At 69.7% G+C, this 55,992-nt stretch carries 55 protein-coding genes (2 of these 55 running past the window's edge); 19 read left to right on the top strand and 36 right to left on the bottom strand.

Features of this window, described 5'->3' with window-relative positions:
• Positions 1-771, top strand: partial view of an ArsR/SmtB family transcription factor gene (locus OG798_RS35600; RefSeq protein ID WP_267062856.1) — the 3' portion only. 216 nt of this gene lie to the left of the window's left edge; only the last 771 of its 987 coding nucleotides appear in the window; the start codon falls outside the window, past its left edge; the stop codon is at positions 769-771.
• Between the two features lie 20 nt (positions 772-791).
• Here OG798_RS35600 and OG798_RS35595 read toward each other — a convergent pair whose 3' ends face one another.
• From OG798_RS35595 to OG798_RS35575, 5 genes are all read right to left on the bottom strand, one after another.
• The gene (locus tag OG798_RS35595; RefSeq protein ID WP_261688445.1) at positions 792-1,424 is read right to left on the bottom strand and encodes a TetR/AcrR family transcriptional regulator; all 633 of its coding nucleotides are present in this window, start codon (positions 1,422-1,424) and stop codon (positions 792-794) included.
• The gene (locus OG798_RS35590) at positions 1,421-2,077 is read right to left on the bottom strand and encodes a DUF4166 domain-containing protein (RefSeq protein ID WP_095857771.1); all 657 of its coding nucleotides are present in this window, start codon (positions 2,075-2,077) and stop codon (positions 1,421-1,423) included. Before OG798_RS35590 ends, OG798_RS35595 begins: the two co-directional genes overlap by 4 nt.
• A gap of 23 nt (positions 2,078-2,100) precedes the next feature.
• On the bottom strand, positions 2,101-2,850 hold the full coding sequence (locus OG798_RS35585) for a hypothetical protein (protein ID WP_095852553.1): 750 nt from the start codon (positions 2,848-2,850) through the stop codon (positions 2,101-2,103).
• 149 nt (positions 2,851-2,999) lie between these two features.
• Complete coding sequence (locus OG798_RS35580) at positions 3,000-3,293, bottom strand: MTH1187 family thiamine-binding protein (RefSeq protein ID WP_095852554.1); 294 nt, start codon at positions 3,291-3,293, stop codon at positions 3,000-3,002.
• Entirely contained in the window at positions 3,290-3,637 is a 348-nt protein-coding gene (locus OG798_RS35575; protein WP_075028949.1) for a DUF3817 domain-containing protein, read from the bottom strand. The genes OG798_RS35580 and OG798_RS35575 overlap by 4 nt, the downstream gene beginning before the upstream one ends.
• 214 nt (positions 3,638-3,851) lie before the next feature.
• Between OG798_RS35575 and OG798_RS35570 the strand changes: the two genes are divergently transcribed.
• The 4 genes from OG798_RS35570 (at position 3,852) to OG798_RS35555 (ending at position 6,511) form a co-directional block, all read left to right on the top strand.
• Positions 3,852-4,484, top strand: a complete 633-nt coding sequence (locus OG798_RS35570) for an AIM24 family protein (protein WP_095852555.1) — start codon at positions 3,852-3,854, stop codon at positions 4,482-4,484.
• 1 nt (position 4,485) lies between these two features.
• The gene (locus OG798_RS35565; RefSeq protein ID WP_097224746.1) at positions 4,486-5,136 is read left to right on the top strand and encodes an AIM24 family protein; all 651 of its coding nucleotides are present in this window, start codon (positions 4,486-4,488) and stop codon (positions 5,134-5,136) included.
• Positions 5,137-5,177: 41 nt separating this feature from the next.
• A complete protein-coding gene (locus OG798_RS35560; protein WP_095857772.1) occupies positions 5,178-5,942 on the top strand; it encodes an AIM24 family protein in 765 nt (254 codons plus the stop codon).
• Between the two features lie 92 nt (positions 5,943-6,034).
• Positions 6,035-6,511 carry a MarR family winged helix-turn-helix transcriptional regulator gene (locus OG798_RS35555; RefSeq protein ID WP_054233196.1) on the top strand — a complete coding sequence of 159 codons (477 nt, stop codon included), beginning with the start codon at positions 6,035-6,037 and terminating at the stop codon, positions 6,509-6,511.
• 35 nt (positions 6,512-6,546) lie between these two features.
• On the opposite strand, the gene OG798_RS35550 is transcribed toward OG798_RS35555, so the two are convergent.
• The 3 genes from OG798_RS35550 to OG798_RS35540 all read right to left on the bottom strand — a co-directional run bounded on the left by OG798_RS35550 (position 6,547) and on the right by OG798_RS35540 (position 10,492).
• Positions 6,547-7,845: an MFS transporter gene (locus OG798_RS35550; RefSeq protein ID WP_328758276.1), complete on the bottom strand. Its 1,299-nt coding sequence runs from the start codon at positions 7,843-7,845 to the stop codon at positions 6,547-6,549.
• 422 nt (positions 7,846-8,267) lie between these two features.
• Positions 8,268-9,224 (bottom strand): methylmalonyl Co-A mutase-associated GTPase MeaB, encoded by a 957-nt coding sequence (gene meaB / locus OG798_RS35545; RefSeq protein WP_121414992.1) that lies wholly within the window; start codon positions 9,222-9,224, stop codon positions 8,268-8,270.
• 65 nt (positions 9,225-9,289) lie between these two features.
• The gene (locus OG798_RS35540) at positions 9,290-10,492 is read right to left on the bottom strand and encodes an acetyl-CoA C-acetyltransferase (RefSeq protein ID WP_095852558.1); all 1,203 of its coding nucleotides are present in this window, start codon (positions 10,490-10,492) and stop codon (positions 9,290-9,292) included.
• A gap of 146 nt (positions 10,493-10,638) precedes the next feature.
• Here OG798_RS35540 and mce point away from each other — a divergent pair, with 146 nt between their 5' ends.
• The 5 genes from mce (at position 10,639) to OG798_RS35515 (ending at position 18,257) form a co-directional block, all read left to right on the top strand.
• A complete protein-coding gene (gene mce / locus OG798_RS35535) occupies positions 10,639-11,079 on the top strand; it encodes a methylmalonyl-CoA epimerase (RefSeq protein WP_054233200.1) in 441 nt (146 codons plus the stop codon).
• A 266-nt stretch (positions 11,080-11,345) separates the two neighbouring features.
• Complete coding sequence (scy, locus tag OG798_RS35530) at positions 11,346-15,197, top strand: polarized growth protein Scy (protein ID WP_328758275.1); 3,852 nt, start codon at positions 11,346-11,348, stop codon at positions 15,195-15,197.
• 183 nt (positions 15,198-15,380) lie between these two features.
• Positions 15,381-16,316 carry a cellulose-binding protein gene (locus OG798_RS35525; RefSeq protein WP_095852560.1) on the top strand — a complete coding sequence of 312 codons (936 nt, stop codon included), beginning with the start codon at positions 15,381-15,383 and terminating at the stop codon, positions 16,314-16,316.
• A gap of 217 nt (positions 16,317-16,533) precedes the next feature.
• On the top strand, positions 16,534-17,484 hold the full coding sequence (locus tag OG798_RS35520) for an ABC transporter ATP-binding protein (RefSeq protein ID WP_121414994.1): 951 nt from the start codon (positions 16,534-16,536) through the stop codon (positions 17,482-17,484).
• Between the two features lie 2 nt (positions 17,485-17,486).
• Positions 17,487-18,257: an ABC transporter permease gene (locus OG798_RS35515; protein ID WP_121414995.1), complete on the top strand. Its 771-nt coding sequence runs from the start codon at positions 17,487-17,489 to the stop codon at positions 18,255-18,257.
• A 29-nt stretch (positions 18,258-18,286) separates the two neighbouring features.
• On the opposite strand, the gene OG798_RS35510 is transcribed toward OG798_RS35515, so the two are convergent.
• Positions 18,287-19,156, bottom strand: a complete 870-nt coding sequence (locus OG798_RS35510; RefSeq protein ID WP_095852562.1) for a hypothetical protein — start codon at positions 19,154-19,156, stop codon at positions 18,287-18,289.
• Between the two features lie 294 nt (positions 19,157-19,450).
• Between OG798_RS35510 and OG798_RS35505 the strand changes: the two genes are divergently transcribed.
• From OG798_RS35505 to OG798_RS35495, 3 genes are all read left to right on the top strand, one after another.
• Positions 19,451-20,341 (top strand): hypothetical protein, encoded by an 891-nt coding sequence (locus OG798_RS35505; protein WP_267062853.1) that lies wholly within the window; start codon positions 19,451-19,453, stop codon positions 20,339-20,341.
• Positions 20,342-20,576: 235 nt separating this feature from the next.
• Complete coding sequence (locus OG798_RS35500; protein ID WP_267062852.1) at positions 20,577-21,803, top strand: ABC transporter ATP-binding protein; 1,227 nt, start codon at positions 20,577-20,579, stop codon at positions 21,801-21,803.
• Entirely contained in the window at positions 21,800-22,645 is an 846-nt protein-coding gene (locus tag OG798_RS35495; RefSeq protein WP_095852564.1) for an ABC transporter permease subunit, read from the top strand. Before OG798_RS35500 ends, OG798_RS35495 begins: the two co-directional genes overlap by 4 nt.
• A gap of 22 nt (positions 22,646-22,667) precedes the next feature.
• Here OG798_RS35495 and OG798_RS35490 read toward each other — a convergent pair whose 3' ends face one another.
• Positions 22,668-23,000, bottom strand: coding sequence for a hypothetical protein (locus OG798_RS35490; RefSeq protein ID WP_054233208.1), 333 nt, complete (start codon positions 22,998-23,000; stop codon positions 22,668-22,670).
• 220 nt (positions 23,001-23,220) lie between these two features.
• Here OG798_RS35490 and OG798_RS35485 point away from each other — a divergent pair, with 220 nt between their 5' ends.
• On the top strand, positions 23,221-24,249 hold the full coding sequence (locus tag OG798_RS35485; protein ID WP_328758274.1) for an LLM class flavin-dependent oxidoreductase: 1,029 nt from the start codon (positions 23,221-23,223) through the stop codon (positions 24,247-24,249).
• A 256-nt stretch (positions 24,250-24,505) separates the two neighbouring features.
• Here the strand turns inward: OG798_RS35485 and OG798_RS35480 are convergent, their stop codons facing one another.
• Entirely contained in the window at positions 24,506-24,898 is a 393-nt protein-coding gene (locus OG798_RS35480; RefSeq protein ID WP_067369067.1) for an SCO5389 family protein, read from the bottom strand.
• A 244-nt stretch (positions 24,899-25,142) separates the two neighbouring features.
• Here OG798_RS35480 and nucS point away from each other — a divergent pair, with 244 nt between their 5' ends.
• Positions 25,143-25,814 (top strand): endonuclease NucS, encoded by a 672-nt coding sequence (gene nucS / locus OG798_RS35475; protein WP_060901300.1) that lies wholly within the window; start codon positions 25,143-25,145, stop codon positions 25,812-25,814.
• Between the two features lie 111 nt (positions 25,815-25,925).
• On the opposite strand, the gene OG798_RS35470 is transcribed toward nucS, so the two are convergent.
• The 4 genes from OG798_RS35470 to OG798_RS35455 form a co-directional block, all read right to left on the bottom strand.
• Positions 25,926-28,493, bottom strand: a complete 2,568-nt coding sequence (locus OG798_RS35470) for an ATP-binding protein (RefSeq protein ID WP_267062851.1) — start codon at positions 28,491-28,493, stop codon at positions 25,926-25,928.
• A 270-nt stretch (positions 28,494-28,763) separates the two neighbouring features.
• A complete protein-coding gene (locus OG798_RS35465; protein ID WP_030596935.1) occupies positions 28,764-29,087 on the bottom strand; it encodes an STAS domain-containing protein in 324 nt (107 codons plus the stop codon).
• A 207-nt stretch (positions 29,088-29,294) separates the two neighbouring features.
• On the bottom strand, positions 29,295-30,143 hold the full coding sequence (locus OG798_RS35460; protein WP_095852567.1) for a 3-hydroxyacyl-CoA dehydrogenase family protein: 849 nt from the start codon (positions 30,141-30,143) through the stop codon (positions 29,295-29,297).
• A gap of 128 nt (positions 30,144-30,271) precedes the next feature.
• The gene (locus tag OG798_RS35455; RefSeq protein WP_267062850.1) at positions 30,272-31,486 is read right to left on the bottom strand and encodes an RNA-guided endonuclease InsQ/TnpB family protein; all 1,215 of its coding nucleotides are present in this window, start codon (positions 31,484-31,486) and stop codon (positions 30,272-30,274) included.
• 191 nt (positions 31,487-31,677) lie between these two features.
• On the opposite strand from OG798_RS35455, the gene OG798_RS35450 reads away from it, so the two are divergent.
• The gene (locus OG798_RS35450; RefSeq protein WP_054233214.1) at positions 31,678-32,250 is read left to right on the top strand and encodes a cob(I)yrinic acid a,c-diamide adenosyltransferase; all 573 of its coding nucleotides are present in this window, start codon (positions 31,678-31,680) and stop codon (positions 32,248-32,250) included.
• Here the strand turns inward: OG798_RS35450 and OG798_RS35445 are convergent.
• Complete coding sequence (locus OG798_RS35445; protein WP_121414998.1) at positions 32,247-32,801, bottom strand: hypothetical protein; 555 nt, start codon at positions 32,799-32,801, stop codon at positions 32,247-32,249. The two genes, OG798_RS35450 and OG798_RS35445, sit on opposite strands and share 4 nt — an antisense overlap.
• Before the next feature lie 164 nt (positions 32,802-32,965).
• On the opposite strand from OG798_RS35445, the gene OG798_RS35440 reads away from it, so the two are divergent.
• The 3 genes from OG798_RS35440 to OG798_RS35430 all read left to right on the top strand — a co-directional run bounded on the left by OG798_RS35440 (position 32,966) and on the right by OG798_RS35430 (position 36,781).
• Entirely contained in the window at positions 32,966-34,195 is a 1,230-nt protein-coding gene (locus OG798_RS35440; protein WP_095852569.1) for a sensor histidine kinase, read from the top strand.
• On the top strand, positions 34,192-34,833 hold the full coding sequence (locus OG798_RS35435) for a response regulator (protein ID WP_095852570.1): 642 nt from the start codon (positions 34,192-34,194) through the stop codon (positions 34,831-34,833). The genes OG798_RS35440 and OG798_RS35435 overlap by 4 nt, the downstream gene beginning before the upstream one ends.
• 109 nt (positions 34,834-34,942) lie before the next feature.
• Positions 34,943-36,781 (top strand): glycoside hydrolase family 18 chitinase, encoded by a 1,839-nt coding sequence (locus OG798_RS35430; protein ID WP_095852571.1) that lies wholly within the window; start codon positions 34,943-34,945, stop codon positions 36,779-36,781.
• Positions 36,782-36,784: 3 nt separating this feature from the next.
• On the opposite strand, the gene OG798_RS35425 is transcribed toward OG798_RS35430, so the two are convergent.
• The 20 genes from OG798_RS35425 to rho form a co-directional block, all read right to left on the bottom strand.
• Positions 36,785-37,231, bottom strand: a complete 447-nt coding sequence (locus OG798_RS35425; protein WP_054233219.1) for a DUF2550 domain-containing protein — start codon at positions 37,229-37,231, stop codon at positions 36,785-36,787.
• A gap of 129 nt (positions 37,232-37,360) precedes the next feature.
• Entirely contained in the window at positions 37,361-37,735 is a 375-nt protein-coding gene (locus OG798_RS35420) for a F0F1 ATP synthase subunit epsilon (protein WP_095852572.1), read from the bottom strand.
• A gap of 163 nt (positions 37,736-37,898) precedes the next feature.
• Positions 37,899-39,335, bottom strand: coding sequence for a F0F1 ATP synthase subunit beta (gene atpD / locus OG798_RS35415; protein ID WP_095852573.1), 1,437 nt, complete (start codon positions 39,333-39,335; stop codon positions 37,899-37,901).
• Positions 39,335-40,249 (bottom strand): F0F1 ATP synthase subunit gamma, encoded by a 915-nt coding sequence (locus OG798_RS35410; RefSeq protein WP_095852574.1) that lies wholly within the window; start codon positions 40,247-40,249, stop codon positions 39,335-39,337. Before OG798_RS35410 ends, atpD begins: the two co-directional genes overlap by 1 nt.
• Before the next feature lie 21 nt (positions 40,250-40,270).
• Positions 40,271-41,860, bottom strand: a complete 1,590-nt coding sequence (gene atpA, locus OG798_RS35405; RefSeq protein WP_054233223.1) for a F0F1 ATP synthase subunit alpha — start codon at positions 41,858-41,860, stop codon at positions 40,271-40,273.
• A 124-nt stretch (positions 41,861-41,984) separates the two neighbouring features.
• Complete coding sequence (locus OG798_RS35400; RefSeq protein WP_095852575.1) at positions 41,985-42,809, bottom strand: F0F1 ATP synthase subunit delta; 825 nt, start codon at positions 42,807-42,809, stop codon at positions 41,985-41,987.
• Entirely contained in the window at positions 42,806-43,354 is a 549-nt protein-coding gene (locus OG798_RS35395) for a F0F1 ATP synthase subunit B (protein WP_095852576.1), read from the bottom strand. The genes OG798_RS35400 and OG798_RS35395 overlap by 4 nt, the downstream gene beginning before the upstream one ends.
• A 38-nt stretch (positions 43,355-43,392) precedes the next feature.
• Positions 43,393-43,629 carry a hypothetical protein gene (locus OG798_RS35390; RefSeq protein WP_015657805.1) on the bottom strand — a complete coding sequence of 79 codons (237 nt, stop codon included), beginning with the start codon at positions 43,627-43,629 and terminating at the stop codon, positions 43,393-43,395.
• A 75-nt stretch (positions 43,630-43,704) separates the two neighbouring features.
• On the bottom strand, positions 43,705-44,475 hold the full coding sequence (atpB, locus tag OG798_RS35385) for a F0F1 ATP synthase subunit A (RefSeq protein ID WP_097224754.1): 771 nt from the start codon (positions 44,473-44,475) through the stop codon (positions 43,705-43,707).
• 273 nt (positions 44,476-44,748) lie between these two features.
• Positions 44,749-45,189 carry a hypothetical protein gene (locus tag OG798_RS35380; protein WP_095852578.1) on the bottom strand — a complete coding sequence of 147 codons (441 nt, stop codon included), beginning with the start codon at positions 45,187-45,189 and terminating at the stop codon, positions 44,749-44,751.
• A gap of 284 nt (positions 45,190-45,473) precedes the next feature.
• Positions 45,474-46,856 carry an MraY family glycosyltransferase gene (locus OG798_RS35375; protein ID WP_095852579.1) on the bottom strand — a complete coding sequence of 461 codons (1,383 nt, stop codon included), beginning with the start codon at positions 46,854-46,856 and terminating at the stop codon, positions 45,474-45,476.
• Between the two features lie 126 nt (positions 46,857-46,982).
• Positions 46,983-48,224, bottom strand: a complete 1,242-nt coding sequence (glyA, locus tag OG798_RS35370; RefSeq protein WP_328758271.1) for a serine hydroxymethyltransferase — start codon at positions 48,222-48,224, stop codon at positions 46,983-46,985.
• Positions 48,225-48,336: 112 nt separating this feature from the next.
• The gene (locus tag OG798_RS35365; RefSeq protein ID WP_054233230.1) at positions 48,337-49,002 is read right to left on the bottom strand and encodes an arsenate reductase/protein-tyrosine-phosphatase family protein; all 666 of its coding nucleotides are present in this window, start codon (positions 49,000-49,002) and stop codon (positions 48,337-48,339) included.
• Positions 48,999-49,646, bottom strand: a complete 648-nt coding sequence (locus OG798_RS35360) for an L-threonylcarbamoyladenylate synthase (RefSeq protein ID WP_054233231.1) — start codon at positions 49,644-49,646, stop codon at positions 48,999-49,001. The genes OG798_RS35365 and OG798_RS35360 overlap by 4 nt, the downstream gene beginning before the upstream one ends.
• 53 nt (positions 49,647-49,699) lie before the next feature.
• Positions 49,700-50,545, bottom strand: a complete 846-nt coding sequence (prmC, locus tag OG798_RS35355) for a peptide chain release factor N(5)-glutamine methyltransferase (RefSeq protein WP_054233232.1) — start codon at positions 50,543-50,545, stop codon at positions 49,700-49,702.
• 122 nt (positions 50,546-50,667) lie between these two features.
• Positions 50,668-51,744, bottom strand: a complete 1,077-nt coding sequence (gene prfA, locus OG798_RS35350; protein WP_097227448.1) for a peptide chain release factor 1 — start codon at positions 51,742-51,744, stop codon at positions 50,668-50,670.
• 137 nt (positions 51,745-51,881) lie between these two features.
• Positions 51,882-52,103, bottom strand: a complete 222-nt coding sequence (rpmE, locus tag OG798_RS35345; RefSeq protein ID WP_033323852.1) for a 50S ribosomal protein L31 — start codon at positions 52,101-52,103, stop codon at positions 51,882-51,884.
• A gap of 184 nt (positions 52,104-52,287) precedes the next feature.
• Positions 52,288-53,424, bottom strand: coding sequence for an LCP family protein (locus tag OG798_RS35340; protein ID WP_095852581.1), 1,137 nt, complete (start codon positions 53,422-53,424; stop codon positions 52,288-52,290).
• Between the two features lie 208 nt (positions 53,425-53,632).
• Positions 53,633-55,495 (bottom strand): trypsin-like serine protease, encoded by a 1,863-nt coding sequence (locus OG798_RS35335; RefSeq protein ID WP_328758269.1) that lies wholly within the window; start codon positions 55,493-55,495, stop codon positions 53,633-53,635.
• Between the two features lie 126 nt (positions 55,496-55,621).
• Positions 55,622-55,992 carry the final stretch of a transcription termination factor Rho gene (gene rho / locus OG798_RS35330; RefSeq protein WP_095852583.1) on the bottom strand. 1,672 nt of this gene lie beyond the right edge of the window, so the window shows 371 of its 2,043 coding nt (coding positions 1,673-2,043); its start codon lies off the right edge, out of view; it ends in the stop codon at positions 55,622-55,624.

Genomic DNA, 55,992 nt, shown 5'->3' with positions numbered 1-55,992 from the left:
TGGCTCTGCCCGCCCCCGATCGGTCCTGCGGCCACCTTCGAGGAGGAGATCGCGGCGGTCCGCACGGCCGACCCCGAGGCGGCCCGCGAGGAGGCCGCGAGGTCGCTCGCGGACACTCCCGGCGCCCTCGAGTCGTTCCGGGGCCGGTCGCTGTTGAAGGACCCGATGCGTATGGTCCAGGAGCTGGCCGACCTGATGGAGACGGCCTGGCACGCGCTCGTCGAGCCGGACTGGCCGCGGCTGCGCGCCCTGCTGGAGGCGGACATCGCGTTCCACTCGCGGCGGCTCGCGGAGGTCGGTCTGGGCGGGCTGCTGCCGGAGATCGACCGTCGGTTCGGCTGGCGCTCCCACACGCTGACCATCGAGTGGAAGGGCCGGCACGAGCGGGACCTCGCGGGCCAGGGCCTGATTCTGGTACCGAGCGTCTTCATCTGGCCGGAGGTGGTCAGTTCCTTCGAGCCCCCCTGGCAGCCCACGCTCGCCTACCCCGCCCGCGGCATCGGCGGTCTGTGGGCCGAACCGACGGACCACACCCCCGACGCCCTCGTGCGACTCCTGGGACGGGGCAGGGCCACCGTCCTCACGGCCCTGGACGAACCCACCACCACGACAGCCCTCGCCCACCGCCTCCAACTCGCCCCGTCGTCCGTCTCCGCCCACCTCACGGTCCTGCGCGCCGGAGGCCTGCTCACCTCACGCCGCTACGGCCACCAGGTCCTGTACGAACGCACCCCCCTGGGGATGGCGCTGGCGTCGGGTGCGGAGCAGTAGCCCGCCCCGCGTCACCTCGGTCAGCCGCGCGTGGTGCGGCGCAGGTGGTGGCGGATGGCTCGTTGGGCGACCGGGCCGAGGGTGTCGAGGGCGGCGACCAGGGCGGCCAGTTGTTCCAGGGCGTCGAGGGCGGCCCGGGAACCCTCGGGGTCGACCCCCTCGTACAGCTCGATGCCGACGAAGGACGCGGCGACGGCACGCGCCAGCCCGGCCGGATCGGCGAACTCGCCGAGCGGGGTCGGCGCCAGGACCCGGACCAGGACCCGCTCGATCTCGGTGATCCACAGATCCAGCCCCGCCGAGGTCGCGGGCGCCAGACGCGCGTCCGTCTGCGCCCCGGCGAGGAGCTGCCCCAGGACGGCGACATGCCCCTCGGCCCGCTCCACCTCGTGCATCTCCCGCCCGAACGCCAGGAGTTCCGCCAGCGACCCGACCTCGGCGAGCCTCTCCCGGTAGTGCGCGACCCGCTGCTCCGCCCCGTGGCGGACCGCGGCCGACAGCAACTCGTCCACAGACCCGAAGTGGTAGAAGACGAGGGCCTGGTTGACCCCGGCGGTCGCCGCGATCGTACGGGCCGAGGTCTTCGCGATCCCCTGCTCGGTGAGCGTCCGCAGGGCGCCCTCCAGCAGTTTCGCCCGGGTCGCCTCGCTCACGCGCGCGCCTCCTCGCGGACGGGCCGCAGCCCGGGCCGCACCCCGCGGGTACGGACGTCGGTGTACGTCGCCCGGAAGCTGCCCTCGTAGCCGAAGAGCGGGCCGAAGTGGCGGTTCACGACCCGCACCTGGATGTGGAAGCGACCCGTGGAGTCGTCGAAGGACTCGCGCACCTCCGCGTCGGCGCCGATGAGTTCGGGGACGCGGACGTCCACCGGGCCCTCCCGGAAGCGGTGTTCGCCGGAGCGGATCAGCAGGGAACCGTCGGGCTCGGCGCGCAGGTGCAGGTCGCTGGCGAGGTGCTGATGTGTGCCGAGGTAGTCGAGGACGCGGTCGCCCTTGGGGCTCAGCACCATCTGGGCATCGAAGCGGCGGGAGCGGCCGGGCAGGTCGAAGGTGCGCACGAAGCTCACCGTCTCACGGCCGAAGGTGTCGGCGTAGGGCACATTCTCGATCATGAAGGGGACGTTCCGGCCCGCACGCGGGACGAGGATGTTGCGGGTGCCGCCGAGGGCCAGGAACGGCTTCACGAAGCCCCTTCCGTGCCAGACGCGGTCCATGACGCCGTGGCCGGTGCACGCCTCGCCGCCGGCCAGGCCCACGGAGAAGCGTCGGCGCAGCTCGGGGTGGAGGCGGTCGAAGTCGGCGCCCATCGCGGTGCGGAAGATGGAGGGGGTCACCGCTGCTCCAGGGTGGCCAGGACGCGCGGCGCACGGGCCTGCGTGATCGGGGTGCGCTGGCAGCGGCGGGCGGCCGGGGTGCCGGGCAGCGGGGGCGCGAAGAGCGCCAGGAGGGCGGCGACGACGGCCAGTACGGGGGTCGAGTAGAGGGCGAGCGGCGCCAGTGGGCCCGCCCCGTCCACGAGCGCCCCGTACACCGTGCCCGAGCAGGCGGCCAGCAGGACGAAGCCGCGCACGGCGCACTCGGCGAGCCAGTGGCGCAGCGCCCGCTCCGGTGTGATGTCCCGCTCCAGCCACAGCCGCAGCCGGTCGAAGGACCAGGCCGTGGCCCAGCCGATGAGGGGGCGGAAGAGGAGCCGGTCGGCCACGGCTCCGAAGCGGCCCCAGCGCGGGCGGTAGTCGTATCCGGTGAGGAAGCGGACGCCGTCGGCGTCGGGGACGTAGCGCCAGTAGCCGCTGCCCTCGGCGAGGAGGGAGAGCGGGTGCGGGGAGGCGAAGCGCAGGGCGGAGGTGCGGGTGCCGTCGGGGCGCTCCTTCTCCCCGGCGCAGGTGCCCGTCCCGGCGACGGTCAGGAAGGGCAGCACCCGGGTGGCGTACCGGAAGCGCTGCGGTTCGCCCTCGATGCGCGGGAGGTGGTCGATGGAGGTGAACCTCAGGTCCCAGCGCTGGTGCTGCGCGGGGTCCTGCGTCCGTGCCCACAGGTCGTCGAGATCGCCTCGTACATGTGTCTCTACGTAGAGCCCCATTTACCGAACCCCCAGATCAGTGACCACTTTTGAGCGATCGCTCAATCGATCAGGCCTGAGATTACCGGGATTTGAGCGATCGCTCAAACAATCGGGCGCGAAAAACCCCGGCCCACTGGACCGGGGTTTCGGGTCTTCCCGCCGGAGGCCTACGCGGACAGGTGCCGCTCCACCGTCTCCACCTTGGAGGTCAGGCCGTCCGTCACGCCGGGGCGGATGTCCGCCTTCAGGACGACGGAGACGCGCGGCGCCCGTGCCTCGACGGCGGCGACGGCGCGCTTGACCACGTCCATCACTTCGTCCCACCCACCTTCTACGGAGGTGAACATGGCGTCGGTGCGGTTCGGCAGCCCCGATTCGCGCACGACCCGGACGGCGTCGGCTACGTACTCCCCGACGTCCTCGCCGACGCCCAGGGGCGTCACGGAGAAGGCGACGATCATGAGGACTCCACGACTCCCTCGCGGCGGGCACGGGAGGCGATGACCGCGTCCTCGCTCTCGCGCCGCAGCTTGCGCTCGGCGAAGAAGCCGCCGGTGGGCAGCACGGAGAGGACGAAGTAGAGGGCCGCCGTCTTCTTGCCCCACTTGGTGCGGCTCCAGGCGTCCGCCCAGAAGATCACGTAGAGGATGAAGAGGATCCCGTGGATGGAGCCCATGACGGGCACCCCGTTGAAGTCCGTGGTCCGCTTCAGCACCGAGCAGAGGAGCAGCAGCAGGAAGGAGACGGCCTCGGGGGCCGAGACCAGGCGCAGGCGGCGGAGGGCGGTGGCGGTCTTAATGTCCACGGGTCACCTTCGGTGGGAGATTCGCTTTCGGCGGGGAGCCGCTTTGTGAACGTAAGCACAAGCGTCCACCATTGTGGCACCCGAGCCGGGGCACCACGGCCCCGGGGTGCGGGGCGGGGATGTCCGCTTGGCCCCTAAGGGTCCGCTCAGGGGTGAGATCCACCTCTGGACCCTGTCCGCGTCCCCGCCCTGCCGCTACCTTCACCACGTGGCGATGTTCCGACTTCAAGGCAGCAAGGTGCTGGCCGTCGACATGACCGGGGACGCCGTGAAGGCGAAGAACGGCTCGATGGTCGCGTACGACGGTCAGATGGCGTTCAAGAAGCTGAGCGGTGGTGGGGAGGGGATCCGCGGGATGGTGACCCGGCGCATCACCGGTGAGCAGATGACGGTGATGGAGGTGAAGGGGCAAGGGACCTGCTGGTTCGCGGACCGGGCCTCCGAGATCAACCTGGTGAACCTCCAGGGGGACAAGCTGTACGTCGAGTCGAGCAACCTGCTCGCGACCGACGCGGGCCTGCGGACGGGCACGTCCTTCACGGGCCTCAGAGGCGCCTCCCAGGGCAACGGGCTGTTCACGACCACCGTCGAGGGCCACGGCCAGGCGGCGATCACGTCCGACGGCCCGGCGGTGGTGCTGCGCGTCAGCTCCCAGTACCCGCTGACGGTCGACCCGGGGGCGTACATCGCGCACCAGGGCAATGTCCGGCAGTCCTTCCAGGCCGGCGTGACCTTCCGCACATTCATGGGCGAGGGCGGCGGCGAGGCCTTCCAGATCCGCTTCGAGGGCGACGGACTGGTGTACGTACAGCCCAGTGAGCGCAACACGATCGCGGGGGACGTGTGACATGCCGTTCCGCGAAGTGAACTCCAAGATGATCGAGGCGACGGTCCTGCCCGGCCAGCGCCTGTTCAGTCAGCGCGGCGCGATGCTCGCCTACAAGGGCGACGTCTCCTTCACACCGAACGTCCAGGGCGGCCAGGGCGGGGTCATGTCGATGATCGGCCGCCGGGTCGCCAATGAGGCGACCCCGCTGATGACCGTCGAGGGCAGCGGCACGGTCTTCTTCGGGCACGGCGGCCATCACATCCAGGTGATCAACCTCGCGGGCGACACCCTGTACGTCGAGGCGGACCGGCTGCTGGCCTTCGACGGCACCCTCCAGCAGGGCACGATGTTCCTCGGCTCGCAGGGCGGGGTCATGGGCATGGTCCGCGGCCAGGTGACGGGCCAGGGGCTCTTCACGACCACGCTCAAGGGGCACGGCGCGGTGGCCGTGATGGCCCACGGGGGCGTGATCGAGGTCCCCATCTCCCCCCAGCGCCCCATCCATGTCGACCCCCAGGCGTACGTGGCGCACCACGGTGACGTACGCAACAAGCTGTCCACGGCGCTCGGCTGGCGCGACATGGTGGGCCGCGGCTCGGGCGAGGCGTTCCAGCTGGAGCTGAGCGGCAGTGGTGCGGTGTACGTCCAGGCCTCGGAGGAAAAACTGTGAGCGCGTACGGGACTGCGGGCGGCCCGGTGATCTACGACCCGATGACCCTGCCGGTCGACGACAACGTCAACAAGTACACCTTCTGCGTGGAGCTCAAGGGGAGCCAGTGGTTCCTGCAGAAGGGCAAGATGATCGCCTACTACGGGTCGATGGATTTCAACGGCATCGGGCACGGCCGACTGGACCGTCTCGTGCGCACATCTTTCCATTCGCCTCTGCACGCGAGCGACTGGGTGGTGGCGGAGGGCTCGGGCAAGATGCTCCTCGCCGACCGGGCCTTCGACGTGAATTCGTACGACTTGGACGAGGGCAACCTGACCATTCGCTCTGGCAACCTGCTCGCTTTTCAGCCAAGTCTCGCGCTCAAGCAATCGATCGTGCCGGGCTTTTTGACGCTGATCGGAACCGGCAAGTTCGTGGCGGCCTCTAACGGTCCGGTGGTGTTCATGGAGCCTCCCATCCGGGTGGATCCGCAAGCGCTTGTCGGCTGGGCCGACTGCCCGTCCCCGTGCCATCACTACGACCACGGGTACATGACAGGCCTCATGGGCGGTCTACGTGCACTGACAGGCCTCGGCGGGGCCTCTGGAGAGGAGCACCAGTTCGAGTTCGTAGGGGCCGGCACGGTCCTGCTGCAGTCCACGGAGGTCCTCATGGCCGAGCAGGCCACGGGGGCCGTTCCGCATGAGCCGGGCGTGCCCGGCGGTGGCGGGGTACCCGGTCACCAGGGGCAGCACGGTCAGCAACCCGGCGCACCGCGTCTTCCCGGACAGCTCGGGGACCTCCAGCGTCGCTTCGGTCTGTGAGCGGTAGTCTGCGGAGTGTGACGTCGAACGCGTGCGCGTAGTCACACCACCCTCACTAGTTCGCCTTTCAACATTTTAGGTAGACTTCATTCATGGAGACCGAGACGGCCACGCGCTGGCTGACCGATGCGGAGCAGTGCGCCTGGCGCACCCACCTGGAGGTCAACAGGCTGTTGACGTACCAGCTCGAAAGGGATCTGCAGCCGTTCGGGCTGACGATGAACGACTACGAGATCCTGGTGAACCTCTCCGAGTCGGAGGGCTTCCGGCTGCGGATGAGCGACCTCGCGGCCGCCACCCTTCAGTCCAAGAGCCGGCTCTCGCACCAGATCACCCGCATGGAGAACGCGGACCTGGTCCGGCGCGAGAACTGCGAGTCCGACCGCCGGGGACTGTTCGCCGTCCTCACCGAGCACGGCATGGAGACGATGAAGAAGGTCGCCCCGCATCACGTGGCGTCCGTACGCAGGCACTTCATGGATCTGCTGTCCCCGGAGGCCCTGGAGGAGCTGCACAAGTCGCTGCGGCCGATCGCGGAGCATTTGCGGGGGCAGCGGGGCAAGCCGTAACGCTCCGCTGAGTGCGTGAGAGGCGGCAGGGCGTCCTACCCGTGATGGCTGCTGCTCTCCGCGTGCGGGCCGCTGTGCGACTGCGGGCCGTCCGGGGCTGGTCGCGCAGTTCCCCGCGCCCCTCTGGGGCGCGGGGAAGCCTGGCGCACGGAGAGGAGTCCCGTCGCCACCGTCACCGTCCCCGACAGGGCGAAGCACAGGCCCAGGGGCAGGTGGCCCACCAGAAGGCCTGCTCCCGCGGTGCCGCCCGCGCTTCCGGCGTTCACCGCGGTGTTGACCCAGGCTCCGGCCTGGGTACGGCGGCCCGACGGGGCCGCCTCGTCGGCGATCAGGTACGACGTCGTGAGGGCCGGGGCGACGAAGAATCCGGCGCAGGCCACGGCGACGGTCAGGGTGCCGAGGCCGGGAGCGAGGCCCGCGGCCGCCAGGGCGAGGCCCAGGCCGCCCGCCAGCAGCGGCAGCCGCGCCCGTGCGGGCGTACGCCAGTCGACGGCGCCGTTCAGGAGGCCGCCCAGGGCGCTGCCCAGCGACAGGGCGGCGAGCACCCAGGCCACCACGTCGTTCCCGTGATGGTGCCGGGTGGCGTAGGCCATCACCAGAAGGTCGACTGCTCCCAGGGACAGGCCGACGCCCGCCGCGACGACGACGGGCTGCAGGAGCGCGCGCCCGTCGCGGAAACGGCGCCCGCGCCCCGGGCGTGCGACGGGCTTCGTGACGGCCGGACGTACGCCCGCCACAGCCGGCGACAGGACGAACGCGAGGGTTCCGGCCCACACCAGCAGGGCGCAGAGCGCGAGCGCGGCGGCCGGGGGTGCGAACTGGACGACCGCGCCCACCAGCAGCGGACCCGAGACGAAGAGGATCTCCTCGGCGATCCCGTCCAGGCTGTACGCCCGCTGCAGGACCCGGTTGTCCTCGATGACCTCGCCCCACAGGGCGCGCACCGTGGGGCCGAGGGGCGGCGTGCAGGCGCCCGCGGTGACGGCGAGGGCGCCGAGAGCGGGTGCGGGTGTTCCGGGCCGCCAGGCCGCTGTCGCCAGGGTCGCGAGCAGGGTGGCGTAGAGCGAGGCCATCGGGATGAGGGCGCGGCGGGGGCCGTGGCGGTCGATCAGGGCCGCCCTCACCGGTGACAGGAGCACGCTTGTCGCGCCGAACAGTGCCATGACCGTGCCGGCGGCGGCGTACGAGCCGGTGGCCTCGGTCACGCTGAGCATCACGGCCAGCGAGACCATGCCGTAGGAGAGTCTGCCGATGAGGGCGGCGGTGAAGGTGTGGCGAGCGTGGGGGATGCGGAAGAACGCGGCGTACGTGGGCCGCGGCGCGGGCGCAGACATGGTGGGGTTCCTCGACCGGGAGGCGGAAAGGGGTCGCCTGAGTGCCGCGACGACCCACCCTCCGGTGTCCGTCGCGGGCCTGGGCGGGCCCTATGCCAAGAGGAGGAACATGCGCCCTAACGTAACAGCGGGCGCCAAGAGTCGACAGGTACGCACACCCCCACCCTCAAGGGGCGCGAGAATCCGGGGCGAAGCCCCGTCCTAGGGGCGCGGGGAACTGCGCGGCCAGCCCCCACCGGCCCGCAGCCAAACGAATCGGGTGGTCGGGGGATGCGGGGCGAAGCCCCCGCCTCAGGGGCGCGGGGAACTGCGCGGCCAGCCCCCACCGGCCCGCAGGCGAAGAACCCGCCCGGGGGTCTGGGGGCGGAGCCCCCGGGACGGGATGGGACGGGTAGGGGCGGCGGGGGCGAGGAAAGCCGGCCTCAGCTCTCCGTCAGGCCCGCCACCAACGAGTCCGCCGCCCGGTAGGGATCCAGCTCCCCCGCCACGATCCGCTCCGCGAGCGCACTGAGACGACGGTCACCATGAAGGTCACCGATACGTTGACGCAGCGCCGTGACGGCGATCGTCTCGACCTCCTGGGACGCCCGGGCGAGACGACGCTCGGCGAGGACACCGTGCTCCTCCATCCAGGCGTGGTGCTTCTCCAGGGCCTCGACGACCTCGTCGATGCCCTCGCCCCGCGCCGCGACCGTCTTGACGATCGGCGGCCGCCAGTCCCCGGGCCCTCGGGACTCGCCGAGCCCGAGCATGTGGTTCAGCTCACGCGCGGTCGCGTCGGCACCGTCCCGGTCGGCCTTGTTCACCACGTACACGTCGCCGATCTCCAGGATTCCGGCCTTCGCCGCCTGGATGCCGTCGCCCATGCCGGGGGCGAGCAGGACCACCGAGGTGTCCGCCTGGGAGGCGATCTCCACCTCCGACTGGCCCACGCCGACCGTCTCCACCAGGATCACGTCACAGCCCGCCGCGTCCAGGACGCGGATGGCCTGGGGGGCCGCCCAGGCCAGACCGCCCAGATGGCCTCGCGTGGCCATCGAGCGGATGTAGACGCCGGGGTCGGAGGCGTGCTCGGACATGCGGACACGGTCGCCGAGCAGGGCGCCTCCGGAGAACGGCGAGGACGGGTCGACGGCCAGGACCCCGACCCGCTTGCCCTGCCGCCGGTACGCCGTCACCAGCGCCGAGGTCGAGGTCGACTTGCCCACGCCCGGAGAGCCGGTGAGCCCGACGACGTACGCGTTGCCGGTCAGCGGGGCCAGCGCCGCCATGACCTCGCGCAACTGCGGGGACGCCCCCTCCACCAGGGAGATCAGCCGGGCCACGGCCCGCGGCCTGCCTTCCCTGGCCTGGGCCACCAGCGAGGAGACGTCCTGCATCACAGCTCCGTTCAGCTCCGTTCAGATCCGTACGCACCGGGGTCGTACGGAAGGGGACAACGGCTTCAGGCCTTGGGTACCCGCACGATCAGCGCGTCACCCTGCCCGCCGCCACCGCACAGCGCCGCCGCGCCGACCCCGCCGCCGCGCCGCTTGAGCTCCAGGGCGAGGTGCAGCACGAGGCGGGCGCCGGACATCCCGATCGGGTGACCGAGGGCGATGGCACCACCGTTGACGTTCACCTTTTCCGTGGATACGCCGAGGTCCTTCATTGACTGCACGGCGACCGCGGCGAACGCCTCGTTGATCTCGATCAGGTCGAGGTCGGAGACGTCGAGGCCCTCCTTCTTCAGGGCGTGCAGGATCGCGTTCGAGGGCTGGGACTGGAGCGAGTTGTCCGGACCTGCGACGTTCCCGTGCGCGCCGATCTCGGCGATCCACTGGAGGCCGAGCTCCTGCGCCTTGGTCTTGCTCATCACGACCACGGCCGCGGCGCCGTCGGAGATCTGCGAGGAGGTGCCCGCCGTGATCGTGCCGTCCCGGGTGAAGGCGGGGCGCAGCTTGGCCAGCGACTCCGCCGTCGTCTCGGCGCGGATGCCCTCGTCCTTGCTGAAGACGACGGGCTCGCCCTTGCGCTGCGGAATCTCCACGGGCGTGATCTCCGCCTCGAAGATGCCGTTCTTCTGGGCGGCGGCCGCACGCTGGTGGGAGAGGGCCGCGATCTCGTCCTGCTCCGGGCGGGCGATGCCCAGGCGTGTGTTGTGCTTCTCCGTCGACTCGCCCATGGCGATGTTCTCGAAGGCGTCGGTGAGACCGTCGTACGCCATCGCGTCGAGCATCTCGATCGCGCCGTACTTGAAGCCTTCGCGGGACTTGGGGAGCAGGTGGGGCGCGTTCGTCATGGACTCCTGGCCGCCCGCGACCACGATGTCGAATTCACCCGCGCGGATCAGCTGGTCCGCGAGCGCGATGGCGTCGAGACCGGACAGACACACCTTGTTGATCGTGAGCGCCGGGACGCTCATCGGGATGCCCGCCTTGACCGCGGCCTGGCGTGCCGGGATCTGGCCCGCCCCGGCCTGCAGCACCTGGCCCATGATCACGTACTGCACCTGGTCGCCACCGATCCCCGCACGGTCGAGGGCGGCCTTGATCGCGAAGCCTCCGAGGTCGGCCCCGGAGAAGGACTTCAGCGAGCCCAGCAACCGTCCCATGGGCGTTCGGGCGCCCGCGACGATCACCGAGGTACTGCTGTTCGTTCCAGACATGAGGTGCGATCCCCTTACCGGCTGCACAGCCGAGGAGTGAACGAGGGTTTACTTGAATGTACTGAGCGGTAGGCCACCCGTCATCCGGCAGTCAGTGTGATCGCGCGCACGTTGCGTAACCGCCGTATGAGCGCTGCACTGACTCCATGCTGACGCGAATCGACCACATCGGTATCGCCTGCTTCGACCTCGACGCGACTGTCGAGTTCTACCGGGCGACGTACGGCTTCGAGGTCTTCCACTCCGAGGTCAACGAGGAGCAGGGCGTCCGCGAGGCCATGCTCAAGATCAATGAGACGTCCGACGGCGGCGCCTCCTACCTCCAGCTCCTGGAGCCGACCCGCGAGGACTCGGCCGTCGGGAAGTGGCTGGCGAAGAACGGCGAAGGGGTCCATCACATCGCGTTCGGTACGGCGGACGTCGACGCCGATGCCGCCGATATCAGGGAGAAAGGCGTACGAGTCCTCTACGACGAGCCCCGACGCGGCTCCATGGGGTCACGAATCACGTTCCTTCACCCGAAGGATTGCCATGGTGTCCTGACAGAACTGGTCACTTCGGCGGCTGTTGAGTCACCTGAGCACTGACCTCCGTATATCTGGGCCGGTAGGGTTGGGGGTGGCCGCTGCCGTTTCGGGGCGGCCCAGGGCCTGTCCGGCGACAGGCCCTGAGGTCATGCCGTCCTGAGGACGGCGTGGTCAAAGGGCCGGGGTCCAGGTTTCGGGGGACGAGCGTCGGGGCGACAGCCCGTGCTCCGCTGTTGATCTGACACCATTCCCCGGGGGCCCCGTTCGGCGGATGGACGGGGTTCGTTTGGAGAGACTTGCGACCAGGGGACGGATGGGACCGCGCAGTGCGGGGCTACGAACGCCAGGAGCGAGAGCCGGCGGCTGACGTCGACCACCTCTCTCGGTTCGAGGCCGAGATGGAACGGCTGAAGACCGAGCGGGAGAAGGCCGTCCAGCACGCCGAGGACCTCGGCTATCAGGTCGAGGTGCTGCGCGCCAAGCTGCACGAGGCGCGCCGCAGTCTGGCGACCCGGCCTGCCTACGACAGCGGTGGCGACCTCGGCTATCAGGCCGAGCAGTTGCTCCGTAATGCCCAGATCCAGGCCGATCAGCTGCGCGCCGACGCCGAGCGCGAGATGAGCCAGGCCCGGGCGCAGACGCAGCGCATCCTCCAGGAGCACGCCGAGCAGGCCGCCCGGTTGCAGGCGGAGCTGCACCAGGAGGCGGTCGCGCGCCGCCAGCAGCTCGATCAGGAGCTGGCCGAGCGCCGTCAGACCGTCGAGTCGCACGTCAACGAGAACGTGGCGTGGGCCGAGCAGCTGCGCGCCCGCAGCGAGCAGCAGGCCCGCCGGCTCCTGGAGGAGTCGCGCGCGGAGGCGGACCAGGCGCTGAGTGCCGCCCGTGCGGAGGCCGAGCGGACCGCCGCCGAGGCCCGCCAGCGGCTGGCGAACGACGCCGAGTCGGCCCGCGCGGAGGCCGAGGCGCTGCTGCGCCGGGCCCGCACGGACGCCGAGCGGCTGCTGAACGCCGCGTCGACGCAGGCCCAGGAGGCCACCGACCACGCCGAGCAGCTGCGCAGCTCCACGGCGAACGAGTCGGACAGCGCCCGTCGCCAGGCCACCGAGCTGAGCCGGGCCGCCGAGCAGCGCATGTCGGAGGCCGAGTCGGCACTGCGCGAGGCGCGGGCCGAGGCGGACAAGGTCGTCGCCGAGGCGAAGGAGGCCGCGGCCAAGGCTCTGGCGAGCGCCGAGTCGGCGAACGAGCAGCGCACGCGTACGGCGAAGGAACAGGTCGCCCGGCTGGTCAGCGAGGCCACCAAGGAGGCGGAGACCACCAAGTCCGACGCCGAGCAGGCCGTCGCGGACGCCAAGGCCAAGGCCGAGAAGATCGTCGCGGAGGCCGAGGAGACCGCGCGCAGCCTCACCGCCGAGGAGACCGCCTCCCAGCTCTCCAAGGCGGCCCGTACCGCCGAGGACGTCCTGAACAAGGCGTCCGATGACGCCAAGGCGACCAGGAAGGCGGCGGCCGAGGAGGCCGAGCGGATCCGCACCGAGGCGGAGTCCGAGGCGGACCGGCTGCGTGCCGAGGCGCACGACATCGCCGAGCAGCTCAAGGGCACGGCGAAGGACGACACCAAGGAGTACCGCGCCAAGACGGTCGAGCTGCAGGAGGAGGCGCGCCGGCTGCGCGGCGAGGCCGAGCAGCTGCGCTCCGAGGCCAATGCCGAGGGCGAGCGGATCCGCTCCGAGGCCCGGCGCGAGGCCGTCCAGCAGATCGAGGAGGCGGCCAAGACCGCCGAAGAGCTGCTCGCGAAGGCCAAGGCGGACGCGGACGAGCTGCGGAACACGGCCACCGGCGACAGCGAGCGGGTGCGCACCGAGGCCATCGAGCGTGCCACGACGCTGCGCCGCCAGGCCGAGGAGACCCTGGAGCGCACGCGCAAGGAGGCCGAGCGCAACCGCGAGGAGGCCGTCGAGCTCTCCGACACGATCAAGGCGGAGGCCGAGCGGGCCGCCGAGACGCTGCGCGAGGAGACCGAGCGCGCCATAGCGGCCCGTCGGACGGAGGCCGCCGAGGAGCTGACCCGGCTGCACACCGAGGCCGAGCAGCGGCTCGCCTCGGCCGAGCAGGCGCTGAGCGACGCACGGGCGGACGCCGAGCGGATCCGCCGCGAGGCTGCCGAGGAGAGCGACCGGCTGCGTTCGGAGGCCGCCGAGCGGATCCGTACGCTTCAGGCGCAGGCCGAGGCGGAGGCGGACCGGCTGCGCAACGAGGCCGCCGCGGACGCCTCCACGTCGCGCGCCGAGGGCGAGAACATCGCCGTACGACTGCGTTCGGAGGCCGCGGCGGAGGCCGAGCGGCTGAAGTCGGAGGCCCAGGACAGCGCCGACCGGGTACGGGCGGAGGCCCAGGCCGCGGCCGAGCGGCTGGCCACCGAGGGCGCGGAGACACTGGCCGCCGCCCAGGAGGAGGCCGCCCGGCGGCGCCGCGAGGCCGAGGAACTCCTCGGTTCCGCTCGCCAGGAGGCCGACCAGGAGCGCGAGCGGGCCCGCGAGCAGAGCGAGGAGCTCCTCGCCTCCGCGCGCAACCGTGTCGACGAGGCCCAGGCCGAGGCCGTACGGCTGGTCGAGGAGGCCGACCGGCGCGCGACCGAGATGGTCTCCAGCGCCGAGCAGACCGCGCAGCAGGTGCGCGACGCCGTGGCGGGGCTGCACGAGCAGGCCCAGGAGGAGATCACCGGCCTGCGCAGCGCCGCCGAGCACGCGGCGGACCGGACCAGGACCGAGGCGCAGGAGGAGGCGGACCGGGTCCGCGCCGACGCGTACGCGGAGCGGGAGCGGGCCTCCGAGGACGCGAGCCGTATCCGGCGCGAGGCGGCCGAGGAGACGGACGCCGCCAAGTCGCTCGCGGAGCGTACGGTTTCGGAGGCGATCGCCGAGTCCGAGCGGCTGCGTTCGGAAGCCGCCGAGCACGCCCAGCGGGTGCGCACCGAGGCCTCCGACACCATCGCGAACGCCGAGCAGGAGGCTTCGCGCAGCCGTGCCGAGGCCCGGGAGGACGCGAACCGGATCCGTTCGGACGCGGCCACGCAGGTCGACACGCTCATCACCGAGGCGCGCTCCGAGGCGGAGCGGCTGACGAACGAGACGAACGCCGAGGCCGAGCGCGTGCGCGCGGAGTCCGTGGCCAAGGCCGAGCGGCTGATCTCGGACGCGACCGGGGACGCGGAGCGGCTGCGGGCCGAGGCCGCCGAGACGGTCGGTTCCGCGCAGCAGCACGCCGAGCGGATCCGCAGCGAGTCCGAGCGGGTCAAGGCCGAGGCGGCGGCGGAGGCCGAGCGGCTCACGTCCGGTGCCCGCGAGGAGGCCGACCGGACGCTGGACGCGGCACGCCGGGAGGCCAACAAGCGGCGCTCCGAGGCGGCCGAGCAGGTCGACACCCTCATCTCGGAGACGGCGTCCGAGGCGGACAAGCTGCTCGCCGAGGCGCAGCAGAGCGCGCAGAAGACCACGGCGGACGCCGAGTCGCAGGCCGACACGATGGTGGGCGCGGCACGCAACGAGGCCGAGCGGCTGGTCTCCGAGGCGACCGTCGAGGGCAACACCATGGTGGAGCGGTCCCGTACGGACGCGGACGAGCTGCTGGTCGGCGCGCGCCGGGACGCGACCGCCATAAGGGAGCGGGCGGAGGAGCTGCGCGACCGCGTCACCACCGAGATCGAGGAACTGCACGAGCGGGCCAGGCGTGAGTCGGCCGAGGCGATGAAGACGGCCGGTGATCGCTGCGACGCGCTGGTGCGGGCCGCCGAGGACCAGCTCGCCGAGGCCGAGGCGAAGGCGAAGGACCTGGTCTCGGAGGCCAACTCCGAGGCGAGCAAGGTCCGTATCGCCGCGGTCAAGAAGGCCGAGGGGCTCCTCAAGGAGGCCGAGCAGAAGAAGAGCTCGCTCATCGCGGAGGCGACGGAGATCAAGGCCGAGGCCATCCGCGAGGCGCGGGCCGCGGTCGAGGAGGGCAAGCGCGAGCTGGAGGTGCTGATCCGCCGGCGCGAGGACATCAACGCCGAGATCTCCCGTGTCCAGGATGTCCTGGAGGCGTTGGAGTCCTTTGAGGCCCCGTCCGCAGGCAAGGACGGCGCGGTCAAAGCGGGCGCTGCCGCCGGCGCAACTCGTTCGAGTGGCAAGTCGTCAGAAGGCTAGCCATAACCACCCATTCCGTGCTTTGCGCGGACCTTTGCCACAGGTTCTGGCAAGCCGTCTGACAGTTAGCCACCCAAAAGGAGTCTCATTCTCCAGATCAAACACGCATCCGCTCGATGACACACCGCTTTGGCCCCTAGGATTCCCCCTATCACCTCACCGGTCTCATTCGACAGGAACCCCATGAGCGACACTTCCCCCTACGGCTTCGAGCTTGTGCGGCGTGGGTACGACCGCGCTCAGGTGGACGAACGCATTTCGAAGCTCGTCTCCGACCGTGACAGCGCTCTGGCCCGTATCACTGCTCTCGAAAAGCGCATCGAGGAACTCCACCTCGAAACGCAGAACGCCCAGGCCCAGGTCACCGACGCCGAACCGTCGTACGCGGGTCTCGGCGCGCGTGTCGAGAAGATCCTCCGCCTCGCCGAGGAGGAGGCGAAGGATCTGCGCGAGGAGGCCCGTCGCGCGTCCGAGCAGCACCGTGAGCTCGCCGAGTCGGCCGCCCAGCAGGTCCGCAACGACGCAGAATCGTTCGCTGCGGACCGCAAGTCCAAGGCCGAGGACGAGGGCGTCCGGATCGTCGAGAAGGCCAAGAGCGACGCCTCCCAGCTGCGCCAGGAGGCGCAGAAGGACGCGCAGTCCAAGCGCGAGGAGGCGGACGCCCTCTTCGAGGAGACCCGTGCCAAGGCCGCGCAGGCCGCCGCCGACTTCGAGACGAACCTCGCCAAGCGCCGCGAGCAGTCCGAGCGCGACCTGGCGTCGCGTCAGGCCAAGGCCGAGAAGCGCCTCGCGGAAATCGAGCACCGCGCGGAGCAGCTCCGCCTGGAGGCCGAGAAGCTGCGCACGGACGCCGAGCGCCGCGCCCGCCAGACGGTGGAGACGGCCCAGCGCCAGGCCGAGGACATCGTGGCCGACGCGAACGCCAAGGCCGACCGCATCCGCTCGGAATCCGAGCGCGAGCTGGCGGCGCTGACGAACCGTCGCGACTCGATCAACGCTCAGCTCACGAACGTCCGCGAGATGCTCGCGACGCTCACGGGCGCCGCGGTGGCCGCCGCGACCACGCCGGCCGAGGACGAGCCGATCTCCCGCGGGGTTCCGGCCCAGCAGTCCCGGTAGGTTCGGGTAGTTTCCGGCAATACTCCGACCCGCGCTCTCTTCTCGGGAGCGCGGGTCGTTGGCGTGCCCCGTGAGAGGCGCGGGGCCGTGACATGGTGCGGCTCCGCCACGTGGGCGCGACACGCCACGACGGCGCGGCATTCGGAGACGGTGAACATGCGGCAAACACACCGCCGCCCAAGTGGCACGGCCCCATACCGCGTCCTACCGTGTGCGCATGATCGAGCTAGAGGGGCTGACCAAGCGGTACGGCGAGAAGGTGGCGGTCAACCATCTGACCTTCACCGTCAGACCCGGTATCGTCACGGGGTTCCTCGGTCCGAACGGCGCGGGCAAGTCCACGACGATGCGGATGATGCTCGGCCTCGACCGCCCCACCGCGGGCGACGTACGCATCGACGGGCAGCACTACGACCACCTCAAGGAACCGCTGAAGTACATCGGCGCCCTGCTGGACGCCAAGGCCATGCACGGCGGCCGCAGCGCCTTCAACCACCTCCTCTGTCTCGCCCAGAGCAACGGCATCCCCAAGGCGCGGGTCGACGAGGTCCTGGACACCGTGGGCCTCACCTCGGTGGCCAGGAAGAAGGCCAAGGGCTTCTCGCTCGGCATGGGCCAACGACTGGGCATCGCGGGCGCGCTGCTCGGCGACCCGCGGATCCTCATGTTCGACGAGCCGGTCAACGGCCTCGACCCCGAGGGCATCCACTGGATCCGCAACCTGATGAAGTCGCTGGCCGGCCAGGGCCGTACGGTCTTCGTGTCGAGTCACCTCATGAGCGAGATGGCGCTGACCGCGGATCACCTCGTCGTCATCGGCCAGGGCCGCCTCCTCGCGGACACCTCCATGGCCGACTTCATCGCGCAGAACTCGCGGTCGTACGTCCGTATCCGCTCCCCCCAGCGCGAGCGGCTGCTCGACGTCCTGCACGGGGCGGGGATCACCGTCGTCGAGAGCGGCAGCGGGGCGCTGGAGGTGGACGGCGCGAAGTCGGAGCAGATCGGTGAGCTGGCCGCGCAGCACCAGATCGTGCTGCACGAGCTGAGCCCCCAGCAGGCCTCCCTGGAGGAGGCGTTCATGCAGCTGACCGCGGAGTCGGTGGAGTACCACGCGCACACCGATGCGCCGCCCCAGCAGTGGGGCGGCGGCTGGAACAAGGAGACCTGAGCATGGCGGCGACCCAGGTCCTCAAGTCCGAGTGGACCAAGATCCGGTCCGTCGCGTCCACGGTCTGGACGCTCAGTCTCGCCGCGGTGGTCACGATCGCGCTGGGCATCCTGATCTCGCTGCTGTCGAAGAACGAGTTCGACAAGATGGGCGACAACGAACGGCTCTCCTTCGACCCGACGTACATCAGCTTCGCGGGGATGAGCCTCGGCCAGCTCGCGATGATCGTGTTCGGGGTGCTCGTGGTCGGCAACGAGTACAGCACCGGCATGATCCGCACCTCGCTGGCCGCGGTCCCGCAGCGCGCCACGTTCCTCTTCAGCAAGATCGCGGTGGCGGCGGGGCTCGCCCTCGTCGTCGGCATGATCACCAGCTTCATCGCCTTCTTCCTGGGACAGGCGGCGCTCGGCACGCACAGCGCGTCGGTCAGCGACTCCGGGGTGCTGCGCGCGGTGATCGGCGGCGGCCTCTACATGACGCTGATCGCGGTCTTCTCGATGGGCGTCGCGACGATGCTGCGCAGCCCGATGCTCTCGCTCGGCATCCTCATGCCGTTCTTCTTCCTGATCTCCAACATCCTCGGCGCGGTGTCGGCGACCAAGAAGATCGGCCGCTATCTGCCCGACCAGGCCGGTAGCAAGATCATGCGGGTGGTGACCCCGATCGGCGACGACACCCCGTACGGACCCTGGGGCGGCCTGGCGATCATGGTCCTGTGGGTGGTCGCGGCGCTCCTCGGGGGCTATCTGCTGCTGAAGCGGCGGGACGCCTAGACATTCAGGGCCTGGAGTCCTCCGGACACTCAGGGCCTCGGGTCCTCGCCGTTCGGGTGGGGTTCCAGGGCGTCGAAGTCCGTCCAGCCCTCCCAGCGCCACACGTCCTTGCCCAGGTCCGGCTGGAGCGGCACGAAGCGGCCGAGTTCGAAGTCGCCCGCCTCCAGGTCGAACCAGCGCTCGTCGGCGACCTCGGTGCCCAGGCCCACGGTGCGCGCCGTCAGCCGGACGAGGAGCTTGACGCCGTACGAGCCGGACAGGTCCTTGCCCTGGATACGCCGGAACGGCAGTTCGGCCACCGGTGCCTCGACCGGTATCCACACGGTGAACGGCGCCCCGCGCTCGACCGCGAGCCAGTACCGCTCGTCGGCCGGTTCGCCCTGCGCGTCCAGGACCTTCAGCCACTGCTTGTAGATGACCAGGCTGCCGTCGTGCGGGGAGCGCTCCAGGTAACGCAGATGGGCACGGGCGCGCAGATCCACGACGGACAGGTTGTCGAAGCGGTTGTAGAAACGGACGGCGATGATCGCGTCCTCGCTGTCGGCGTGGCGCCTCGAGTAGCCGGGGAAGTCCGCGGTCCAGGCGTGCGAGATGCTGGCGCGCTGCCGCCAGACGAACGGCCGCAGCGCGAACATCTTGATCAGGACGATGCCCAGCAGCACCGCGGGCACCAGGGAGCCCGTGACGGAGGCGACCGTGGCGAGCAGTTGGTGCGCGGTGCTGTCCGGCTCGGGGGCGAGATTGTCCGTACCGACACTCGCCCGCAGCACCGCGAGGCTGAGGTCGAAGAGCCGCTCCCCGCTCGAGAACCGCTGCGCCATCGACCGCGACGAGTGCTCGGTGAGCGTCCACGCGGTCGCGATGACGACGGAGAGCCCCGCCAGTGCGCCCAGCGTCATCAAGAGGAGGGCGTGGACGGTACGTCCGGCGATCCACCAGCGAACGGACGTACGGAAGCGCGGATGGGCCCGTCCCCGCCTTGAGGACCCCACCCGACTCCACCCACGTCTCATCAACCTCAACTCATCTCCCCCGTAACCCACTTCGCCCCCACTCGTACAATGGGACGGCATGATTCCCGGTGTCCGTTCCGGCCAACCCCGCCCCGACGGGGAGACCAAGCCCCACCCCGGGTACACCTCGCGTGAAAGGCTGTTGCCCGTATCGCGCGACCACCCCCGAAGGGCGTCACCGTGACGACGAAGGACCGAAGCCTGCAGGCGCTGGGCCTGGACGACGTGCCCGCGAAGCAGCCGCTCACCTATCCCGGCCGTCCCACCACCGAGCCCTCGCTGCTCACCGGCGGCGAACTGCTCCAGCTCGACGTGCGGCCGTTGCGGCTCGGCGAGTGGTACGTGGAGGAGCGCCAGGAGCAGCAGCGGCTCGACGAGGCGCTCGCCGACCTCGGCCAGGTCGGCACCGGGCACCGCCACCCGGTGATCGCCGTCGGCTCCAACGCCTCCCCCGGCCAGGTCGCCCACAAGCTGACCCGGCTCGGCATCCCGGCGACGGTGCCGATGGTGCCGGTGCGGGTGCACGGCATCGGGGTGGGCTGCTCGGGACACATCAGTCCGGCGGGGTACGTGGCGGGGACGCCGTACGTCGACCCGCGCGCCGAGACCACGCTCGTCGTCACCTGGCTGGACTCGACGCAGCTGAAGGCGGTCGACGACACCGAGTTCCCTGACTACCGGCGGGCGATACTCCCGGGCGACACGTTCGCGATGACGATGCCCTCCGGGGAGCGGCTCGGCGGCGCGTACATCTACTTCAGCGCGCACGGGGTGCTCGCCGATCCGGCCACCGGGCAGCCGCGTCCGGGCGGCGGCGACCAGGCGGAGCTGCTCGCCGCGCTGCTGGCCGGCTCCGCCCGGCTGCGCGAACTGCTCGGCCCCGACCCGTCCACCTGGGTGCGGCGCGCGGGAGCCGACCGCGCGCTGCGCGAGCGGGGCACGCTGGTCTTCGGTGAGGAGGGCTGGGTACTGCCGCAGACGGACTTCCTGCCGTACATCGACGACGCGTCCGAGCTGCGGCTGTACGACGACCTGCCGCCGCTGGACGACTCACTTCCGCGGCGGGCGTGAGGGGTGCCCGGTATCGGGTGCGGAGGTTCCGTTTCCAGCCTGACCAGGCAGGACGGGTACCTGACAAAGGAAGGCTGCGGGTAAGGCCCCAGGTAAGACTGTTGCCCCAGCCGTCCCCCACGTGACCTGCACATTTTTACTTTCTCTTGAGTGGAACCGTCAACGCCCCGATATCCTCCTAACCCTTACGGGGGCGTGCGCCCCGACGTCCTGAACCTTTCGATGGGTGCGGAGCATGATCGAGGCAGTCGGCCTGACGAAGCGCTACGGCGCCAAGACGGCCGTGTACAACCTTTCCTTCCAGGTGCGGCCGGGTGCCGTCACCGGCTTCCTCGGGCCCAACGGCTCGGGCAAGTCGACGACGATGCGGATGATCCTCGGCCTCGACAACCCCACCTCGGGGCAGGTCACCATCGGGGGCTTCCCCTACCGCAAGCTGCCCAACGCGCCCCGCCAGGTCGGCGCGCTCCTCGACGCCAAGGCCGTGCACGGCGGTCGGCACGCCCGCAACCACCTGCTCTGCCTCGCCCAGTTGTCGGGCATCCCGGCCCGCCGGGTCGACGAGGTGCTCGGTGTGGTCGGGCTGCAGGACGTGGCCAAGAAGCGCTCCAAGGGCTTCTCGCTCGGCATGGGGCAGCGGCTCGGCATCGCGGCCGCGCTCCTCGGCGACCCTCAGGTGCTGCTCTTCGACGAGCCGGTCAACGGCCTCGACCCCGAGGGCATCCTCTGGGTCCGCAACCTGATGAAGGCGCTCGCGGCGGAGGGCCGCACGGTCTTCGTCTCCTCGCACCTGATGAGCGAGATGGCGCTGACCGCCGACCACCTGATCGTGATCGGCCGCGGTCAACTGCTCGCCGACCAGAACATCAGGGACTTCATCTCGCACAACTCGGCCGACTTCGCCCGGGTCCGCACCCCGGAGACCGAGCCGCAGCAGCGCGAGAAGCTGACCGCCGCGCTCACCGAGGCGGGCGGCCAGGTGCTGCCCGAGCAGGACGGCGCGCTGCGCGTGATGGGCCTGCCGCTGCCCCGCATCAGCGACCTCGCGCACTCCGCCGACGTACGCCTGTGGGAGCTCTCTCCGCACCAGGCCTCGCTGGAGGAGGCGTACATGCGGATGACACAGGGCGCCGTCGACTACCGCTCCACCATCGACCAGAAGGCCGGGCTCCAGCAGGAGCTGCCGCCGGGCGCCATGCCGCCGCCGCAGTTGCCGGTCGCGGGCCAGGGCCAGCCGGGCTGGTACGCACCGCCGCCGCCCCAGCAGGGCGGGCAGCCGTTCGCGATGCCGCAGGGCGCCCCACAGGCGGGTCCCTACGGCGCTCCGGGCGCCCCGGGTGCCGCGGACGTCAATCCGTATGCCCAGCCCGCTCCCCAGACCCCCGCGCAGCCGCCTGCCGCGCCCCCGGCGCCCGCCGCTCCCGCCACCCCCGACCTGACCAAGCCCGAGGACGCCCGATGAGCACGCCCCCGCCCCCGATGCCGCAGCAGGCCGCCGCTGCCCCCACCTGGCAGGCGGCGCCCGGCACTTCGTACAGCTCGCCGATCCCGGTCACCCGCACCCACCTCGGCCACGCGCTCACCTCCGAGTGGACGAAGATCAAGTCGGTGCGCTCGACGCTCTGGACGCTCGGCATCTTCCTGCTCCTGGTGGTCGGCATCGGCTTCCTGGTCGCCGCGCAGACCCAGGACTCCGACTTCAGCGACGTGCCGTACACGATCCCGGCCTTCTTCGGGCTGATCCTCGGCCAGATCTGCCTGATCACGCTGGGCGTCCTGGTCGTCTCCTCGGAGTACGGCACGGGCATGATCCGCACGACCTTCACGGCCTCGCCGCAGCGCCACCGGGTGCTCACCGCCAAGTTGATCATCTTCTTCGCGGTGGCGTTCGCCGTCTCGGTGTTCTCCATCGGCCTGGTCGGCCTCATGACCTCGGCCATGCACAGCGGCTCCTCGCACGTCTCCTGGGGCGGCACGGTCGTCAAGGGCGCGCTGTACGTCTCGCTCCTCGGCGTCCTGTCCCTCGCGGTGGGCTCGATGCTGCGGCACTCGGCGGGCGCGATCACCACGATGCTCGGTGTCGTGCTGGTGCCCGCGATCCTGCCCGCGTTCCTGATGATCTCGCAGAGCATGCGCACGATCGGCGAGAAGATGCAGGAGTACGCCGCTCCCAACGCCCTCGCCAGGGTCTTCGCGCTGGACAACGAGAACGGCGGCGGCGGCGCGCAGCTCGGCCTGCTCGCCGGGGTGACGGCGGCGGCGATCGCCGGCGCGTACGTGCTGCTGGAGCGCCGGGACGTGTGAGTCCGCTCCGGCCCGAAGTGGCCTAGAACCTGGGCGCGTTACGGGACCGCTGCACCCTTGAGGTGCGGCGGTCCTTCGCGTTCCAGCAGGCCTTGTGCCAGTGCCGGCGCTCGTCGACGCCCGAGTGCTCCGGCCAGGCCACCACGTGCGGGACGCCGGAGGGGATCATCTGGTCGCAGCCCGGGCAGCGGTAGGTCTTTCCCTCGGCGCTGGCGCCCGCCACATGACGCACGCTCCACTCCTCGCCCTGCCAGCTCTCCGTGGACTGCCAGCCGCCGTACCGCCCGGAGCGGTCGTCCTCCGCGCTCCGGTCGGAGGGGTCGGAACCCTTGGGACGGTTGCGACGCGGGGACACAGGACACCTCACGGAGCTATACAGGGAGCAGGGTCTGCTCCAGCCTACGCGGAGCAGACAGGGGTAGCCGTACCCCACCAACCCCCTCAGATCGCCCTCCCGTCGGCTCATTCTGCAGACAATCCGCAAATCTCTCCGACAGGCCGTGTCCTCGGCACGTGTCGGGCGGTTATGCCGGTGGGGGAGCTCCGCGTCGGAGCCGAGGAAGCAGGAAAGCACCATGCACGTTGGAAGTTTTGTACTGGCGGCCCAGTTCCCGGGCCAGGGCCAAGGGGAGGCCCTGCACCGCGCGGTGCGCACGGCCGAGGTCGCCGACGAGGCCGGGCTCGACGCGGTGTGGCTGGCCGAGCACCACTTCGTGCCGTACGGGACGTGCCCGTCGGCGGTCACCCTGGCCGCCCTGCTGCTGGGCCGCACCAGCCGCATCCGCGTGGGTACGGCGGTGAGCGTACTGCCCACCGTCCACCCCGTCGCCCTCGGCGAGCAGGCCGCGCTGCTGCACGTGACGTCCGGCGGCCGTTTCACACTGGGCGTGGGCCGGGGCGGGCCCTGGGTGGACCTGGAGGTCTTCGGCGCGGGCCTGGAGGCATACGAGAAGGGGTTCCCGGAATCACTCGATCTGCTGGTGCGCTGGCTCCGCGAGCCGTCCGTGGCAGGGCGGGGCGAGCGGTTCAGGTTCCGCGAAGTGCCCGTCGTGCCCCGGCCGTCGGAGTCACTGAGCGGCTCCCCGGGCCCCGAGGTCGTCGTCGCGTGCACCTCGCCGGCGAGCGTGCGGCTCGCCGCCGAGCGGGGGCTGCCGATGCTCCTCGGTATGCATGTCGGTGACGAGGAGAAGGCCGAAATGGTATCCCTGTGGCGGCAGTTGGCGCGTGTGGCGGGACGTTCGACGGACGAGATCCTCGGCGCGGCCCATGTGTCGGCCGGCGTCTGCCAGATCGCGGACCGTCGCACCGACGCCGTCGAGGCACTCCTCAAGGCGATGCCGGGCTGGCTGAGGCAGGGGCTGGACGCGCATGTGACGGTCGACGGCCGCGCCCGCGCGATGCGGGACCCGCTGGCGTACACGGAACTCCTGTGCGGGCTGCACCCAGTGGGCACGCCGCGCCTGTGCGCCGACCGTCTCGCGGCCACCTCGGAGCGCACCGGCATCTCCCGCTTCGCCCTCCTCGTCGAGGGCTCCGGCGACCTGGCGGCGACCGAGGAGAACGTCCAACGGCTCGGCGCCGAGGTACTCCCCCACCTCCGCTGAGACAGGTCACCGCGGACGGCGTGGGCCCGGGAGAGGGTGCGGGCGCCCTGGGCCCACCAAGGGTCTCCAGGGCCCCACAACCGACTTGTCCCGCCCCGCGGCCCGGACAAACTCGGTCTCCTCCCTGACCCGACGCACACACCCACCCACGATCCACGTCCCGCCGTCGGCCCGGGGACCCGGGGGAGCCTGCCGCCCCGTACAGATGCACCTCCCGCGTACGGAGCGGCAAGCAATGCGGCATCAAGGCGTCACGTCAGCAGTCTCGGAACTCCGGCGACTGATTCAGCAGCTGACTGCGCACCGAGGTGAAGCGTGCCAGCGTGTCGTCCACTGAGGTGTCCAGTGGGAACACCGCCACCCGATGGCAGTTCTGGAAGGCCAGCCGCACACCGAAGTGCCGCTGCAGCGCGCCGCGTATCGCGTCACTCGCGAGCGCACGCAGCAGCTGGCCACGCGCCTGCTCGTCCGGCGGAGGCGTCTGGTTGTCGGCGAAGTTGCCGCCGTCCACCTTCAGCTGAGCCACCAGGGAGCTGATCATCTCCCATGCGTAGGGCAGGGAGGTCCGGACGCAGTCGACGAATTCTGCTTCGTCGACCTCGCCTCGCTCGGCCTTCTCGAGTAGGGCCGGTGAGACGTCGAGCGACATGGGTTCTCCTCTCGCACCCCCAGACCTCGGGGGTTGCCGGACAGGTAAGGGACATTCGCGATATCGAACACTCTGAGTACACGCATCGCGACCTCCCGTTTATACGGTAAGCAACGTACGGTGACGGCACCAGGAGAATGCGCACATAGCGAACTCCCAGTAGGCCCACAATCAGCCACGACCGAACAGGCGTCTTCCAGGGCGAATCGCGTGGACCTCTGCCCGTCGAGTAGCGTTGCGGACCATGCGTCTCGTCATTGCCCGCTGCTCCGTTGACTACGCGGGCCGGCTCACCGCCCATCTCCCGTCGGCCCCTCGTCTCATCCTGGTGAAGGCGGACGGCAGCGTCTCGATCCACGCTGACGACCGGGCCTACAAGCCCCTCAACTGGATGTCGCCGCCCTGCACCCTGAAGGAGGGCTCCGGCGACGAGGAGGGCGTCTGGACCGTCATCAACAAGGCGGGCGAGAAGCTCATCATCACGATGGAGGAAGTCCTCCACGACTCCTCGCACGAACTCGGCGTGGACCCCGGCCTGATCAAGGACGGCGTGGAAGCGCACCTCCAGGAGCTCCTCGCCGACCGCATCGAAACGCTCGGCGAGGGCTACACGCTCATCCGCCGCGAGTACATGACGGCCATCGGCCCCGTCGACATCCTGTGCCGCGACGGCGAGGGCCAGACCGTCGCGATCGAGATCAAGCGCCGCGGCGAGATCGACGGCGTGGAGCAGCTCACCCGCTACCTGGAGCTGCTCAACCGCGACCCGCACCTCGCGCCGGTCCGTGGCGTCTTCGCCGCCCAGGAGATCAAGCCGCAGGCGCGCGTCCTCGCCACGGACCGCGGCATCGGCTGCACGGTCCTGGACTACGACGCGCTGCGGGGCATCGAGGACGACAAGCTGCGGTTGTTCTGATTCGAACGACTTTGACTCAATCGGTCATGTAGTCCAGCGGTCAGAAGTGAGGGCCGGGTCCGATGTCGGACCCGGCCCTCACCTTTGTCGTGGCGCTCAGAGTCGTAGTGCTCAGATCACCGAGCCGTTCGGCGACCCGGCGGCGCCGCTGCTCGCCGGAACACTCGCGGAACTGCTGTGCGGGGCACTGGCAGTGGTGCTCGCGGGGATGCTGGAGGCGGGGCCGCTGGCGGAGTTCGAGTTGGAGGGCGCCGTCGTCGTCGGGGTGGGTGTCTCAGTGGGCGTCGGCGTGTCCGTCGGTGTGTCCGACGGCGTCTGGGTCGGCGTCTTGGTCGGCGTCTGCGAGGGCGTCTTGGTCGGCGTCTTCGACGGGGTCTTGGACGGCGACTTGGACGGCGACGTCGACGTACCGCCGCCCCCGTGCGTCCCACTCGGGCTGGCCGAAGGCCGCCCGCTCGTGCTCGTCGGCGGGGTCGGGTCGTCCGAGGTCCCGTACGTGCCGTCGGGGCCCGGATCCGTCGGCGTGGTCACCACGCCCGCGTCGCTGTCGCCCCCGCCGCCCTTCTTCGCCTTGTCGGCACCGAGGCTGTCGTCCTGGCCGCCCTGGCTGGCCGAGGGATTGACCCCGACCTTCTCGGACGGGTTGTCGGTGTTGTTGTTCGAGGTCGCGCCGAGCGTCACCACGGTGCCGAGCACCGCGACGAGCAGCGCGCCCGCGCCCGCGGCCACCAGGTTGCGCCGGGTGCCGGCCACCAGACGACTGCCCACGCCCACGCCCACGCGCTTCGACGCCGGACCCGGTTCGACCCGGTTGGTGACCAGCGTCGAGGGCTCCCCGACCGGGGCGGAGAGCACGAACGCGGCCGGTACGCCGCCGGGCGGCGATGCCGACTCCTCGTGCCGCGCGTCGGGCACCTCCTCGCCCGCCGCCGTGCGCCCGCCGGGCAGTACGGCCCCGGAGCGGTCGGCGACCAGCGCGAGGGCCCGGCGGCCCGCGACGGTGCCACGCTTGTCGGCGAGGGCACCGCGCAGCCCGATGGAGGACTCCAGCTCGGCGCGGGCCCGGTCCAGCTGACCGCCGCAGAGCGCGAGGATGCCCAACTCGTGGTGGAAGTAGGCCTGTTCGCCGACCTCGCCGGCGAGCCGGGAGGCCTCCGCGCCGGAGCGCAGCGCGCGCTCCCAGGCGTTCCAGTTCAGTCCCGCGGCGAAGGCGGGCGCGGCCGTGCGGGCCAGCTGCACGGCGACGCTCTCGTCCTGCTCGTCGGCCGGGGCCGTGGTGAGCGGGACCAGGACGGTGAGGGCGGCGAGCACGGCGTCGGCCTCGGCGCAGACCCGTTCCGGGGTGACCGAGGGGTGTCCGGCCCACCAGGTGTAGTGCTGGGCCGCGGTGCGGGCCTGCTCCTCCAGCCCGTCGGCGTATCCGGCGGCCTCCAGCTGGGCCTGCACACCGGCGGCGAGCCGGTAGCGGGAGCCGACCGGGGAGACCAGCGCGCAGCCCGCCAGTTCGGCGAGCGCGGCGTCGGCGTGGGTGTCGTCCACGAGGGCGGGCAGATGCGTCTGGTGCGGCACCTCGCCGCCGAGCGCGATGGCGAAGCGCAGGGTGGCGCGGGCCGACCCGCTCAGGCGGGAGGCGAGCAGCGCGGCGGGCGCGGCCCCCTCGGCGAGCGAGGGCAGCGGTACGACGTGGCCGTCGGCGGCCTCGAAGGGCGCGTCGACCGGCAGGTCGACCGGGGCGTCCTGGAAGACACCGAAGTCGTCGAAGGCGTTCTCCTTGGCCTGCAACTGGTCGCGCTGTCGCAGCAGGGCGCCGGCCTGCATGAAGCGCAGCGGCAGGCCCTCGGACTCGAACCAGAGGTCGCCCGCCCAGTTCGCCTCCTCCTCGGTCAGCACGCGTCCGACGGTCCGCTCCAGGAGCTCGAGGCCGCCGCTGCGGTCGAGTCCGCCGAGGAAGACCTCTTCGAGGAGGGAGTCGGCGGAGGGCGCGGGGACGTCGGGGGTCGCGGCGATGGCGAAGGCGCACTCGGGGGTGGCGTCGAGGAGTTCGTCGAGCGCGGTGCCGCCGATCTCCACGTCGTCGAGGACGACGACCGCGCCGATCCCGTGGACGAGTTCGAGCAGTTCGTCCCGTTCGGGACGGTACAGGGGCGCGTTGTAGACGGCGGCGAACAGGTCGTACAGCAGGTCGGTCGCCGTGCGCCGGTATCCGGAGAGGCGGACGACGCCGTCGGGGGCGAGGTCCGCGCAGTCGTCGGCGACGGCGTCGAGCAGGCTGGTGCGGCCGGAGCCGGCGGGGCCGGTGAGGCGTACGGAACGCCCGCGCGCCAGCAGGCGGACGAGCCGCTCGCGCTCCTCCTGACGCTCCAGGAGCGGCAGTCGGGGCTGGGCGGGGCCCGGCGGTACGGGCGGCAGGGCGGCGCGGGCCAGATCGGCACGCTCGGCGGCGCTGAACTTCGTGGGCCGCTGCGGTCGCTCTCCCGGCGGGCAGACCTCTATCTCGCTGCCGTCGACGGGGTTGACCGTGAGCAGGAAGTCGCCCGAAACGAGTTGGACGGTACGGGCGAGTGCGGGTGTGTGCTGGCCAAGGTCGGCGGTGAGCGCATCACGCGGCGGGCGCGAGCGAGGCGCCTGGCCGTCGTCGTCATGGCCGTACTCTTCGGGTCCCCGGTTGTTCGGGTCCATGTTCCAAGCCCCCCAAAAGCGTCGGGTGCGGATCTTGTCGCCGGGAGTCCGGTGACAAGGACCCAGGCCCCTCCCGGCCTTGCTGCACACCGCGCTGTCGCTTCTGGTCCGGTGCCCGCTCGTAGGGTTTCGGGTGGCGGGCAGCCGAACCCTAAACCTTCGCACAGTATCTCCGACAGGCCGGGGTACCGCGCCGTCCGAGACGTCACAGTCTCGTGAGGATTGTGCGCGAGGTGCCTTTCGTGCGCCGCTCAGGAGGCGTACGCCGGGTCACACCCGGGGCAGTGACTCGACTCCGATGCCGCCCTCGATCGCGAGGATCCGGTGCAGCCGGGTGGCCACGAGCAGGCGCTGCATCTGTGGTGGTACGCGGCGCAGCACGAGGCGTCGGCCGCACCGCCCGGCCCTTCGGTGGGCCCCCATGATGACACCGAGCCCGGTGGCGTCCCAGGAGTCCAGCTCGGACAGGTCCAGCACCAGGTCGCCGACTCCGTCGTCGACGGCCGAGTGCAGGACCGTACGGGCGTCCGCCGCGCTGCGTACGTCGAGGCGGCCCCCGACGACCAGCTCGGCGTGGTCGCCCCTGATGTACATATGCGCTCCCCGAGAGTGCGTCTCGTACTCTGCGTCAGTCTCTCTGCGTCAGCGTCGGTCCGCGTTTTGCGTGTGCACCGTCTGACTGGCTTGAGGCCGCAGAGGTTGCCGTCTGTAAGCGAACCGATACCGAATTCACCTCATGGGGTGACACCCCAGAGGCACGTGCGGTTTCCGTGACGGGTGATGCTGGATGACTCACTTGATTCAGTGCTTGTAGAAGCCCTGCCCGCTCTTGCGCCCGATGTCACCGGCGTCAACCATCCGGCGCATCAGCTCCGGCGGGGCGAACTTCTCGTCCTGGGTCTCGGTGTAGATGTTGCCCGTGGCGTGCAGGAGGATGTCGACGCCCGTGAGGTCCGCCGTGGCGAGCGGGCCCATGGCGTGGCCGAAGCCCAGTTTGCAGGCGAGGTCGATGTCCTCGGCGGTGGCCACGCCGGACTCGTACAGCTTGGTGGCCTCGACGACGAGCGCGGAGATGAGCCGGGTCGTCACGAAGCCGGCCACGTCGCGGTTGACGACGATGCAGGTCTTGCCGACGGACTCGGCGAACTCCCGTGCAGTGGCGAGGGTTTCGTCGCTCGTCTTGTATCCGCGCACCAGTTCGCACAGCTGCATCATCGGCACGGGCGAGAAGAAGTGGACGCCGACGACCCGCTCCGGGCGCTCGGTGGCCGCGGCGATCTTGGTGATCGGGATGGCGGAGGTGTTCGAGGCGAGCACGGTGTCGTCCCGCACGATCTTGTCGAGCGCGCGGAAGATGTCGTGCTTGACCTCGAGCTTCTCGAAGACGGCCTCGACGACGATGTCCGCGTCCGCGGCGGCGTCGAGATCGGTGGTCGCGGTGATCCGGCCGAGCGCGGCCTCGGCGTCGTGCGCCTCCAGCCTGCCCTTGCTCACGAACTTGTCGTACGAGGCCTTGATGCCGTCGATGCCGCGCGTGAGCGCCTCGTCGGTGACATCGCGCAGAACGACGTCCCAGCCCGCCTGCGCGGACACCTGAGCGATACCGGACCCCATGAGTCCGGCTCCGATGACGGCGAGCTTCCCTGCCACTGTGCGACTCCCTTGACGCGCTGTGTTGACGTCTGCCTGTACGACCGGACAGTAACAGCGCTCATAGGGGCCTGTGTGACGAGTAATTGGCGATCCTCCTCACAGTCAAAGCCTGGAGAATTCCGACCTCAGGGGTTCGGAGCGCTACTTCCTTGCGGGTTCACGCTGGTTGGCGCTTCACGGACCGGCTGACGCCGAGGTCTCCACGCCCTGTGACCCGCATGCCCGCGGGCCAGTGTGTTCTTCGCGCCGACTGTGTCTGCGTGCTCCTTGCGACCGCAGGCGGTGCACACGAACCTCGCTTGACTCTTGCGATTGTCCGGATGCACATACCCACAAGCAGGGCACGTCGTTGACGTATGAGCAGGATTCACCGTGCGCACCGTGGCACCGGTACGTCGGGCACGGTTGCGAACCGCCAACGCGAAGGAATGCCACCCTTTGTCCAGAATGGCGTGGTTGAGTCCGGACTTCTGCCGAATCCTGATACCGGGCTCCTCCACGGATCCCCTGGCAGTGGCGGTCATGCCCGTGATGTTGAGCCTCTCGAAGACCACGAGAGCGTTGCCGTCCACGACCTCACACGCTGCCTGGGCATGGAGGTCCTGACGACGGTCCCGGACCCTCCTCATAATGACCCTCAACTTTGCCTGGCATGCTTTCCGCCGCTTGGACCCTTTCTGCGTACGAGCAAGCTGCTGCTGAAGCCGCCGATACCTCTCGGCCTCACCAGGGGTGATGAAGCGACGGTCGAAGAACCGGCCATCGCTGGTGGCAGCCAGGGTGACGACGCCCCTGTCGACGCCGACCCGGCCGCGCTCCAGCGACACCGCGGGCCCGCTCGTACCGGTCTCCACCAGGAAGCTGATGTACCAGTACTTGCCGTCACGGGACACTGTGGCCGATTTCACCGCGCCACCCAGCGGACGCGACCAGCGGAAGGTCACCCATCCGAACTTCGGCAGACGTACGCGAGCTCGTTTGCGCCCTAGCCGCTCGACCGCGAAACGTTCCGGGGTGGGGAATCGGAACGAGGGTTGCCATCGCTGCTTCGACTTCCACCGCACACGGAACGCACCATGCGTGCGGCATGCCTTGTCCAGGTCCCGAAGGGTTTGCTGGAGAACTTGGGAAGGCGCAGCCTTCAGCCACGACTGCTCGACTTTGGCCTCAGCCATCTCACGGGTCTGCTGCACATAGCCGACCCACGCACCTCGGCGTCGGTACTCGCGGCGCTGCTCGAGCCCGGTATTCCATACCGCCCGGCAGATATTGCCGAACTCCTCCGCCATCTCGACCTGCCCCGGCGTGAACGTGAGGCGGTACTTTCTGCCCACCAGCATGGTTCACCACCTTCCATTCCGAGCGCAGCCAGGACTCCACTTCGATTAACGCCGTTCCCGATGCAAGGACAACGGGTACGAAGGGAGAACATGCGCACGGAATCGAACGCCTGAGACGAACCGTGCAGAGGGGCCGAAGCAGTGCTCAGTCACACGTCGGCTCCCCTCGCGAGACCGTCTAAATTGGCCCCATGGTCAATCTGACGCGCATCTACACCAGGACCGGCGACCAGGGCACCACCGCTCTCGGGGACATGAGCCGGGTCGCCAAGACCGATCCCCGGATCTCGGCCTACGCGGACGCCAACGAGGCGAACGCGGTCCTCGGGACGGCGATCGCACTGGGCGGCCTCGACGAGGAGGTCGTCGCGGTCCTTACCCGGGTGCAGAACGACCTCTTCGACGTCGGCGCGGACCTGTCGACCCCGGTGGTCGAGGACCCGAAGTTCCCACCGCTGCGTGTCGAGCAGTTCTACATCGACAAGCTGGAGGCGGACTGCGACCGCTTCAACGACGAGCTGGAGAAGCTGCGCTCCTTCATCCTGCCCGGCGGCACCCCGGGCGCGGCACTGCTGCACCAGGCGTGCACGGTCGTACGCCGCGCCGAGCGGTCGACCTGGGCGGCGCTGGAGGTCCACGGCGACGTCATGAACCCGCTGACCGCCACCTATCTGAACCGGCTCTCCGACCTGCTGTTCATCCTGGCCCGCACCGCGAACAAGGAGACCGGGGACGTGCTGTGGGTCCCGGGCGGCGAACGCTAGCCGTCGGACCGGCCCTGGGTGACCGGGGCCCGTTTGGGTCGGAGCAGATAGGTCAGGGCGATCAGGCCGTGGATCCCCACCGCCCGTAGCGCCACCCACTGGAAGGCGCGCAGCGACGAGGTGTCGCCGACGCCCACGAACCAGATCGCGCCCTGGAGGAGCGCGCACGCGACGGTCGCCGCGAGGAGGGTGCGGAGCCACTGGCGGCCCTCGTGGGCGGCCCGGGGCAGGCCGAAGCGCGGCGGCTTCGGCGGGGGCGGGCCGCCGGCCAGGCGGTGGGCGGCGTGGCCGTCCAACCAGCGGATCGTGTAGTGGCCGTACGCGACGGTGAAGCCGATGTAGAGCGCGGCCAGGCCATGTTCCCAGCTCGGTTCGGCGCCGTTCCTGAGGTCGATCGCCGTCACCACGAAGAGCACCACCTCCAGCAGCGGCTCGCACAGCAGCAGGGCCACGCTGGTGCGGCGCAGCCCCAGCAGATAGCGGACGGCGAGGCCCGCGGCCAGCAGCACCCAGAAACCGGCCTCGCACGCGACGATCAACCCGACGATCACGGTTCGCTCCTCTCGGTCACCCCTCCAGGCTCGCGTCCGGGGCGGCTCGGATCGTCATCGGCGGTGACGAAGTCCCGGTACATCGAAAGATGCAGTTCCGGACCCTTCCCGGGCATCACGCGGTGAGCCGGTGCGCCGTGTTGGATGGAGTCATGGATGGAGTCATGGCCGGGCGGCTGCCCCGCCCCCACCGTGACGACGTGGGCATCGCGGTCGGCGGACTGCTCGGCGGGCTCTTCCTGTGGAGCGTCGGTCTCTACAGCCGCAGGCCGGACGATCCGATGTCCCGTGCGGACCAGGGCTGGGCGGTTCTGGTGCCGCTGGCCGTGATGGCCTGCTGCGAACTGCTGCGCCGGACACGGCCGCGCACCGCCCTGCTCGTGGGCACCCTCGCGCTCGTCGCCGACCTGCTGACCCGCGGCAGCCTGGCCACCGTCGTGATGTTCACGGACCTGGTCTACGCGGCCGTCCTGTACGGCTCCCCCGGCGCGGCCCGCCGCATCCCCTGGATCACCGGGCTGATCACGGTGATCGCGACCGTGTGGCCGGTCGCGGCCTGGCACAAGCCGGAGGGGCTGCTGATCGGCGCGTTCACCGGTCTGGTGACGTTCACCCCCGCCGCCACCGGCTGGATCGTCCGCAACCACCGCGACACCGCCGTCGCCGAACGGCTGCGCGCCGAACAGACGACCCTGCTCGCCGAGATGGACCGCGCCCACGCCGTCACCGCCGAACGAGCCCGGATGGCACGGGAGTTGCACGACATGGTGGCCAACCATCTCTCCGCGATCGCGATCCACTCCACGGCCGCGCTCTCCATCGACGACCCGAGCACGTCCAAGGACGCGCTCACCGTCATCCGGGAGAACAGCGTCGAGGGGCTCGCCGAGATGCGCCGGCTGATCGGGATCCTGCGCGACGGGTCCGGCGAGCGCGAGCCGTCCGCCGCCCCCACCCTCGACGGCCTCGGCGCCCTGGTGGCCGGCGCCCGCACCAACGGACTCGACGTCACCCTCACCACCGAGCACGGCAAGGTGCCCGCCCCGGTCGAACTCGCCGCCTACCGCATCGTCCAGGAGTCGCTGACCAACGCCCTCAAGCACGCGCCCGAGGGCCGTGTCACGGTGACGCTCACCCAGCGGGACGGCTCGCTCGCCATCGCGGTGACCAGTGCGTACGGCGGTCCGAGCGGCCCCCGCGCCCCCGGTTCCGGCGCCGGTCTGGTGGGGATGCGGGAGCGGGCCGACCTGCTGGGCGGCAGCTTCGAGGCGGGGCCCGAGCCCTCCCCCGACAGCGGGAACGTCAAGAACGGCAAGGGTGGAAAGGACGGCAAGGACGGCGCGATCTGGGCCGTACGCGCCACTCTGCCCCTCGTCCAAGGAGAACCCGAATGATCCGCGTGCTCGTCGCCGAGGACCAGTCCGCCGTACGGGCCGGGCTCGTCCTCATCCTGCGCAGCGCGCCCGACATCGAGGTGGTCGGCGAGGCCGCGGACGGCGAGCAGGCGGTCGCGCTCGCCCGCGAACTCCGCCCGGACCTGGTCCTGATGGATGTGCAGATGCCCCGGCTCGACGGGGTGTCCGCCACCCGTCAGGTCGTCGCCGAGCAGCTCGCCGACGTGCTCGTACTCACCACCTTCGACCTCGACGAGTACGTCTTCGGGGCGCTGCGCGCGGGCGCCTCCGGATTTCTGCTGAAGAACACGGAGGCGAGGGACCTGCTGGTGGCGGTGCGGACGGTGGCGAGCGGCGAGGGGCTGATCGCTCCGGCCGTGACGCGTCGGCTGATCGCCGAGTTCGCCGCGAAGCCGGTACGGGAGCCGAGCGCCGACCCGGCCGTGCTCGACGCGCTGACGCGCCGGGAGCGGGAAGTGCTGTCCTGCCTGGGTGAGGGGCTCTCCAACGCGGAGATCGCGGGCCGGCTGGACATGGCGGAGGCGACGGTGAAGACCCACGTCAGCCGTCTGCTGGGGAAGCTGGAGCTGCGGAGCAGAGTCCAAGCGGCGGTGCTGGCGCAGGAGTTGGGAGTCTGACCCGCCTCGCGGGTGCACTGGTCCAGACCTATTGACCTATGGTCCAGACCTTTCTATTCTCGCCGCACTGCGCTTAGCCATGCCCACGACACCCCCGAGGAGAGGCATCATGCGCTTCAGAACCAGAGTCCGACAGCGAACCGTGGCAGGACTCACCACCCTGCTGCTTCCGCTCGCCGCCCTCGTCGGGCTCGCGAGCCCCGCCTCGGCAGCCACCTCCGCCACCGCCACGTACACCAAGACCCAGGACTGGGGTACGGGCTTCGAAGGCAAGTGGACGGTCACCAACACCGGCACCACCAGCATCAGTTCCTGGACGATTGCCTGGGACTTCCCCTCCGGTACGTCCGTCACCTCGGCCTGGGACGCGGACGTCACCTCCTCCGGCACCCACTGGACCGCCAAGAACAAGTCCTACAACGGCACCCTCGCCGCGGGCGCCTCCGTCTCCTTCGGCTTCAACGGCGCCGGCACGGGATCTCCGTCCAACTGCACGCTCAACGGAGGTAGTTGTGACGGTGGCGGTACTGTCCCCGGTGACAACCCGCCGAGCGCGCCCGGCGCCCCCACCGCCTCCGCGATCACCGACACCTCGGTGAAGCTCTCCTGGAGCGCGGCCACCGACGACAAGGGCATCAAGAACTACGACGTCCTGCGCGGCGGCACCAAGGTCGCCACCGTGACCACGACCTCGTACACGGACACCGGTCTGACCGCCGGCACCGACTACTCGTACACCGTCCAGGCCCGTGACACCGCTGACCAGACCGGTCCGGTCAGCGGCGCGGTCGCGGTCCACACCACCGGTGGCGGCACCACCCCGCCGCCCACCGGCAACGCCGTCAAGCTCGGCTACTTCACCGAGTGGGGCATCTACGGCCGCAACTACAACGTCAAGAACCTGGTGACGTCCGGCTCGGCCGCCAAGATCACGCACATCAACTACGCCTTCGGCAACGTCACCAATGGCCAGTGCGCGATCGGCGACTCCTACGCCGACTACGACAAGGCCTTCACCGCCGACCAGTCGGTCAGCGGTGTCGCCGACACCTGGGACCAGCCGCTGCGCGGCAACTTCAACCAGCTGCGCGAGCTGAAGGCCAAGTACCCGAACATCAAGATCCTCTGGTCCTTCGGCGGCTGGACCTGGTCCGGCGGCTTCGCCCAGGCCGCGGCCAACCCGACCGCGTTCGCCCAGTCCTGCTACAACCTGGTCGAGGACCCGCGCTGGGCCGACGTCTTCGACGGCATCGACATCGACTGGGAGTACCCGAACGCCTGCGGTCTGTCCTGCGACACCAGCGGCGCCGCGGCCTACAAGAACCTGATGCAGGCCCTGCGCGCCAAGTTCGGCACGGGCAACCTGGTCACCGCGGCCACCACGGCCGACGGCACCTCCGGCGGCAAGATCGACGCCGCCGACTACGCGGGCGCCTCGCAGTACGTCGACTGGTACAACGTGATGACGTACGACTTCTTCGGCGCCTTCGACGCGGACGGCCCGACCGCGCCGCACTCCCCGCTCACCTCCTACAGCGGCATCCCGACGCCCGGCTTCACCACGGCCGACGCGATCGCCAAGTTCAAGGCGAAGGGCGTGCCCGCCAGCAAGCTGCTGATCGGTATCGGCTTCTACGGCCGCGGCTGGACGGGTGTCACCCAGGACGCGCCGGGCGGCACGGCCACGGGGCCGGCGCCGGGAACGTACGAGCAGGGCATCGAGGACTACAAGGTGCTGAAGACGTCCTGCCCGGCCACCGGCACGATCGCCGGGACGGCGTACGCGCACTGCGGCAGCAACTGGTGGTCCTACGACACCCCGGCGACCATCGGCACGAAGATGGCCTGGGCCAAGAGCCAGGGCCTGGGCGGTGCGTTCTTCTGGGAGTTCAGCGGAGACACCAGCAACGGGGAACTGGTGAGCGCCCTCACCAGCGGGATCGGATAGCCCCTACGCCACATTGACGCGCTGACCGGGCGGGGCTGCCTCCAGCCACGCGAGGAAACCGGTCAGCGCGTCCTCGCTCATCGCCAGTTCCAGGCGGGTGCCCCGGTGCACACAGGCCAGGATGATCGCGTCGGAGAGCAGAGCGAGCTCCTCCTCGCCGTCCGGGGTGCGGCGGCCGGCCACCTCGATCGCCGAACGTTCCAGGACGCGGCGCGGGCGGGGGGAGTACGAGAAGACGCGGTACCACTCGATGCGGTCGCCGTTGTAGCGGGCGACGCCGTAGCCCCAGCCTTTTCCGTTGGGGTCGCTCTTCTCCGGGACGTCCCAGCGCAGGCTGCAGTCGAAGGTGCCTCCGGAGCGCTGGATCAGCCGGCGGCGGAGGCCGAAGACGAACAGCCCCACCACCACGAGCGCCACTACCAATCCGCACACAGTCAGAGCGAGGACCATCGACACCGACCTCCTCGTCTCCTAGGTAACGGAAAAGAAAAAACCTCCGCATTTGCCTCAGCCGCGGCGGGGTCCGGAGTGATCCGGTCCCCGCCGCGGCTGAGGCAAAGCATCACACAGCGCGGCGACTCAGCGCGCCGACACCGCCCGCAGACGGACGTCCGCGCGGCGCTCGGCGGAGGCATCACCCTCCGCCTTCGCGCGCTCGAGCTCCCGCTCCACGCGCTGGACGTCGATCTCGTCCGACAGCTCGGCGATCTCGGCCAGCAGTGACAGCTTGTTGTCGGCGAACGAGACGAAACCGCCGTGCACCGCGGCGACGACCGTTCCACCATCACTCGTACGGATGGTCACCGGGCCCGACTCCAGCACACCGAGCAGCGGCTGGTGACCGGGCATGACGCCGATGTCGCCGGACGCGGTACGCGCGACGACCAGGGTGGCCTCGCCGGACCAGACACTGCGGTCCGCGGCGACGAGCTCGACGTGCAGCTCAGCAGCCAAGGTGGGCTCCTCGGGTCACCACCCGGCATGGCCGCCGGGTGTTGGGTCAAAGTCTAATGGGCGTGCGGAGGGGGACGGGACGCGCCCCGCGAGGTGCGGTCCCGTCCCCCTCCCTTACGAACACGAGTTCCTCAGGAACCGGAGTCCCTCAGGTACGCGAGATTCAGGAGACGCCGAGCTCCTTGGCGTTGGCCTTGAGGTCCTCAATGCCACCGCACAGGAAGAACGCCTGCTCCGGGAAGTGGTCGTACTCACCGTCGATGATCGCGTTGAAGGCCGCGATCGACTCGTCCAGCGGGACGTCCGACCCGTCGACGCCGGTGAACTGCTTGGCGACGTGGGTGTTCTGGGACAGGAAGCGCTCCACGCGACGGGCGCGGTGGACAGTGAGCTTGTCCTCCTCGCCGAGCTCGTCGATACCGAGGATCGCGATGATGTCCTGGAGGTCCTTGTACTTCTGCAGGACCGACTTGACCCGCATCGCGGCGGCGTAGTGATCCGCCGCGATGTAGCGCGGGTCCAGGATGCGGGACGTGGAGTCCAGCGGGTCCACGGCCGGGTAGATGCCCTTCTCGGAGATCGGACGGGACAGAACCGTCGTCGCATCGAGGTGGGCGAACGTGGTGGCCGGGGCCGGGTCGGTCAGGTCGTCCGCGGGGACGTAGATCGCCTGCATCGAGGTGATCGAGTGACCACGGGTCGAGGTGATGCGCTCCTGGAGGAGACCCATCTCGTCGGCCAGGTTCGGCTGGTAGCCCACCGCGGAGGGCATACGGCCGAGCAGGGTCGAGACCTCGGAACCGGCCTGCGTGAAGCGGAAGATGTTGTCGATGAAGAACAGCACGTCCTGGTTCTGGACGTCACGGAAGTACTCCGCCATCGTCAGACCCGCCAGGGCCACGCGCAGACGGGTGCCCGGGGGCTCGTCCATCTGGCCGAAGACAAGCGCCGTCTTGTCGATGACGCCCGACTCCGACATCTCCTCGATGAGGTCGTTGCCCTCACGGGTGCGCTCACCGACACCGGCGAACACGGAGACACCGTCGTGGTTGTTGGCGACGCGGTAGATCATCTCCTGGATGAGCACCGTCTTGCCGACACCGGCACCACCGAACAGACCGATCTTTCCACCCTTGACGTACGGGGTGAGAAGGTCGATGACCTTGACGCCGGTCTCGAACATCTCGGTCTTCGACTCGAGCTCGTCGAAGCGCGGGGCCTTGCGGTGGATGGACCAGCGCTCGCCCTCGTACTTCTCGTCGGAGTTCAGCACCTCACCGAGGGTGTTGAACACCTTGCCCTTGGTGAAGTCGCCGACCGGGACGGTGATGCCCGTGCCCGTGTCGGTGACCGCGGCCTGGCGGACCAGACCGTCGGTGGGCTGCATGGAGATCGTGCGGACCAGGCCGTCACCCAGGTGCTGGGCGACTTCCAGGGTCAGCGTCTTCTTCTCGCCGGCGTTGGCCGGGTCGGCCACCTCGACGTGAAGGGCGTTGTAGATGTCCGGCATCGCGTCGACGGGGAACTCCACGTCGACGACCGGGCCGATGACCCGGGCGACGCGGCCCGTGGCAACGGCCGTCTCAGAAGTCGTCGTCATTACTTGTCACTCCCCGCGGTCGCGTCGGCAAGGGCTGCGGACCCACCGACGATCTCGCTGATTTCCTGGGTGATTTCGGCCTGGCGGGCCGCATTGGCAAGACGGGAGAGCGTGGTGATCAGGTCTCCCGCGTTGTCGGTCGCCGACTTCATCGCGCGGCGGGTGGCGGCGTGCTTGGAAGCAGCCGACTGGAGCAGCGCGTTGTAGATACGGCTCTCGACGTACCGGGGCAGCAGGGCGTCGAGGACGTCCTCCGCCGACGGCTCGAACTCGTACAGCGGAAGGATCTCGCCCTTGGGCGCCTCTTCCGCGACCTCTTCGAGGCGCAGTGGCAGCAGACGGCCGTCGACCGCGTTCTGCGTCATCATCGAGACGAACTCGGTGTAGACGATGTGGAGTTCATCCACGCCGCCGTCCGCCGTCGCCGTTTCGATGGCCTCGATCAGCGGCGCCGCGACCTTCTTGGCGTCCGCGTAGGTGGGCTCGTCGGTGAATCCCGACCACGACTCCACGACCTTGCGCTCGCGGAAGTTGTAGTGGGCCAGACCGCGGCGGCCGACGATGTACGTGTCGACCTCCTTGCCCTCCGCCTCAAGACGGGCGGTCAACAGCTCCGCCGCCTTGATGGCGTTGGAGTTGAAGGCGCCGGCCAGTCCGCGGTCGCTCGTGAGGAGCAGCACCGCGGTACGGGTCGCCGACTCCGCCTCCGTGGTCAGCGGGTGCTTGGTGTTCGAGCCGGTGCCGACCGCCGTGACCGCGCGGGTGAGCTCGGTCGCGTACGGCGCGGAGGCCGCCACCTTGCGCTGCGCCTTGACGACGCGCGAGGCGGCGATCATCTCCATCGCCTTGGTGATCTTCTTGGTCGCGGTGACGGATCGGATGCGACGCTTGTAGACCCGGAGCTGGGCTCCCATGAGTCAGGTCCCTTCCTTACGTCACTTGGCCGCGGCCGGAACGTCTTCGCCGAGAAGCTTGCCGTCCGAGGTCTCGAACTGCTTCTTGAAGTCCGCGATGGCGTCGGCGATGGCCGTGAGGGTGTCGTCCGACATCTTGCCGCCCTCCTTGATGGAGGTCATGAGGCCCTGCTCCTTGCGGTGCAGGTACTCCAGGAGCTCCTTCTCGAAGCGGCGGATGTCCGCGACCGGTACCTCGTCCATCTTGCCGGTGGTACCGGCCCAGACGGAGACGACCTGGTCCTCGGTGGCCATCGGCTGGTACTGAGCCTGCTTGAGCAGCTCGACCAGGCGCTGACCGCGCTCCAGCTGGGACTTCGACGCGGCGTCCAGGTCGGAACCGAAGGCGGCGAACGCCTCCAGCTCGCGGTACTGGGCGAGGTCCAGGCGGAGTCGGCCGGAAACCTGCTTCATCGCCTTGTGCTGGGCGGAGCCACCGACGCGGGAGACCGAGATACCGACGTTCAGGGCCGGACGCTGGCCGGCGTTGAACAGGTCGGACTCCAGGAAGCACTGGCCGTCGGTGATGGAGATGACGTTGGTCGGGATGAACGCCGACACGTCGTTCGCCTTGGTCTCGACGATCGGCAGACCCGTCATCGAACCGGCGCCCAGGTCGTCGGAGAGCTTCGCGCAGCGCTCCAGCAGACGGGAGTGCAGGTAGAAGACGTCACCGGGGTAGGCCTCGCGCCCCGGCGGACGGCGGAGCAGCAGGGACACGGCGCGGTAGGCGTCGGCCTGCTTCGAGAGGTCGTCGAAGATGATGAGGACGTGCTTGCCCTCGTACATCCACTGCTGACCGATGGCCGAACCGGTGTACGGCGCAAGGTACTTGAAGCCGGCCGGGTCGGACGCCGGGGCGGCGACGATGGTCGTGTACTCCAGCGCGCCGGCCTCTTCGAGGGCGCCACGCACGGAGGCGATGGTCGAACCCTTCTGACCGATGGCGACGTAGATGCAGCGGACCTGCTTCTTGGTGTCGCCCGAGCGCCAGTTGTCGCGCTGGTTGATGATCGTGTCGACGGCCAGCGCGGTCTTGCCGGTCTGACGGTCGCCGATGACCAGCTGACGCTGGCCACGGCCGATCGGGGTCATCGCGTCGACGGCCTTGTAGCCGGTCTCCATCGGCTCGTGCACCGACTTGCGGACCATGACGCCCGGGGCCTGCAGCTCGAGGGCGCGGCGGCCGGTGGTCTCGATCTCGCCGAGGCCGTCGATCGGGTTGCCGAGCGGGTCGACGACGCGGCCGAGGTAGCCCTCGCCCACGGCGACGGACAGCACCTCACCGGTGCGCTGCACCGGCTGGCCCTCCTCGATACCGCTGAACTCGCCGAGGACGACCGCACCGATCTCGCGCTCTTCCAGGTTCAGCGCGAGACCGAGGGTTCCGTCCTCGAACTTCAGCAGCTCGTTCGCCATCGCCGAGGGAAGGCCCTCGATCTTGGCGATACCGTCGCCGGCGACGGTGACCGTACCGACCTCCTCGCGCGAGGCCGCGTCCGGCTTGTACGACTGGACAAAGTTCTCCAGCGCGTCCCGGATCTCCTCCGGCCGGATCGTGAGCTCCGCCATCTGGGTTCCCTGCTCTCCTTGTTGGGCCCGAAGTTTTCTTGGGGGGTCTGGGGTCAGCCCCCAGGAATCCTCTGCACGGCCCAACCAGGGCCGTAAGTACTACGTGGTTACGCGTATTGAGTTGCTACTGGCCGACGATGCGGCGGCGCGCGTCCTCGAGTCGGTCCGCGACGGCACCGTCGATGATCTCGTCGCCGACCTGCACCCGGATCCCGCCGATGACCTCGGGGTCCACGTCGAGGTTGAGGTGCATCGGGCGGCCGTAGAGCTTCGCCAGAGCGGCGCCGAGGCGCTGCTTCTGTCCGTCACTCAGCGGGACCGCCGAGGTGACGACGGCGACCATGCGGTTGCGGCGCTCGGCGGCGAGCTTGGACAGGGACTCGAGTCCCGCCTCCAGGCTACGTCCCCGGGGCGCGGCCACAAGGCGCGTCACCAGGCGTTCGGTGGTCGGGTTGGCCCGGCCGCCGAGCAGGCTGTGCAGCAGCTCGCTCTTGGCCGCCTTCGAGGCGGTGCGGTCGGTCAGCGCGGCGCGCAGCTCGGTGTTCGAAGCGACGATCCGACCGAAGCGGAACAGTTCGTCCTCGACGTCGTCGAGCGCGTTCGCCCGCTGGGCGGCCGTGAGGTCGGCGATGCTCGCCAGCTCCTCCAGCGCGTCCACCAGGTCACGCGACTGCGACCAGCGCGAGCGCACCAGGCCGGCCACCAGGTCCGCGGTCGGCCCGCCGACCTGGCCGCCGAGCAGGCGCTGGGCCAGCTCGGCCTTGGCCTCGCCGGGCTGCGCCGGGTCGGTCAGGACCCGACGCAGCGACACCTCACGGTTGAGCAGCGCGGTGACGGCGGCCAGCTCGTCGGCGAGCTGGACCGCGTCCACGGACGTCGAGTCCGTCAGCGCATCGAGACGCTCACGAGCTGCAGCGAGGGCCTCGCGGCTTGCTCCGTGTGCGGTCATCGAGTCGCCTCGGCCTTCTCCTCGAGGTCGTCGAGGAAGCGGTCGATGACACGGCTCTGCCGGGCGTGGTCCTCGAGGGACTCACCGACGAGCTTGCCGGCCAGGTCGGTGGCGAGCTTGCCCACGTCCTGGCGCAGCGCCTGCGAGGCGGCCTTGCGGTCGGCCTCGAGCTGCGAGTGACCGGCAGCGATGATCTCCTCGCGCTGCCGCTGGCCTTCCGCACGCATGTCGGCGATGAGCGTGGCGCCCTGCTCCTGCGCCTCCTGGCGCAGACGCGCGGCCTCGTGCCGTGCCTCGGCGAGCTGGGCCTTGTACTGCTCCAGCACGCTCTGGGCTTCGACCTTCATGGCGTCGGCCTCTTCGATACCGCCTTCGATCGCCGCGCGGCGCTCTTCCAGAACCTTGTTGATGTTCGGGAGGAGCTTCTTCCAGAAGAAGAAGAACACGATGGCGAAGGCGATGGTGCCGACGAGCAGCTCGGGACCCGCCGGGATGAGCGGGTTCTGCTCTTCCTCGGCTGCGAGTGCAACCAGGTTGGCGATCACATCAGTGCCTTTCGTCGTTTCGTGTCAGTAAGGGGTGATTACTTACCGAACACGAACGGCATAACGATGCCGATGAGGGCGAGCGCCTCACAGAAGGCGAAGCCGAGGATCTGGTTGGCGCGGATCAGACCGGCGGCTTCGGGCTGGCGGGCCAGGGCCTGGGTGCCGTTACCGAAGATGATGCCGACGCCGACGCCGGGGCCGATGGCGGCGAGGCCGTAGCCGATGGAACCGAGCGAACCGGAGACAGCGGCGAGGGTCTCAGTGGCAGCCATGCTGAATCTTCCTTCTCTTTCTTGGACCGGCGGGGGTTGGCCACCGGACGTTCTGGGGTTTGCGGGGGCGGTGACTCAGTGGTGCTCGGCGAGCGCGCCCTGGAGGTACGAGCAGGCCAGCAGCACGAAGACGTACGCCTGGACGGCCTGCACGAAAAGCTCGAAGAGGATCATGACGATGGTCATCACGAACGACACACCGGCCGCCGGGACCATCCAACTGTTCAGCAGGTACCAGGAGGCGACCGTGAACATGACCAGCATCAGGTGGCCGGCGAACATGTTGGCGAAGAGTCGGACCGCGTGCGTGAAGGGTCGGACGATCAGGTTCGAGAGGAACTCGATGACCATCACGAGCGGCAGCACCCCGCCGAGCGACTTGTCGTAGCCCGTCACGTTCTTGAAGAAGCCGACGAAGCCGTGGCGCTTGAACGTGACCGAGACCCAGAGGATCCAGACCAGCGCGGCGAGTACCACCGGGAAGGCGAAGACCGACGAGACCGGGAACTGGGCCAGCGGGATCACGGACCAGATGTTCATGATCCAGATGAAGAAGAACAGCGAGACCATCAGCGGGACGTACTTCTCGCCCTCGCGCTTGCCGAGCGTCTCGTAGACGATGCCGCGGCGCACGAAGTCGTAACCGGCCTCACCGACCATCTGCAGCTTGCCCGGGATCACCTTGGCCTTGCCGAAGGCCGCCCAGAAGAAGGCGACGACAAGGATGGAGGTGACGAGGGCGAGCAGCATGACCTTGTTGAACTCGAACCCCCCGACCGTGGCGAGCGGCTTGAAGAGGAACGAGTGCAGGCCCGGAGCCGGAAAGCCACACCCGTTGTCGGACATGATCCGACAGCTCCAGTCAAAGGCGAGCTGGGTCTGGTCAGCACTCACCACGGGCTCCTTCGGCGTGACGCATAGGTACGGCAACCTCGTTGTGTCGGCGCGGCGCGCAGCCGCGGTTCGGCACTGGACTGGTGTAACGGATGTGAGGGCGGCTGTGGGGCATCAAGCCTCGCGATTGAGCAGGCGTCAGCTCAGATGCCCGCGCCCGCGATGCCGCAGTTGGCACCGGACGATAGCAGGATCTCCCACATGGCTTTATCCCACCCCTACCCCTCACGACGAGGACCCTGATTTCTCGGGCTTCTCGCTCTTCTTCTCGGGTTCGGGGTCGACATAGAAGATCTTGGCCTTCATGTGCGCCCGCGCCTGCGCCGCCATCCACACGACGGTCGCGAGGACGAGGCCGACCGCGAACGCCCTGGGGTTGAACAGAGACGTGTTCTTGAAGAGTGCCACGAAGATCAGGAGCAGCAGGAGCTGGGCCACGTAGAGCATCAGGCCCATGGCCTGGAACAGCTGCGGGAGCGTTTTTGCCGTCCACTGCAGGACGTAGAGGCCGATCCCCATGAAGAGGATGGCCAGCAGTGTGCCGATGCCCGCACCGAGCGCACCTTTGCCACCCGCGACCACGCCACTGACGGCGACGGCGATCACGCCGACAGCCGCTGTGGGGACAGCGGTGTGCAATAGGTTCCGGGCGTCATTGGACGGCATGGCGGCAACTCCGCTTGCTTCGGGGGCAGGGTGTCGTCATGGACGAGCGTAGTCCCGGGCTGAGAGAGAACCTCACGCCAAGGGGCCGTCTCACTACGGTCCTTCGGCTCTATCCCGGGTTCTCGTGAACCGTATCACAAACTATTTGATGCGGTCTTTACCTAGAAGGTGTGCTCGCCGTCACACATGAGAGTGAACCCGCGCGTCTGTGCAATATCGAGGGCGACTTGTCTGGTATTGACGCGGTTTGCCGCTGATCCCTCTTGCGGAATTCTTACTTTGCGTCAGCGTGAAGATTCGGCTTTGCGCCCCTCCAGGAAGCGCGCACGGGGCCCAATTGCCGTCGCTCCGTTGACTCCTGAGACACCCGTGGTGACCGGGGAACGGTGTTCACGCACACCCTCTTCCCGCTCCTGGGCCGCCTTCTCGTGGGACGTCGGCTCCTCGTACGCGACGGAGGCCACGGCCGCCTCCGCCTCGGCCGCCAGGGCGACCCTGCGACGACGGCGGTAGCGCGGCGGCACCAGGTGCTCGGCCCAGCGCGGGGCACGCGGCGTGAAGCGCGGCAGCAGGAGCAGTACGAGACCCACCGCGCTGAGCGCCGCGATGCCGAGCACGATCCACATGGACGCCGAGTTCACCGAGAAGGCGAGCGCTCCGAAGGCGATCAGCGCCGACCAGAAGTACATGATCAGGACGGCCCTGCTGTGCGAGTGGCCGACCTCCAGGAGGCGGTGGTGCAGGTGGCCGCGGTCGGCGGCGAAGGGCGACTGACCGCGCCAGGTGCGCCGCACGATGGCGAGCACCAGGTCGGCGGCCGGGACCGCGATGATCGTCAGCGGCAGCAGCAGCGGGATGTAGACCGGCACCGTCTGGTGCACGGTGTTGCGCTCCGAACCGGAGAACAGGTTCATCGCGTCCGGGTCGATCTGCCCGGTGATGGAGATCGCGCCGGCGGCCAGCACCAGGCCGATCAGCATCGAGCCGGAGTCACCCATGAAGATCCGGGCGGGGTGCATGTTGTGCGGCAGGAAGCCCAGACACATGCCCATGAGGATCGACGCGAAGAGGGTCGCCGGGGCGGCGGCCTCGATGCCGTAGCTGTACCAGATGCGGTACGCGTACAGGAAGAACGCGGCGGAGGCGATGCACACCATGCCGGCGGCGAGACCGTCGAGGCCGTCGACGAAGTTCACCGCGTTGATCGTGATGACGACCAGCGCCACGGTGAGCAGGGTGCCCTGCCACTGGGTCAGCGCGACCAGGCCGACGCCGGGGATGGGCAGCCACAGGATCGTCAGACCCTGCATGACCATCACACCCGCGGCGATCATCTGGCCGCCCAGTTTGATCAGGGCGTCGATCTCGAACTTGTCGTCCAGGACACCGATCAGCCAGATCAGCGCGGCGCCGGAGAGCAGTGCGCGGGGCTCGTTGGAGTCCGAGAAGACCGCGTTGAGGTTCCGCAGATGGTCGGCGACCAGCAGACCGGCGCACAGACCGAAGAACATCGCGATGCCACCGAGCCGCGGCGTGGGTTCCCGGTGCACGTCACGTGCCCGGATCTGCGGCATGGCTCCGGCCACGATCGCGAACTTCCGTACCGGCCCTGTCAGCAGATACGTCACCGCGGCCGTGATGCAGAGCGTCAGCAGATATTCACGCACGGGCTTCCCCACAGGTCTCGCTGGCCATCTCAGCCCCACACCCTAGCGATGCGCGCATATGGTTGGGGACTTCCGGGTAGCGACGATGGTTGCACGAGTGGCTGTGCACACGTGTGCGTGTACCCCTCACTCGTCCGGATAGGGCGGAAATCTCCCGGCCAGATCCCTTACTTCTTCACGTGCCCGCTTGCTGTCGGCCTCGTCCCGCAGCACCGCCGCGAACAACTTCGCGACCTGCGACATCTCCGCCTCGCCCATCCCCTGCGTGGTCAGCGCGGCCGTGCCGAGGCGCAGGCCGCGGATGTCGCCGTGCGGCAGCGCGCAGGTGTCGAGGACCATTCCGGCGGCGGCAAGACGGCCGCGCGCGCTGCGTCCGTCGAGACCGAGCGGAGCGGTGTCCGCGGTGAGCATGTGGGTGTCGGTCCCCCCGGTGGTGAGGGCGAGCCCCTCCGCGGCCAGACCCTCGGCCAGCACCTTCGCGTTGGCGACCACCTGGTGCGCGTACACCGCGAACGCAGGGGTCGCGGCCTCGCCGAACGCGACGGCCTTGGCGGCGATGGTGTGCATCTGGGCGCCGCCCTGGGTGAAGGGGAACACGGCCCGGTCGACCCGCTCGGCCAGCTCACTGCCACAGAGGATCATGCCGCCGCGGGGGCCGCGCAGGACCTTGTGCGTGGTGGCGCAGACGACATCGGCGTACGGCACCGGACTGGGCGCCGCTCCCCCGGCGACCAGGCCGATGGGGTGGGCGGCGTCGGCGATGAGATAGGCGCCGACCTCGTCGGCGATCGCCCGGAAGAGCGCGTAGTCGATGTGCCGGGGGTAGGAGATCGCCCCGCAGACGATGGCCTTCGGCCGGTGCGTACGGGCCAGCGCGCGCACCTGCTCGTAGTCGATGAGCCCGCTCTCCGCCTCCACCCCGTACCCGACGAAGTCGAACCAGCGGCCGGAGAAGTTCGCGGGCGACCCGTGCGTGAGGTGGCCACCGAACGGCAGGCCCATGGCCAGGACCGTGTCCCCCGGCCGCAGCAGGGCGGCGTACGTGGCGAGGACGGCCGAGGATCCGGAGTGGGACTGCACGTTGGCGTGCTCGGCGCCGAAGAGGGCCTTGGCGCGCTCGACGGCGAGGCGCTCGGCGACGTCGACGATCTCGCAGCCGCCGTGGTGGCGGGCGCCGGGATACCCCTCGGCGTACTTGTTCGCCAGCGGCGACCCGAGGGCGGTCAGCACCGCCTTCGACGTGAAGTTCTCGGCCGCGATCAGTTGGAGCGTCGTCGACTGCCGCGCCAGCTCCCCCATCAGGATCTCGGCGAGCTCCGGGTCCTGCAGACGCAGAACATCCGCTTCCAGCGTTTGTGTGACCGGCATGGTGGACTCCGGGCCTCGGCAGGGTGCGCTACGTCCAATGTAGAACCGGGACCGGTGGGACGCCCGGTATTACGGCCTATCGGGCGCACCACGAAAAAACGCCCACACCGACCTACGCGCGCGCCCGCACCCCCGTCAGCGCCGTCACCACCGGATCCAGTGCCTCATTGATCTCGTCGCCGATCGAGCGGAAGAACGGCAGGGGCGCGCCGTACGGGTCGAAGACCTCGTCCGCCTCCGCCGTGGGCGCCAGGAGCCACCCGCGTAGAGCGGCGGCGGCCCGCACCAGAGCGCGGGCACGCTCGACCACACCGTCCTCCAGGGGAGGGAGCGTGGCCGGATCTATGGCGCGGACCAGCCTGGTGAACTCCTTCAGGGTGAAGGTGCGCAGGCCCGCGGAGTGACCCATGGAGATGACCTGGGCGCGGTGGTCGCGGGTCGCGGTGAGGACCAAGTCGGCCCTGATGACGTGGTCGTCGAGGAGCTCGCGGCCGACGAAGCCGGAGGGGTCCGCGCCGAAGTCCGCGAGGACCGTCTCGGCGTTGGCCTCCATGGGGGCGCCCTCGTGCCCCCAGGTGCCGGCGCTCTCGACGATGAGTCCGCCCCACAGGGGATCGCCCAGCCGGTCCGCGAGGGCATGGCGGGTCAGCCGCTCGGTGATCGGCGAGCGGCACACGTTGCCGGTGCTGACGTGGAGGATGCGGAAGGACCCCCTGGGGGACCCATTGGTCCCCGTGATCCCCGTGCCTATGCCACGCCCCGCGTCAGGGGCTGTCAATTCGCCACCTCGAGGTCGGGTACGACCTTCCGGAGCTCCTCCGCCGACAGGGCACCCGCACGCAGCAGGACCGGCACCTTGCCGGTGACGTCGACGATCGAGGAGGGAACGTTGCCGGGAGTCGGACCGCCGTCCAGGTACACGGAGACGGAGTCGCCCAGCATCTCCTGCGCGGCGTCACAGTCCTCCGGCGCCGGGTGGCCCGTCAGGTTCGCGGAGGAGACGGCCATCGGGCCGACCTCCGTCAGCAGTTCGATGGCGACCGGGTGCAGCGGCATACGGATGGCCACCGTGCCCCGGGTGTCGCCCAAGTCCCACTGCAGCGACGGCTGGTGCTTGGCGACAAGGGTGAGCGCACCCGGCCAGAACGCGTCGACGAGCTCCCAGGCCATCTCGGAGAAGTCCGTGACGAGGCCGTGCAGGGTGTTCGGGGAGCCGATGAGGACAGGGGTGGGCATGTTGCGGCCCCGGCCCTTGGCCTCAAGAAGGTCGGCGACGGCTTCCGAGGTGAACGCGTCGGCGCCGATGCCGTACACCGTGTCCGTCGGGAGGACCACCAGCTCGCCACGGCGGACGGCGGACGCGGCCTCACGCAGACCGGTGATGCGGTCGGTCGCGTCGTTGGTGTCGTATCGCCGTGCCATCTAGCGGGCCTCCTCGTACGCGTACTGCTGGCTGGGGGTCACGATGCGCGCGCTCACGGCATCGCCTTGCGGGCGGTCGCGAACCGCGGCCGGTTGTTGAGGTCCGGGTGATCGGCCGCGTCGGCCCAGCCCCGCTCCTCGGTGAAGATCCACGGCACCTGCCCGCCCTGGGTGTCGGCGTGCTCGATGACGACGACACCGCCGGGGCGCAGCAGCCGGTGCGCGGTGCGCTCGATGCCACGGATGAGGTCCAGTCCGTCCTCGCCCGAGAACAGGGCGAGTTCGGGATCGTAGTCCCGGGCCTCCGGCGCCACGTACTCCCATTCCGTGAGCGGGATGTACGGCGGGTTGGAGATCACCAGGTCCACCTGGCCGTCGAGGTCCCTGAAGGCCTCCAGGGCGTCTCCCTGGCGCAGGTCGACCCTGGACCCCTCGACGTTCTTGCGCGTCCACTGGAGGGCGTCCTCGGACAGCTCCACGGCGTGTACGCGGGAGCGCGGGACCTCCTGCGCGAGCGCGAGCGCGATGGCGCCCGACCCGGTGCACAGGTCGACGATCAGCGGCTCGACGACATCCATCGCGCGGACGGCGTCTATGGCCCAGCCGACGACGGACTCCGTCTCCGGACGCGGGACGAACACCCCGGGGCCCACCTGGAGTTCCAGATAGCGGAAGTAGGCGTGTCCGGTGATGTGCTGGAGCGGCTCGCGGGCCTCGCGGCGCGCGGTCACCTCCCAGTAGCGGGCGTCGAAGTCCACGTCCTTGACGGTGTGCAGCTCGCCCCGCTTCACGCCGTGCACGAAGGCGGCGAGCTCCTCCGCGTCGTTGCGCGGCGAGGGCACGCCGGCGTCGGCCAGCCGCTGGGTGGCCTGGGCCACTTCCGCGAGCAGCAGGTTCACGCTGGTCCTCCGGGGCTGAGCTGTTGTCGTACGGCTTGACGAGCAGGGCTTACAGGTACGGCCTCACAAAGCTGCGTCCGGCCGCCCGGCCGTTGCGCCGTTCGGCCGTCCGCCGTTCCGCCTTACGCGGCCGCGAGCTTCGCGGCCGAGTCGGCGTCGACGCACGCCTGGATCATCGCGTCGAGGTCCCCGTCGAGCACCTGGTCCAAGTTGTACGCCTTGAATCCGACGCGGTGGTCCGAGATGCGGTTCTCCGGGAAGTTGTACGTACGGATCTTCTCGGAGCGGTCGACGGTGCGGACCTGGCTGCGGCGGGCGTCCGCGGCCTCACGCTCCGCTTCCTCCTGCGCCGCGGCGAGGAGCCTGGAGCGCAGGATACGCATCGCCTGCTCCTTGTTCTGCAGCTGGCTCTTCTCGTTCTGGCAGGAGGCGACGACTCCGGTCGGAATGTGCGTGATGCGCACCGCGGAGTCGGTCGTGTTGACGGACTGGCCGCCGGGGCCCGACGAGCGGTAGACGTCGATGCGCAGGTCGTTCGCGTGGATCTCGACGTCGACCTCCTCGGCCTCGGGCGTGACCAGCACACCGGCCGCGGAGGTGTGGATACGGCCCTGCGACTCGGTCGAGGGCACCCGCTGCACGCGGTGCACCCCGCCCTCGTACTTCAGGCGCGCCCAGACACCCTGACCGGGCTCGGTGGCACCCTGGCCGCCCTTGGTCTTCACCGCGACCTGGACGTCCTTGTAGCCGCCGAGCTCGGACTCGGTGGAGTCGATGATCTCGGTCTTCCAGCCGACGCGCTCCGCGTAGCGCAGGTACATGCGCAGCAGGTCGCCGGCGAACAGGGCCGACTCGTCGCCGCCCGCGCCCGCCTTGATCTCGAGGATGACGTCCTTGTCGTCGCTGGGGTCGCGCGGGACCAGCAGCAGGCGGAGCTTCTCGGTGAGCTCCTCGCGCTGCTTCTCCAGCTCCTTGACCTCGGCCACGAAGTCGGGGTCGTCGGCGGCGAACTCCTTCGCCGTGCCGATGTCGTCCCCGGTCTGCTTCCAGGAGCGGTACGTCGCGACGATCGGGGTCAGCTCGGCGTAGCGCTTGTTCAGCTTGCGCGCGTTGGCCTGGTCGGCGTGGACCGACGGGTCAGCGAGCTTCTTCTCCAGATCGGCGTGCTCGCCGATGAGTTCCTCGACCGCCTCGAACATCTCCGGCTCCAATGGACTGTCCCCAGCTCCATCATGGGCTCAGGGACGTAGGTAAGACGAATGTGGGGGCTGCACCGCAAAGCGCCGGTCCCGGCGCCCCCGTGCCGGGGACGCCGAAGACCGGCGCTGTGGGCTCGCTACTTCTTGGCAGCGGCAGCCTTGCCGAAGCGGGCCTCGAAGCGGGCCACGCGGCCACCGGTGTCGAGGATCTTCTGCTTGCCCGTGTAGAACGGGTGGCACTCGGAGCAGACCTCGGCGCGGATGGAGCCGCTGGAGATCGTGCTACGGGTGGTGAACGACGCGCCACAGGTGCAGCTGACCTGCGTCTCGACGTACTCGGGGTGGATGTCGCGCTTCAAGGTGTCTCCTAGTTTCGGGAGGGCGCCGGGTCGCCACCGCGGGATGCGGGTGCGTGAACCGGAGCCGACGTACCAGTCTGCCAGGACTGGCGCCATCCCCCAAAACCGGGGGCTTGGACGATCTATTCCCGAGCCTGTGTACGGGGCTCGTACGGGCCCCGGCGCGGCCTCCGAACCGGCTCGGCTACGAGCTGACGACGCCCTTCGCGGTGCCCGTGGCCGTGCCCTTCGTGGCCGCCTTCGGGATCGTCCGGTCGTTCTTCAGGGCGGTCCACACCAGCCGCGCCTTGGCCTTGTCGACGAGGACGCGGTTGACGTCCGCGCTGTCGTACTGGACCGGCATCGTCACCATGTTCATGTTCGACGAGCTGATGCCCTTGAGGCCGTTGGCGAAGGACGCGAGGCTCTTGACCGTGCCGAGGTCGGAGTCGGTGGTGACGGTCTTGGTCGCGGTGTCGGCGAGGTCGTACAGCTTCGTGGGGCTGGACAGCACGCCGATGTGCTTGACCTGGTTGACCAGGGCCTTGATGAACGCCTGCTGGAGCTGGATGCGGCCGAGGTCGGAGCCGTCGCCGACGCCGTGCCGGGTGCGGACGAGGCCGAGCGCCTGCTGTCCGTCGAGGGTGTGCGTGCCGGCGGTCAGGTTCAGATGGCTGTCGGGGTCCTTGATGTTCTTGGTGGTGGTCACCCGAACACCGTCGAGGTCGTCGATGAGCTTCTGGAAGCCGCTGAAGTCGACCTCGATGTAGTGATCCATGCGGATACCGGACATGGATTCGACGGTCTTCACCGCGCAGGCCGCCCCGCCGGTGGAGTACGCGGAGTTGAACATCACGCCGGTCGCGGCGTCGTGGGTCACGCCCTTGGCGTCGGTGCAGGAGGGGCGCGGGACGAGGGTGTCGCGGGGTATGGAGACCACGCTGGCCTTCTTGTGGCCCTCGTATATGTGCACGATCATCGCCGTGTCCGAGCGGGCGCTGCCGTCGTCGGTGCCGCCGCCCAGCTTCTTGTTGCTGCCGGAGCGGGTGTCGGAGCCCAGGACCAGGATGTTCTCGGAGCCGTTGTCGACCTTCAGCGGCCGGTCGTTACCGAGGGCCTGGTTGATGTCGACGGTCTTGATGTTGCCGTTGAGCTTGAAGTACAGGTACCCGGCGCCGGTGCCCCCCAGCACCACGATGCCCGCCGCGGTCCAGGCCGTGATGAGCAGGGCCTTGCTCCGCGTGCCGCGCGGCTTGCGGCGGCTGCCCTTCGCACGGCGACGCGGGGCGCTCGTTCCGGGATCACCCGGTGTGCCGGGTTCCGGCATGCTCTCGGCAGGCATGTGCTCCTCTTGTCCTCGTCGCGGTCGGTTACCCCCTGCTTTCAGGGCCAAGCCCGGTTCGGTGCGCCATGTAGTGCCTCATGGTCGCCCGTACGGTCAGACGGGGAAACTCGGGCAAGGGTTGCACAACGCGCTGTGCCCACCGCGTGGCGCGATGGGCACAGTGCGTGACGGACAGACTGGGGGAAAACCCCGCTCACCTGCGATTTCAGCCGAAGATGTCGTACTGCTTGAAATCAGTGCCGATCTTGACGGCTGTGGCGAAGATCTCGCTGGTCGCCTTGCCGGTACCGGGGTAGAGGTAGAGCGTGCCGGCGGGCGTACGGGCCAGGAAGTCGGCCTTGCCGTCACCGGTCACGTCGCCCACCGCGTCGAAGGCGTTGTAGCCGGCCCAGGTGCGCACCTTGATCCGGCTGGAGAACGCGCCGGAGCCCGCCGTGCCGGTGCCCTTGTAGAGATAGACGTACGAGCCGGTCTTGCTGCGCGCGATCAGGTCGGCCTTGCCGTCGCCGGTGAAGTCGCCGTGGGCGCGCAGGGAGTTGTACTGGTTCCAGCCGGAGCTCACCTTGACGCGGGCCGAGAAGGTGCCGTTGCCCTTGCCCGGGTAGATCCACAGAACGCCGCCGGAGTCGACCGAGAGCAGGTCGGGCAGGGCGTCACCGGTGACGTCGCCCGGGGCGACGACGCTGGTGCGGGTCTTCCAGTCGCTGAAGAGCTTGGTGTCGGCCCACTTGCCCGTGGACGTCAGGTAGTGCCACCAGTGGATGTCGCCGTTGGAGGTGCGGCGCTCGACGACGTCCTGGTAGCCGTCCCGGTCGAGGTCGGTCTGCAGGACGATGTTCGACGTGCTCCAGCCGCCCCACGACTGCCCGGCGCCGAACGAGGTGCCCTTGGAGTCCTTCTCGTACAGCGTCTTGGTGGAGGAGTTGCGGACGAACAGGTCGGCCTTGTGGTCACCGCTCAGGTTCGTGTCGTCGACGCGCGGATAGGCGGCACCGACGTACGTGCTCACCTTGGTGAAGACGCTGTACGCGCCCTTCGCGACGCAGTCCGTCACGCCCCAGGAGACGACGCCCACGATGCGGCCACCCACGATCAGCGGGCCGCCGGAGTCGCCGTTGCAGGCGGAGGTGGTGCCGGTGTCGCTGCCCGTCGCGGGGTTGCCCGCGCAGACCATGTGGCCCTTGATGAACTCGCCGCCGTAGTAGCCGCCGCACGTGGCGTCGGACTTGATGGGCAGCGTGGCCGTCTTCAGGGTCTCGGAGATGTCCTGGGTCGCGGAGGAGGTGCGGCCCCAGCCGTAGAGCGTCGCCTTGGTGCCGGAGGCGTACGAGGCGGTGTCGCCCGACGTCGTCATCCGGATCGGCTTGGCCTTGACGGGCCCGTCCAGCGTGAGGACCGCGATGTCGTTGTTGATGGTCGTCGCGTTGTAGGAGGGGTGGTTCCACTGCCGCCAGACGGCGCTGGCGGTGCCGCCGTGCAGATTGGTTCCGTCTGCCGAGGGAAGCTGAGAAGTGCCGGTGACGACGGTGCCGTGGGCCTTCCAGTCGAAACCCTTGACGCAGTGCGCGGCGGTGAGGATCTTCGTCGGCGAGACGACGGAGCCGGCGCAGAAGAAGCCGACGTCGTCGCTGGTGCTGCTGGTGCCCTTGTCGTCGGAGTACAAGAGCTGGGCCATCCACGGGGCGGTGGTGATGGTGGTCGTGGTGCCGCCGATGATCTTCGGGTCGACGGAGGCGCCGCTCGTGTTCGCGCCTGTGCTCGTACCGGTGGTCGCGGTCTTGCCCGTACCTGTACCCGCGCTCGCGCCGGCACTCGTGCCCGTGCTCGGGGAGGACTTCGTCGTCGGCTGTTCGGCCGTGCCGTCACTCGCGAGGGCCCCGGCGATCCGCTTCTCCAGCGCGGCCAGGCTCGGGGAGGTGCCGGTCGTCCTGGCGAGCGGCGCCGACTGCGCGGTGGCGGCGTTCGCCGACGACATCAGGAGCGCACCCCCGACAGCCGCCGCCAGAGCCGCCGCCGCGACGGGCACGGCGATGCGTATCCGGCGTCTGTGACGACCGCGCCCGGACATGCATGTATCCACTCAAGTCCCCCCTGAGACTCATACGTTGAAAGAGAGCGCGATCGTACAGGTGTCCCAGGCAGCACAAAGGGCCGCCCCCGTCACGGGGAGCGGCCCTCAGCTGTGCGGATGTCGTCAGTCGTTGCCCGGCATCGGCGTCGTCTTCTGGATCTGCAGCAGGAACTCGGCGTTCGACTTCGTCTGCTTCATCTTGTCGAGCAGCAGCTCGATCGCCTGCTGCTGGTCGAGCGCGTGCAGCACGCGACGCAGCTTCCAGGTGATGGCGAGCTCGTCGCTGCCGAGCAGGATCTCTTCCTTACGGGTACCGGACGCGTCGACGTCCACCGCCGGGAAGATGCGCTTGTCGGCGAGCTTCCGGTCGAGCTTGAGCTCGGCGTTGCCGGTGCCCTTGAACTCCTCGAAGATGACCTCGTCCATGCGCGAGCCGGTGTCGACGAGCGCGGTCGCGAGGATGGTCAGCGAACCGCCGTCCTCGATGTTGCGCG

Source organism: Streptomyces sp. NBC_00271, assembly GCF_036178845.1.
In the GTDB taxonomy this organism is placed as follows: domain Bacteria; phylum Actinomycetota; class Actinomycetes; order Streptomycetales; family Streptomycetaceae; genus Streptomyces.
The sequence above is the reverse complement of the archived record's forward strand: the minus strand, read 5'-3'. Positions and strand labels throughout refer to the sequence as shown.

Bases quoted from the DNA above. Each gene is read 5' to 3' on its own strand.
- OG798_RS35585 (WP_095852553.1), bottom strand. From the start codon at position 2,850: ATGGGGCTCTACGTAGAGACACATGTACGAGGCGATCTCGACGACCTG.
- OG798_RS35480 (WP_067369067.1), bottom strand. From the start codon at position 24,898: ATGTCGCTCGACGTCTCACCGGCCCTACTCGAGAAGGCCGAGCGAGGC.
- OG798_RS35410 (WP_095852574.1), bottom strand. From the start codon at position 40,249: ATGGGAGCCCAGCTCCGGGTCTACAAGCGTCGCATCCGATCCGTCACC.
- OG798_RS35470 (WP_267062851.1), bottom strand. From the start codon at position 28,493: ATGGACCCGAACAACCGGGGACCCGAAGAGTACGGCCATGACGACGAC.
- meaB (WP_121414992.1), bottom strand. From the start codon at position 9,224: ATGCAGGACGTCTCCTCGCTGGTGGCCCAGGCCAGGGAAGGCAGGCCG.
- nucS (WP_060901300.1), top strand. From the start codon at position 25,143: ATGCGTCTCGTCATTGCCCGCTGCTCCGTTGACTACGCGGGCCGGCTC.
- mce (WP_054233200.1), top strand. From the start codon at position 10,639: ATGCTGACGCGAATCGACCACATCGGTATCGCCTGCTTCGACCTCGAC.
- OG798_RS35440 (WP_095852569.1), top strand. From the start codon at position 32,966: ATGGCCGGGCGGCTGCCCCGCCCCCACCGTGACGACGTGGGCATCGCG.
- glyA (WP_328758271.1), bottom strand. From the start codon at position 48,224: ATGCCGGTCACACAAACGCTGGAAGCGGATGTTCTGCGTCTGCAGGAC.
- OG798_RS35570 (WP_095852555.1), top strand. From the start codon at position 3,852: ATGTTCCGACTTCAAGGCAGCAAGGTGCTGGCCGTCGACATGACCGGG.
- OG798_RS35400 (WP_095852575.1), bottom strand. From the start codon at position 42,809: ATGACCGCACACGGAGCAAGCCGCGAGGCCCTCGCTGCAGCTCGTGAG.
- atpB (WP_097224754.1), bottom strand. From the start codon at position 44,475: ATGTCCGACAACGGGTGTGGCTTTCCGGCTCCGGGCCTGCACTCGTTC.
- OG798_RS35510 (WP_095852562.1), bottom strand. From the start codon at position 19,156: ATGACGCTGGGCGCACTGGCGGGGCTCTCCGTCGTCATCGCGACCGCG.
- OG798_RS35430 (WP_095852571.1), top strand. From the start codon at position 34,943: ATGCGCTTCAGAACCAGAGTCCGACAGCGAACCGTGGCAGGACTCACC.
- OG798_RS35390 (WP_015657805.1), bottom strand. From the start codon at position 43,629: ATGGCTGCCACTGAGACCCTCGCCGCTGTCTCCGGTTCGCTCGGTTCC.
- atpA (WP_054233223.1), bottom strand. From the start codon at position 41,860: ATGGCGGAGCTCACGATCCGGCCGGAGGAGATCCGGGACGCGCTGGAG.
- OG798_RS35580 (WP_095852554.1), bottom strand. From the start codon at position 3,293: ATGATCGTCGCCTTCTCCGTGACGCCCCTGGGCGTCGGCGAGGACGTC.
- OG798_RS35560 (WP_095857772.1), top strand. From the start codon at position 5,178: ATGACCCTGCCGGTCGACGACAACGTCAACAAGTACACCTTCTGCGTG.
- OG798_RS35555 (WP_054233196.1), top strand. From the start codon at position 6,035: ATGGAGACCGAGACGGCCACGCGCTGGCTGACCGATGCGGAGCAGTGC.
- OG798_RS35380 (WP_095852578.1), bottom strand. From the start codon at position 45,189: ATGCCGTCCAATGACGCCCGGAACCTATTGCACACCGCTGTCCCCACA.
- OG798_RS35525 (WP_095852560.1), top strand. From the start codon at position 15,381: ATGAGCGACACTTCCCCCTACGGCTTCGAGCTTGTGCGGCGTGGGTAC.
- atpD (WP_095852573.1), bottom strand. From the start codon at position 39,335: ATGACGACGACTTCTGAGACGGCCGTTGCCACGGGCCGCGTCGCCCGG.
- OG798_RS35465 (WP_030596935.1), bottom strand. From the start codon at position 29,087: ATGTACATCAGGGGCGACCACGCCGAGCTGGTCGTCGGGGGCCGCCTC.
- OG798_RS35540 (WP_095852558.1), bottom strand. From the start codon at position 10,492: ATGTCTGGAACGAACAGCAGTACCTCGGTGATCGTCGCGGGCGCCCGA.
- OG798_RS35565 (WP_097224746.1), top strand. From the start codon at position 4,486: ATGCCGTTCCGCGAAGTGAACTCCAAGATGATCGAGGCGACGGTCCTG.
- OG798_RS35590 (WP_095857771.1), bottom strand. From the start codon at position 2,077: ATGGGCGCCGACTTCGACCGCCTCCACCCCGAGCTGCGCCGACGCTTC.
- OG798_RS35520 (WP_121414994.1), top strand. From the start codon at position 16,534: ATGATCGAGCTAGAGGGGCTGACCAAGCGGTACGGCGAGAAGGTGGCG.
- OG798_RS35485 (WP_328758274.1), top strand. From the start codon at position 23,221: ATGCACGTTGGAAGTTTTGTACTGGCGGCCCAGTTCCCGGGCCAGGGC.
- OG798_RS35500 (WP_267062852.1), top strand. From the start codon at position 20,577: ATGATCGAGGCAGTCGGCCTGACGAAGCGCTACGGCGCCAAGACGGCC.
- OG798_RS35425 (WP_054233219.1), bottom strand. From the start codon at position 37,231: ATGGTCCTCGCTCTGACTGTGTGCGGATTGGTAGTGGCGCTCGTGGTG.
- OG798_RS35455 (WP_267062850.1), bottom strand. From the start codon at position 31,486: ATGCTGGTGGGCAGAAAGTACCGCCTCACGTTCACGCCGGGGCAGGTC.
- OG798_RS35515 (WP_121414995.1), top strand. From the start codon at position 17,487: ATGGCGGCGACCCAGGTCCTCAAGTCCGAGTGGACCAAGATCCGGTCC.
- OG798_RS35340 (WP_095852581.1), bottom strand. From the start codon at position 53,424: ATGCCTGCCGAGAGCATGCCGGAACCCGGCACACCGGGTGATCCCGGA.
- OG798_RS35435 (WP_095852570.1), top strand. From the start codon at position 34,192: ATGATCCGCGTGCTCGTCGCCGAGGACCAGTCCGCCGTACGGGCCGGG.
- OG798_RS35335 (WP_328758269.1), bottom strand. From the start codon at position 55,495: ATGTCCGGGCGCGGTCGTCACAGACGCCGGATACGCATCGCCGTGCCC.
- OG798_RS35495 (WP_095852564.1), top strand. From the start codon at position 21,800: ATGAGCACGCCCCCGCCCCCGATGCCGCAGCAGGCCGCCGCTGCCCCC.
- OG798_RS35360 (WP_054233231.1), bottom strand. From the start codon at position 49,646: ATGGCACGGCGATACGACACCAACGACGCGACCGACCGCATCACCGGT.
- OG798_RS35450 (WP_054233214.1), top strand. From the start codon at position 31,678: ATGGTCAATCTGACGCGCATCTACACCAGGACCGGCGACCAGGGCACC.
- prfA (WP_097227448.1), bottom strand. From the start codon at position 51,744: ATGTTCGAGGCGGTCGAGGAACTCATCGGCGAGCACGCCGATCTGGAG.
- OG798_RS35550 (WP_328758276.1), bottom strand. From the start codon at position 7,845: ATGTCTGCGCCCGCGCCGCGGCCCACGTACGCCGCGTTCTTCCGCATC.